The organism is Dyadobacter bucti (assembly GCF_005869225.1).
Classification (GTDB): domain Bacteria; phylum Bacteroidota; class Bacteroidia; order Cytophagales; family Spirosomataceae; genus Dyadobacter; species Dyadobacter bucti.
On sequence record NZ_SWFP01000004.1, the window covers coordinates 634,387 to 692,057 of the forward strand.

Below are 57,671 nucleotides of genomic sequence, written 5' to 3' on the forward strand. Positions count from 1 at the left end.
GAGCGTGCGCTGGTCTCGGGGGCCGGAGGCCGTGGGCGTTCCGCAGCAGTTGTTTCCGCCCATGGTCGGCACGGGGCTCTGCGGATCATAGCGGTAGGTGTCTGTACCTGCTTTTTCAGGTTTGGTGAATGAAAGTTTCCCTCCTCCGCGTACTGAGTTTGCAGTTCCGTCCGCGCCCAGATACAGCTCCTGGTATTTTGTTCCGGGAACAGGCCAGTCGGTTTCGCCCCGCCATTTGTTAATGCCCATATAGAACAATTTTACAGGTTTTTCTTTATCGAGACCATTTTTGATGCCTTTCAGGTGGTAATCAAAAAAGCCGAGTTCCGTTTCAAACTGGTCCACATAAGCAGCAGGGGTGAAGTCCACACCGCCGAAGGACTGCGAAGGTCCGTGTCCCCAGGGACCGATGATCATGCGGGCACCGGCTCTTGCCTCAGGTGTTGCGCCTTTGTTTTTCATCCCCACATAACCGTTAATCGTACCCATCACAAAGATGTCGAACCAGCCTCCGGACGTGTAGGTTGGTACCTTTATTTTGTTAAAACGCTCTTCGTCACTGATGGATTTCCAGTATTCGTCATAGCTCTCGTGCTTGATCCAGTCGCGGTAATGCTGTACTACGGAACCGGCACCTTTCATATCCATGTCCTTCAAAGGCAGGTGCATCAGTAAGTTGTCGTATTTGACTTCTTCCGGCATGAAACTCTCGGTGTGCCAGGTTTGGGGCAGCATGATCCTGTTTGGCATTCTCGCCACACCCCAGCCATAATTGAAACTCAGGCGGTATGCCCCGCCCATGGTCAGCCAGTTTGCATAAATGTTGGTGGAGGCCAGTGCAGGAAAAGCAGCAGTTAAATGCGGCGGCGCCATACTCGCAGCCTGCCACTGGTTATGACCCAGGTAGCTGCCGCCCTGCGTACCGACTTTGCCATTTGAAAAATCCTGCGCCGCTGCCCATTCAATGGTATCGTAACCATCATTGGCTTCATCGCGGAAAGGTTCCCATTTGCCATCGCTTTCATAGCGGCCGCGTACATCCTGTACGATCACGACATAGCCGCGTTGCGCAAACTTGGTCATGGTCTGGTGGTGGACTCCCTCACGCTGAGATCCGTAAGGGGTCCTGGTGATGATCGTCGGATACTTGCCGGGCTCGGCGGGCATGTACATATCTGCATACAGGATCACGCCGTCACGCATCGGAATAGCCTGATGTCTGACAATTTTTATCTCATTTTGAGTACCGGAAAAGCTTGGGAAAGAGCAAGCGCAGAGAACGAAAAAGAAAAGAAAAAATCTCGGAGATATGCTGGGTTTAGTGATCATGTTAAAGGGTTAGGTAGGATGGGTTCTGTACTTGAAAAGTTATCTTCTCGATACAACGACTGGGTTTGTCAGGCCATTGAGATCGTATACCACTCTTCCTGCGCGGATCGTCACTTCGGCTTCCAGCTTTTGTTTTCCCTGGATCTTTGTACCTGTGTAATCGAAGAAACCGAACGTCCCGGTGTCGTTCAACTGAAATTTACCATCCAGCAACCGCAGTACGGTAACATCGGCACGCGAGCCTACGGAGAGATTTCCCAGCTGTTCCCGGTGAATAACCTGAGCGGGAGTCCAGGTGCTCGCCTTAATGACACTTTGGAGGTCCATGCCCATGGCCAGGAATTTCGACATCACGTTCAGCATATCCTTCATGGCATTGTTCATGCTGCCCGTATGAATGTCTGTACTGATCGTATTCGGGTAAAATCCGCTTTTGACGGCAGGAATGGCCTGTGAAAAAGCGAAACTGATACCGCCATAACCCACGTCAAAATTGATCCCTCTTTTCCGCGCTTCATAAACGAAAGGCTTTATTTTTCCGGTAGCCACATCCAGGATGGGTTCACGGCCGCCCAGCTGCCCGAAACAATGTGTGAAAATGTCGCCAGGGCGCAGGTGTTTCATAAAAAGCTCTTCAATCGGCAAAACAGGATCGCTTCCGCCGAAATCGATCATGACCGGGATATTGGCCAGCTTACCAGCTTCTACCGCGCGGTCAGTCGGGGCCCAGTTATGGCCGTTGAAGTGTGCCAGTTTGATCCCTACAATGTATTCGGGGTTTTCTTTGGCCACTTTGGCGGTTGCCGCAGCGTCCATATCCTCTACGTTCTGCTCGTAAGTTCCGCCCCGCATACCTTCCCCAACGATATTCAGGAAAGAGAGTACACGTGTCCTCGAAATATCAATGGTCTGTTTTTTGAAATCGGCAAAAGATTTCCAGCCTGCGCAGCCTGCATCAACCACCGTAGTGACCCCGGTACGGAAAGTAAAGCCGTCTGGCGGAAGGGCATTTGGGCCGTTACTGTAAGTCTGGTCCATTTTGGTGCCGTAAAAATTATGGGAATGAATGTCGATCAGTCCTGGGGTAACGTACAGACCTTTTGCATCCACAACCTGTCTTCCTTCTTTGGGGTCAATGTTTTTGGCGACACTCATGATCGTGTCACCTTTCATCGCCACGTCCATGACCTCATTGATATTGTTTTTCGGGTCGATCACATGTCCGCCTTTGATAACCACACTGTATTTCTGTGCATTGGCAGCGGTAATGATTGCGAATGCACAGAAAATGGATAAAAATTTCTTTTTCATTTCAAAATTGAATTGGTCAATGATTTACAAAATGTCAACCTGAGGGCCAGCCAGCGAAGCAAAAAGCAATATTCAACGGTTCGCCGCGATGACGTCGCTGCTATCGTCCTGAGCGCAGTGAAGAATTTTGGAAAAATGCTCCTGCACTTCGACCGAACCGGCGGCACCGTGCGCTACCGTTGATAATTTTATATAATATATTGGATAAAATCGGCCAATCACGGCATCGCCCAGCGGCATTACACCAACGCTTTCGTCAGTTCTTCCTTGATCCGTGCGGCTACGATCTTATCCTGGCCGGGTTTGAGCATGAAAACTGTGACGTCGATGCTGGGCAGGTCTCCGCCCCCGGGTACCACTTCGATGGAAGGATTCCCTTTCCTGAGGTTTTCAACCAGGTCTTTGCGGGTCAGTTTGATTTTGGTATTGTCCCAGGTAATTTTCACCGTAGGTACGTGGTTCGCGATAGGAGGGAGGTACATTTCAGTTGTAACGCCAGCCACCGTTTTCAGCTTGCCTTCAATTTCGGCAACCCGTTCGTCCCACATTTTTCTTTCTTTCACGTGGTCCATGTTCACAAATCTTTCCACTGCCACATACATGCCTATCATTTCTTCCTTGTTCACTTTCATGCCGCGTCCGATATTGCCGCCGCGCGGAGGTGCGCTGAGCCTGGCTGCTGCGATCAGCTCTTTTTTGCCCATCAAAATACCCGCACTCTGAGGCCCGCGCATCGCTTTCCCGCCTGAAATACAAACCAGGTCGAAACCGAGCTCATTGAATTTCCAGAGGTTTTCAACAGGAGGTACGTCGGCTGCAATGTCGATCATCGTGGGAATGCTGTGTTTTTTTGCCAGTGCAACCCATTCAGCATGCTGTATTTTTCCCAGAAGCGATGCGGTATTTAAAAACCACATCATAGCAGTTTTTTCATTGATGGCTTTTTCAGCCTCTTCAAGGGTTTCGATCTCAACAATGGAAACGCCCGTGTTAGTAAGTGCATGTACGTAGCCGGTATTGTGACCTTTCTGTACGATCACCTCTGATTTCATCCCGGTTCCTTCCAGTCTGGGGAGCTGTGATACCTTTTTCTGGTCCATGCCCGTAAGCACGCCCGCTGTACCCAGTACCAGCGCTGACCAGCAGCCTGCTGTCACCATAGCAGCTTCCGCGTGTACGAGGGCTGCGATTTTTTCTCCTACCTTGTCCTGCACTTCTTCGAGCATCACATATTCCTGCGAACTGGTCTGAATCGCAGCCAGTACTTCATCAGGCATGATCGAGGCGGTCATAGCCGTGTAATTTCCGGCAGCATTGATGAAAGTCCGCAGGCCCAGTTCTTTCAATACGTCGCGGGCAGGCACTTTTGCAACTTCCGACGCAAAAGCACTTTCTAAAGGGAGGGCGCCGCCGATGAGGCCGCCCAGTACCGGAACGGCCGACAGCCGTTTAATTAATTTTCTTCTGGTTAACATGGTCCGGAAAGATTAGAGTTTAGAAATAATGTTCAAAATACAAACGGATTGCCGATTCTAAAACCAGCAATCCGTCGTACACCGGCAGGCCGGTCACAAAAAATGCTTATTTATCCCACCAAACAACACTCGAAAGCGTATTGGTACCACCCTGACGCGTACGCGCCTCGATGAAGTTTACCTTGTTATATTGTTCCTCCGAATCAGGTATTACAAAACGGGTCGGGATTTTTCCGCCTGTGAGGTTACCGGGATAATTGGTAGGGGTCAGCACAGGGTATCCGGTACGTCTCCAGTTAGAAAAGATCTCGTATTCGTCTTCGAGGAATAGGGATACCCATTTCTGGGTAGAGATTTGTTCAATTTGCTGTGCGACAGTTCCTGCAGTTTTATATGGATTAGCAGCAATGTACGCAGCGATTTTTGCTTCCGAGATCGCGCCTGCCGCCCCAAACAGCGACCACTGACGCATACCTGCTTTTACAGCATTTTCATAAGCCACTGCCGCAGTGCTTCCATTGTACCAACCACGAACGGCAGCTTCTGCAAGGAGGAGGTTGGTTTCGGCATTTCCGAAAACGATCAGCGGTGCAGCATATCTCAGAAGCGTAGCCGGATTGGGCTCAGAAAATGTGTTAAACTCCGCCGGGCGGCTGTTGAAAGCTGCATTGGGCATACCCAATTGCAGGGCTGTGGAAGTATCCGCAACGAAGGTTGAGCCCTCAGGTCTCCACACAATAGAGATCACATTCAGACGCGGGTCCTTCGTTGTTTTCAGGTGGTCGATCAGCGTTTTGGCAAATTTGCCGCCTTCCACATTGTCACCACCCGGGGTGATGTAATCCGTGCCCATCAAGCCGTTCGCAATAAAGTTACGGCTGAGTGTTTGGGAACCATCCACATAAGCGATGATAGCCCTATCGTCGGCGCCAGTCGCATCGCTCAGGATAACGCCACCGGCAATCGCTTTTTCTACCCAGGTTTTCGCCATCGCCGGATCTACTTCTGTCAGGCGCATACCCAGACGGAGCATCAGCGAGTATCCGAATTTTTTCCATTTGGCAATATCACCCGCATAAAGCAGGTCAGCTGCACCGAAAGTAGCCTTGGTTGCATCCAACGCTGTAACTGACTCGTCCAGTTCTTTTAAAAGGTCTGCGTAGATAGCCTGTTGCGTGTCATATTTCGGACCGTAGTTTTTGTCGGTTAATGCCTTTGCCGCATCGGAATAGGGAATATCGCCGTAAAGGTCGGTCAGTCGGTGGAAAATGTACGCTTTCCATATCCTTGCCGCAGACAGCTTGTTAACATCCGCTGGGTTGGTTTTCACAGCGTCTATTACCTGCTGTATCCCGATCACCGCACCCTGGCCTTGTCCTGTACCCGCATAAGCATTCCAGCTACCCTGAGAGTAACCGAAATTGAAATATTTGTCACCTGCCGCCGGTACTTCTTTATAGGTAGCAAAATGCTGCATCGACTGGCCGATGGTCAGGTAGGCCGCACCAGTAAAGTTGGTCGCTACACCGTCCAGCTGTGTACGGGTAAAAAGATAACCCGGCACAACCTCCGAATATTTGTTCGGGTCAACGTTCATTTCCTGGAAACCGTTGTCGCAGGAAGGAAGCAGAAGGGCCAACGGGGCCGCATATATCAATTTTTGAATAAGGCTTTTCATCGAAATTAGTTTTTAAAATTTCACCATTAAGTTCACACCCAGACTTCTTGTTCTTGGAACACCAAATGCCTCAAGACCTTGCGCGTTGGTGCTGGTGTAGCTTGACTCAGGATCGAAGTATTGTTGCTTTTTGTCTTTGAAAAGAATAGCCAGGTTACGTGCTACGAATGAAACCGAAGCCGATTGCAGTTTCAGGAACGCAAGCTTGTTGACCGGGATATTGTAGCTCAACACCACCTGACGAAGCTTGATGAAATCGTTGTTGAACATGAACATCGCTGTGTAGTTCTTGTCGTTGTCGTAGTAAGTATCCACGTCTTTTTTCTCCCAGGTTTTGCTGAAAGGAGCACCTTCCGGCGTTACACCTTCCACAGTAACACCTGTGTCGCGGCCTGGAAGTGTTTCCTGCGGCAAACCAAAACGGTAGGCATATTGGTAAAGGTTGGAGTAAACGATGCTTCCGAATTTACCGTCGATGAGTACGTTCAGCGAGAAGTTTTTGTATCTGAAATTGTTGGTGATACCCATTGTCCACGGTGGAGTACCTTGTCCGATTTCTTCCAGGTCGCCTCTTACCGCATATCCGCTGGATGTGTTGAATACCACGTTTCCGTTGGCATCTGTTTTTTTGCGGTAACCCCAGACAGTTCCATACGGTCTGTTTTTAGCGTTACGAACAATACCACCACCAACACCGGTACCAATATCAAGGTAGTCGATTCCGTCAACCAGCTGCTCGATCTTGCTTTTGTTGTAAGCCATATTGTAGCTCACATCCCAGCTGAAATTTCCTTTCTGGATCGGCGTACCTGTTATCAGTAATTCTACTCCTTTGTTGCTCAGCTCGCCAACGTTCAGCAATGCAGACGTGTAACCCGACGACAATGCAATGTTGGTAGTCACGATATCGTCCGTGGTTTTACGGTTATACAATGTGATATCCAAACCAAGGCGGTTGTTCAGGAATTTTGCTTCCAAACCTCCCTCATAGGTAGTTGAGGTCAGCGGTTTCAGATCCGGGTTAGGAACCTGTGAGGAAGCCAGGCCTTGCACCGGTCTTCCGTTGTGGCCGCCTTGCTGCATGTTATAATATTGGTAAATCTGATATGCGTTCACAGTAGCACCACCCACTTGCGCCCACGATCCGCGCAGTTTCGCAAAGCTGATTGTCGAAGGAAGGTTAAGCGCTTCCGACAACACCAGCGAAGCACCTACCGACGGGTAGAAAATGCTGTTGCTTTTTGGGTTCAAAACAGAAAACCAGTCCTGACGACCAGAGACAGTCAAGTATGCAAATCCTTTGTATCCAAAGTCAGCCGAACCGAAAATCGAGTTGATCGCGCTTTTCAGGTAGGTAGGCGTGGTTGTCAGGGCTGCCAGGTTGGTGTAGCTATAAAAGTAAGGAATGGTAAATTCACTACCTGCCATCACAGTCTGGTCAAAAACGCTGCGTTGTGCATTGGCGCCGGCCATAGCTGAGAAGCTGATGTTATCAAATTCTTTGTTATAATTCAAAGTCACCATGCTGTTGGTTTCTGAGGAAGTTGTTTTTCTTCCTTCATAAGTACCCAGCGGGAAGTATGCATTATTGGTAGGCTGTACGTATTCGGAGGTGAAGCTGTAAAAATCCTGGCTTACACTACCTTTTACATAAAGGTTATCAAGAATGTCGTAGCGAATGCTTCCCTGGCTCAAAAAACGGTGTTTGGTATCGTCGTTTTTAAATTTGTTTACAACAAAGTAAGGGTTTGGCGCAGCAGGTACAGGGTTCCATTCCAATTCTTTGCCAGTTGTTGCATCATACCCCGGCGCAAGGCTGCGGATGTCTACCACGTTAGCCACCAGGTAGGTAGCCCAGTGCGGGTTCATATCTGCATATCCTACTTTCGGGCGGTTTGTTCCTTCTTCGAGGTTATACTGGAAAACAGTTTCAATGCTCAGTTTTTTACCCAAAAATGCATTCACGTTCAGGTTGGCGATGCGACGAGCGAATGACGAGTTGGGTACAACGCTGTTTGATTTGGTGTTGTTCAAACCCAGACGGAAGTTCACTGATTCGTTACCGCCTGTGAAAGCTACAGAGTTGATGTAGTTGGTACCGGTGTTATAAAAGTTTTTCAGGTTGTTTTTCTGGGGAGAATACGGGTGCATTTGTCCGTCAACCTGAATGGTAGGCTGACCGTCCATTTTGGCACCATAAGAAAGACGTCCTGTACTTTTCGCTATGTCCAGGGTAGCGGGTTTCACACCGTCCACACCTTGTCCATATTCATATTGCCAGTTAGGAATCACAGCCAATGTTTCAAATGTTGTGTTGCTGTTCACTTCTACACCGATCCCTTTTTGAGCGCGGCCTTTTTTGGTAGTGATCAAAATCACACCGTTGGATGCACGTGCACCGTAAAGCGCCGCAGCAGGACCGCCTTTCAAAACGCTGATCGACTCGATATCATCAGGGTTAATACCGCCGATACCGTCGCCACGGTCAACATTCATACCATTACCGTCAGCAGTTGTTCCACCCGGTGTGGTGTTGTCCATCGGCATACCGTTGATCACATACAAAGGCTGGTTGTTACCATTCAAGGATCCGTTACCACGGATTACGATACGGCTAGATCCACCAGGGCCCGTCGCCATACCTGATGCATTCACACCTGCAATTTTACCGGTCAATGCGTTACCGATGTTATTTTCACGTGCTTGCGTAAATTCACTACCCTTTACTTCCGTAACCGCATAGGCAAGTGCTTTTTTCTCTTTGGCGATACCGAGGGCCGTTACAACTACCTCGTTCAGGGCTTTTGCCTCAGGTGCGAGCTGCACGGTGATATTTGCCTGGTTGCCTACTGTTACTTCCTGGGAAGTGTAGCCTACAAAGCTGAATATCAAAACAGCAGTAGGAAGCTCTGCGTCAGGGATATCGATTGCGAATTTTCCGTCGACATCGGAAGAAGTTCCGCGCTGTGTTCCTTTTACCAGGATACTTACACCCGGCAAGGCGGAGCCGGTTTCATCTTTCACAACACCTGAAACATTGCGTTTCGGGGCTATTTTATTTTCTATCGGCGCATCTTCCACAGCGGTGCGCTCTCTTTTCAGGATAATACGGTCTTGTACCACCTCGTAGGTTACCTTGTAAGGTGACAGTATTTTTGTCAGCACTTCAGAAAGGGCTTCTTCCTGAAATTTATAAGACGTTTTCTGGTTACTGAAAATCTGCGGGTTGTACATGAACTTAACCTTGGTCACATTTTCAATCTTTTCCAGAACGGTCTCCATTTCTGAATTGGCCAGGCGTAATGTCACTTTTTGTTCCAGTATCCGCTGTCCGCGTACGTCGTGCGCTTGCACGAATGTACCGACGGCAATTACCAGTAGGGCTTGATACAGAGTAATGCGCATGATTTTCTGTAAAGCATGATGAAAATGTACTTGTTTTGACATAATTTTGATTTTTGTCGGGTTAAAATTCGGCATAATGATTCCCACGGATCTGCGACGCAGATCTCGTTAATTTGAACAATCGGGGGTCTTCTCGAGTCGGTGGTGTTGCAGCATCATCGACTCATTTTTTTACAGGCAGTTAGTAGCAGGTATTGTCATAGGCGGTGCAACGGTTTTTTTATTTTATTTATAATTGGTTCAGAGATTATCGTCTTTCAACAGCCTTTGCTGCTGATAATAATGCTGGCATCCATCTGTTCGTAATGTGCTCCCAGGGTCTTGCAGATCAGGTTTATTTTTTCAAACAACGGCTCGTCGGAAAGCGATGCTGTGAGATAGCAATTCTGCATGACTTCGGCATCAAATATGATCTTCACACCATAAGATTTTTCGAGTGTGGCGAATACTTCGGAGATAGGGGTGCCCTTGAATTCAAATGACTGCCGCTGGATCGGGAGCTCCAGTAACTTCGGATCTTCGATCAGGCTTCTGGTCAGACGCAGTTCTTTGGGGGCAAAAACGATCTGCTGATTTGGCGTAAGTACCATCCCCCCGAGCTTTTCGTCTGCGTGCTGGGTTTCAACGGCGTCTTTGGTCATCGGGAACACGGAGACCTTTCCGGTCTTTACCACCACTTTCACATCTTTGTCATTATCAAATGCGCTGACTTTGAAACTTGTTCCCAAAACTTTGGTAGCCAGCGTACTGGCATATACGTAAAACGGCTTGTCCGGATTTTTCGCTACTTCAAAAAACGCTTCTCCCGTCAGAAAAACTTCCCTGCGCTGGCCTTCGAACCTTTTTGGATAAGTGATGCGGCTTTTGGGCTGTAAAACCACCGAACTTCCATCTTCGAGTATCACCAGCTTTGCTTTGTCCGATGTATTCAATTCTTCTACCAGCGGTTCTTTGATCTGGCTCAGGATCTGCCTGTACTGTTCTGATTTTTGCTGGGTGGCCGTTTGCTTGTTAAACCAGAAGCCGGCAAAAAGCAACAAAAGGACTGACGCCGCCAGATGATACCAGTGCGGCCGGAAACTGATCAGCCTAAATGACTTTCTCCCGTTATTCTCACCGATGGCATGTGAGAGGCGGTATATTTCGTTGGCAACTTCTTCATCAGAAATATTATCAAAGCTGACTTCTGTAAGGTTCAGCAGGAGTTTGGCCTTTGTTACGAGATCAAGCTTATCGGGATTGAGGTGAAGCCATTCCACCCAGATCATCTCTTCTTCGGGATCATTGAATATGACCCACCGCCTGAACGAGGGGTCGGCTGCGAGTTCTTCCGGAAGAAAATTGCGGTAATTTTGCATATCGGGCAAATAATAGTATGGCTAATTATTTGAAGGATGCAGGATTCTTGGGGTGATACTCTTTTTTCGAAAATTATTTTTTGAATTTTTTGTGGGAGGAGACGGAAGAGTTGGATACAGTATGCCATCTGCGGTTTTTTTACGGCCTGAGGCCGGTGTCGCTCGGACGTACCGGGCGGCCGGGCGGTTTGAAACTACGCCCAACTTTTGCTTAGCCGAAATTAGGCCATGCCTGGTTCGATATCCAGCTAAACTGTAATAATCGCGGACAGTAAAAGTATATGACTTACCGGGATGGCGCTTTTGAGGGCGGAAATGGCTTTGAAGAGCAAATTGGCTACCGACTGCCGGTTTACCTGCATAAAGTCGGCGATCTGTTCATTGTCCATTCCCTCGAAATATTTGAGGAAAACAGCCTCTTTCTGACGTCTGGGCAGATCGTTGATGGCTGTGCGGACCATTACCTGGTTCTTGGAATAGACCTCGTTTTTCTCAATTTCAGTTTCGATGGTCTGGTAGTCGGAAAGTTCATCTATCTCGTCCAGGTCGAGCAAAGGCCGGGCGGTGTTATTCCGGCGAAACTCCTGCAAAAGCTGATTTCGCATTGCTTTCAGGAAATAGATGGAAACAAACTGGATATTGATCGTCTCCCTTTTTTCCCAGATGTGGATCAGCAGTTCCTGGATCGAATCTTTGATGAACTCGCGGTCGGACGTATAGCTGGTAGCGTAGTTAAACAACGTCCGGTACAGCCGGTCTGCCAGCTGGCAAAAGGACAGACTATCGCCAGCCTGTGACTGTTGCCAGAGATTTAATAGAACTGCGTTCTCTTCTGCTATGCGTTGTCTCTTATTCAAATCAGTTAAGGTCAGATACAAAGTAACTGTTAAATGTGTAAAATCTAAAATATAAGTCGGACTTTATTTTTATTATTAAAATTATATATGGTTTAATTGTACTATCCTAAAATATAAGTTTGAAATTTCAATATTTTGGCCTGTCAGGCATGCCGGGATTGGGGGCCGGGGTTGCTATCTGTGGTCATGTATTGCCGTGCGGGTTGTTTGTGGGTGTGTGAAAAAAAAGGCGATCACAGCTTGTGGTTGTAACGCCATTGCTGTGATCGTCTGATTACTGGGTTAGCGAGAGGCTATATGTAGGCGATACAGTCGATTTCAACGAGTGAGTCACCTGGTACGCCTCCGTAAACCGCTACGGTCGTGCGGCATGGGGGCTTGCTTCCAAAACGTCCCTTATAGGCTTCGTTCATGGCTTTGTAATCATTCAGGTCATGAAGGAAAACGCTGCATTTCAATACTTTTTCCATAGAAGAACCAGCTTTGATCAGTTCTTTTTCCAGTTCGTCGAGAACGTGCTTTGTGTGCGCAGTGATATCACCTTCAAAGTGGGCGCCTTTCCCGGCGACAAATACCATATTGTTGAATTTGGTATGTCCGGAAAACAACGGTACATCCTGCAACATCACCACGTCGCCGACTTCTTTTTCAGGAGCGGCCGGTTCTGCTTTTGCAGCAATGCCGAAACCGGCTACACCGGCAACGGAAGCGAACAATTTTTTAAGGATAGATCTTCTTTCAGACTTCATAAACGTGGAAATTAAGGTTAGTTAGAACGATAATACTACTTTTTTTTCTTCTTGCCTTCCTTTGCGATTTTTTCGCCGGCAGGCAATGTGATTTTCCAGAGGCTTCCTCCGGCTTTGTTTCCGCCCTGTTTTCCGCCATACTCAATGATATACACGGCGTTCCCGATCAGGAGCGCGTCCGTAGGCGAGGTGAAATTTTCGACGATGCGGGTGGTTTTGACTTTATAGTTGTCAGTGGCCTTGTCATAGATCATATCCAGGTGCAGTAAATCCTTTCCCTGCCTTCTCAGCGGACTTGGATTGACTACCCCGTTTCGTGGCCCGCCGGTATAACGCATGACAAACCCGTCGCCGGTCAGGTCTTTCCCGAGCGCTTTTTTATTGTCGAAAAACAATGCGAGCGGGGAGGAGTGTGCGTTAAAAGTACCCACGGTTGCGCCGGTCGTATCCCCGTCCATAACCACACCGGTTTTTCTGTCGCGGTACTCGTTGGCATCCGGGCCCATATTCTGCACCGAAGGACTGAATGTTACGCCTGCGGGTCTTTTAGGAAAATCGGGATCATTGTGAAAATACTTCATCAGCCATGCAAAAGCAAACTTGCTCATGAAAGGATCTTTTTCAGGGTCAGGCTGATAGTCAGGGTATTGTTGCGGGTTTTCTATTCCGCCCATCACCCAGGGAAATCCATAGTGATGTCCTTTTCTTACCCAAAACATATCCTCCGGATGATCGTAGTCACCGGAATTGGATACAGCAAAGAGGTTTCCTTTCGGATCAAAAGCCATATCATAGGCATTTCTGATACCTTCTGCATAGAGATAACCGTCGGCTTTCAGTTTGGCAACGTCGGTGGTAAGTAACAGGTCTTTTGCATTGATCGGGAAGCGGAATATGTTAGCTGTGAGGGCATTGTCCCTGGCATTTGGATATTCGCCTCCATTGTCCTGAACTTCTCCGTGATCGGTACGCGCACCAGTGTTCACAAAAATATACTTCCCGTCCGGGCTGATCTCAAGTGCGTTCCAGCCGTGGTCGAAAGTGGTTTTGTTGGCCCCGTATTCAACTGTATTAAATACGACGGTCATTTCCGGCTTGGTAACCCCGCTTTTCATTTCATAGCGGACCATTTTTCCTTTGTTTCCTTTGTTGTTGTTGACGTTGATATTGCCCGCAAGAAACAGCATATTCCCGTGAAAAGCAGCGCCTTGCAAACGGGGGATGCCATGATCTTCGACGGTAAGGAGTTTCTCGCTGACGGGTTTCCCGTCCACTTCCTTTATTTTATATACATCACCATAAAAGGTAGTATAATATATTTCGCCGGTAACCGGGTGACGGATGATCCGCACAGCGTCCGGTTCCACTTTCATGTACTCTTCAATCGTGATATCATCACGAAGTGCCCTGGGTGTACTGGTTGTTACCGGCGGCCGGGAATCCTGGCCAATTGCGTGGATGGACAAGACCAGGGCAAACAGGGCTGTTAATCCGGAGTTCAGAAGTTTGTTTGGGATAAGCATTTGTATAAAATAGGTTCAGGATTATTCGGTTTTACCTAAATGACGGATGTAAGCAACCAGCTTCCATCTTTGCTCAGCCGTAAAAACATCCTGAAAAGGAGGCATATTGCCTCTTCCGTTGGACATTTTCCAGAAAAGCGACCCGTCGCTCTGATTTTTAACGAGTGTGTCATGAAAGTTGGCAGGCTTCTGACCCAATGCGCCCCCGGCAGCCCCGTCTCCGTACCCGGCGTCACCATGACAGGAAGCGCAGTACAAGGTGAACAGTTCTTCACCCTGAGCCAGTGTCAGCGGTTCTTCGTGATAGGGGCTTTTTAAAGTGTCTGCCCAGGCAGGGGCTTTCCATGGTTCCTGGCTATGGTAGGGACGGCGGTCTTCATTTCCGGATGAAAAACCCGCCAGGGCTATTCCGGATAAAACAACAAAGCTTGCGGCTAGAAATTTGTTTTGATTCATTAACGAGAAAAAAATATGATTTTAATGTTTTTTTCTCCCTCCAAACCCCCAGAAAGCAGAACTCAATTTGCCGGAGAGTAACACTAACTTAAGGGGAGTGGAAGGAGAAAAACCTGATCTCTACTTGTCCAGCGACGCTCTTACTTTTGCCACTTCTTCGGTGGTCACTTCACTTGCCTTGTTACCGAAGTTGCTTCTGATGTGCGTCAGTACTTCTGCCACTTCTTCGTCTTTCAGAAAGCTATGCTGTGGCATCACGTTGTTGTAGGACTGTCCTTTTACTTCAATCGGACCTTCAAGGCCTTTCAGTACTACCTTAATCAAACGCTCCTTGTCGCCTGTCACCCAGTCGGCGCCGGCCAGGGGCGGGAAACGCTGGGAATCGCCCATGCCGTTTCGCTGGTGGCAGGCTGTACAATACACGCTGTAAACCTTACCGCCCGCAACCGGTTTGTCTTTATCCAGGTTGTCGTTGATCACATCCGGTGTCCTGATGTGCGACAGTAATTTTCTTTTTTCCATTTGGGCAAGGGAAGCTTTATTGAATTTCTTCTTGCCGCCCTTGTAGGTCACTTTCCAGATTTTCCCTTTCTCAGTTTCTGCAATGTAGATCGAACCGTCGGGGCCCATGGCGATGCCCATCGGACGATATACGGCGTCGCTGGTGTTCACGATCGGGTCTACGCCCGCAAAGCCGTCTGCGAACACCTCATAATCTCCGGAAGGCTGGCCATTTTTGAAGGGTACGAAACCAATAAAATAGCTTGACTGCGGGTAAGGAGCGCGATTGGTAGAGCCGTGGAATGCGATGAAGGAACCGTTTTTATAATGATCGGGGAATTGGCTGCCCTGGTAAAAAAGGATATCGTTCGGCGCCCAGTGACCTGGAAAGCCGATCAGGGGCTTTTCGTAAATTCCGCATTTGCCGATGATTTTTCCGTCTCCGCCATATTCAGGGTTCAATAACTTCTTGCCCTGCATCTGATCATAATAACAATAAGGCCAGCCTGCATCCGAACCATCTTTTACCCGCAGGAATTCTTCCGAAGGCAACATGGCACTTTGCCAGGGCGAGTAGATCTGCGGCCAGAGACGGAGCAGGTCATCACGTCCGTGCTGAACAGCATAGAGATTATTATCGGCAAAATTCCAGTCGAGGGCCACCACGCTTCTCAGGCCGGTCGCAAACTTATAGCCGTCTTTTTGCAGCTGGCCTGTTTTATTCGCATCGAATCTCCATATCCCGCCATGGTCTTCCAGGATCGGGCAGGGGTCCATTCCCACTGATCCCGGCGTACGGTTTTGTTCCTGGCATGCATTGGAATTGGCGCCAAACGGAACGTACATAAAACCTTTGTCGTCAAAAGTGACCGGCTTTGCAATGTGCTCGTGCATGCCGTGCGGGTGGTCGTCGGTCAGGATTATTTCCTGTTCACTTTCGGGTACCAGTTTTCCGGGAGTGAGTTTGTAACGGTATACGATCAGTTCAGAACTGAAATAGATATAGCCTTTGTAAATCCGCATTGCAGTCCCGTAAGCACGCTCCTTTGCGTTGCCGCCGAAACGTTTGATGATGTCGGCCCGCCCATCGTTATTAGTATCCCGCAGCGCAATGACCGATTCGTTCTTGTCAGCAAAGCGTGCTTTTACATATATGTCGCCGTTATCATTGACAGCGATATGCCGGGCCCGTCCCGGAAGGCTATCCACCACAACGGTCGCCTCAAATCCCTCGGGCAGAAAGAGCCCTCCGTTTTTATCGTTCACAGGCGAACCTTCGCGGATATCGGATCGCTGGATAAACCCCATGATGAGGATCAGCAGTAGTGGGACCGGCAATTTCCTGATGAGAGAATACATATTTGATGATCGTGAAGAGGGTTTGGTTTTATCTTGTCAAATAGATCGGATTCGCTATACCGTTCAGGTCGTAAACGATTTTGCCACCCATAATGGTCATTTCACATTCCAGCTTTTCTTTACCTTCCATTTTGTATCCGGTTTTGTCATAAAAGCCGAAATTGCCTTTGCGCATGGAAAAAATAGCTACGTCCGCAATTGCATTTTCTGAAATATGGCCGAGGTTTTCTCTTTTGATCACCTGTGCCGGGGCCCAGGTACTTGCTTTGATCACCGACGGAAGGTCCATACCCATGATATAAAACTTGGACATGACACTAAGCATATCTTTCATCGAACCGTTCATGCTGCCTGTGTGCAGGTCGGTACTGATCGTATTCGGGTAAAATCCGTTTTTGATGGCCGGGATTGCCTGGGAATAATTGAAACTTGCACCACCATAACCTACATCAAATACAATCCCTTTTTTGCGGGCTTCGAGGGTAAATGGTTTTACTTTTTTTGCAGTTTCATCCACGATGGTTTCTCTTACATTGCCTTCGAGAAGTGTGTAGGCATGTGTAAAAATGTCGCCGGGCCGAAGATGCTTCATAAAAAGTTCTTCGAGCGGAAGAGGAGGGGTGCTGCCTCCGAAATCGACCATAACCGGCATGTTGGCAAGCTTGCCAGCTTTAACGGCATTATCTACCGGTTTCCAGTCACCGCCCTGAAAGTGTGCTACTTTAAAACCCACCACATCATTTCTGTTTTTGATCGCTACCGAAGCTGCCAGGTTGGGGTCCATATCGCTGGTATCCTGCTCATAGTTGCCGCCGCGCATGCCCTGGCCAACGATGTTCATAAAAGAAAGTACACGTGTTTTTGAATTAAAAATCACATTGTTCTTAAACTCAGAAAAAGAATCCCAACCTGCGCCGCCGGCGTCCACAATGGTGGTAACACCTACGCGGAAGGTGAAGCCATCGGGCGGTAATGCAACCAAACCATTACTTAAATAATGGTTTGGTTGCGTACCGAAAAATACGTGACCGTGGATATCGATAAGGCCCGGCGTAACATACATGCCAGTGGCCGTTACCACCTGCCGTCCTTCTTTGGCATCGATATTCTTGGCAACTTTTTTAATTTTTCCCTCAAAGATCCCCACATCCATCACTTCATTGATATTGTTTTTGGGATCAATGACATGTCCTCCTTTGATGACAATACTATATGTTTGCGCTTTGACGGCAGCGCAGTTTATAAAAATCAGACAGAGAAAAAAGGCAGTCGTTTTTTTCATTTTTTCAAATATAGAGGTTAGGGGTCGGGAATCGGTCAGATCAGGATTTGACGGCTGCTTTTTGCAATTCTTCTTTAAGTCTGCTGGCAACGATTTTTTCTTCGCCAGGTTTCAGCATCCACGTTGTGATCGTCAGCGAATTCATATCACCCGCAATGATCTCGATCGATGGGTTTCCGTTGCGCAGATTCTCCTGCAGAACCTTAACCGGTAAACTTACTTTCGCCGCATCCCAGGTTACCCTCAAAGTAGGCGTATGGTTTCCCAGCTCCGGTACAGTGACCTCGGTAGTTACGCCGTTTACACTTTTAGCAGCATTCCCGATGAGCGCGGTCCGGTCTTCCCACATTTTCCACTCTTTTTTGTGGTCCATGTTGATGAATTTTTCCAAAGCCACATACATACCCAGAATTTCTTCTTTGTTTACTTTCATACCCCGGCCGATCGTCGATCCGCGTGGCGGCATGCTCAGCCGCGCCGCAGCGATCAGGTGTTTTTTACCCATCAAAATACCGGCACTCTGAGGTCCCCGCATGGCTTTTCCGCCGGATACGCAAACGAGGTCGAAACCCATATCATTGAATTTCCAGAGATTTTCTACCGGCGGGACGTCAGCAGCCATGTCGATCATGGTCGGAATTCCGTTCTTTTTGGCAATTTCTATCCACTGTTCGTGTTTGATCTGCCCGTTGTCCGACTGGATATTCAGAAACCACATCAGCGCGGTTTTTTCATTGATCGCTTTTTTCAGTTCATCAACCGTTTCCACATAGACGATCTTGCATCCCGTATTGGTCAGGGCCTGGGAATAGCCGATGCTGTGGCCTTTCTGGATGATCACTTCCGACTTCATGCCTGTACCTTCCAAATGCGGCAATGCGCTCACTTTTTTCTGGTCCATTCCCGTGAGAACTCCGGCCAGTCCAAGCGTCAGAGCTGAGAAGCAGCCTGCGGTAACCACTGCCGATTCTGCGTGGGTAAGCGCAGCGATTTTTTCACCCACTTTGGTCTGCACTTCGTCGAGCATCATAAAATCCTTGGACGCTCCCTGTATCGTTTCCACCACTTCGTCCTGCATCAATGAGCCGGTCATCGCTGTGTAGGTACCCGCCGCGTTGATAAAAGTACGGATGCCCAGCTCTTTTGCCAGGTTCCTTACCGGCACCTTGGCAGCCACACCCATGGGGTCGATGCTGGTTTGTCCCAGAAATCCGCCCAAAAGAGGAAATGTGGATAAATGTTTGATTAAATCTCTGCGGTTGATCATAATGGTTACAGGACTGAATTTGATAAAGGATGTTCAAAAAATAACTTTGACAATAACGTGGTTAAGGATGTAGAAAAATAGGTGCTGATACTCTTTTTGTGAAGATTATTTTTTCATTTTTTCCAATTTAAGAAAATATAGTTTGGTTATTGCCGACTTTGAAGCCCTTTTATTTTGAATGCGAAATTAAATTAAAAGTGCTTTTCGGATTGCGCCGGGCAGCACTTTTAATTTAATATTAATTCAGTCCGTAAACTTTAGTTTTTGTCCCACCAGAGTGGCGTAGCGGCGTTGTCAGGGCCGTTGAGAAGTTTTACCGCTTCTGTCACCGCAGCTGTATTCGACTGTTTTTCCTGAAGGATAAAAGGAATCCTGCGGACAACTGCGGTCGTTGGTACATCCGCGTTCACAGAATGTACGACCGGGTACAGTTTAGGGAACCTGCTTCTACGGAATTCCGCCCATGCTTCTATACCGTCGGGAAATAGCGCCAGCCATTTTTGTGTGCCAATTTGTTCACGCTGGATGGCTTCCGTAGCGCCCCATTTTACAGGAATGTTCGACAAAGCAGGGGAGTTTTGCTGGTCACCAGGTGCAACAGGTGTCTTTGTGCTGTTGATATAGGCGGTTACTGACGCGCCCGTGATTCCCCAGCCAGCCATGGATGCTTCTATCCCTTTTTCATAAAAAACCTGTGCAGTGCCTGTACCAGTGTTCCATTTGTTCACCGCGGCTTCCGCCAGAAGGAAATAGGCTTCGGCGGTGTGCATTACGTCTTGCTGAACAGCCAGTTGTCTGTCCCAGGCCGATCCTGCCCCGGTGTTCCGGATCCAACGCTCGCCGATGTTGGATGTATTATCGTTGCTGTTTGCTGCTACTGCGAGTTCAGTCGGGCCGAGTCCGTTTCTTAATCCTTCGTAGGTTTTTGTCAGAAACGCAGGCTGAAAGAAGATGCCAATGCGCGGATCGTCGTAGCCCTTCAATACAGATTCCATAGAAGCGCTCATTCTGAATTCCCCCCATCCGGAAATGGTGGCAAGACCATTGTTATCACCTCCAAGAAGACTTTTGACCATGTATGCATTATCGGCGACATCAGTCAGCAGTCCGCCGACAATGGCGGCTTCGGCTTCGGTTTTTGCACGTGCGGGATCCACTTTTGATATTCTCAAAGCCAGACGCAGGCGGAGCGTATTGGCAAATTTGATCCATTTATTAACATCGCCGCCGTAAACGATATCGAAGTTTCCATAAGGTTTTTCGGAGGTTTTGCCCTTCAATACCGTTGTGGCCGTAGCAAGACGTTTGAAAAAATCGTCATAAATCAGCTCTTGCGCGTCGTATGCTACGCCGTCACCTGGTTCACCTGCTGCGAAATATGGGATCGGGCCATAATAATCGGTCACGCGGTGAAACGAATAAACCCACCATATACTTGCCAGTGCATATTCAGAAGAACCCGGATCAGTTTGCCTGAACAGATTTTTGAGCTGAGGAACAACTTGTGTGTAAACGGGGTTCCAGTGCGAGTTGATCCAGGTCGGATGCATGAAATAGCGGTCCGATTGAAAATTAGCAGTGGTGGTCGCGAAAAATTGAGCAAATAAATCTGCGTAAAGATTTTGCGCTGTCTGATAAGTTCCTGCGGCATAGGATGCCTGCTGCTGGGCTCGGGCAAACAGATAGGGGAGCTCATCCGGGGAAAGACTGGTGAGCGAAGTTTTACTGGTATTGATTTCGTCGAAGTCACTGGTGCATCCGCCCCAGATCGATGCCGAGCCGATCATTAACCCAATTGTTGATGTTCTTACAAACTTATGATTTAATAATTTCATGTTTCTTAAGATAGTTTTGATTCTAACCTGGATTTGACTTAGTCTCAGAATCCTAATTTTACATTGACCCCGATCGTGCGGGTTGAGGGAAGCGAGCCATATTCCGAACCCTGGTAATTGCCAGCGCCCAGGTTTACGTCAGGATCAAAAGGCAGTTTTCGTTTCGCAATTCCTGGGATGTCCATAATTGCATATCCACGGTACAGGAAGAACAGGTTTCTGGCAGTAAGCGACAATCTTAAATTTTTGATGAAAGTATTCGCTGGCATTGGAATGTTATATCCCAGCGTTGCCTCTCTCAAACGGAAGTTTGTAGTGGAGTAAGTGAAGAACTCTCCCCAGGTATAGCGACCTTGAGAAACGGTCTGCCAGAAAGTTTCCGCTGTAATAGCTTTGGTATTCGTTTCGCCTGTTTCGGTTACGGCATCAAGTACCCAGCCTCCGTCTCTGTGAGCAGTAGTATATTCTGCAGTTCCGTCGTAAGCGAGGTTACCGTCTGTTCCGGAAGTCATGATACCACCTACACGGCCATCGATCAGGAAGCTCAGGACGAAATTTTTATAAGAAAAAGAGTTGTTTAAACCGATCGTGAACTTCGGGTTGAAGTTGCCGATTGTTTTGAATTCACTTACCACAGGAACCCCGTTCGCATTGACAATGTATCGTCCCTGGTCATCGGTTTTCCAGCCAAAAGCCTGAAGGTCTCCGTAAGATCCGCCTTCACTTACCACAGCCGTTGTGGTGCGGGTATTACCGCCCAGGGTAGCTGTTTTGATCTTGGGGTGCAGCTCAACAATAGTATTGATGTTTCTGGCAAAATTAAGCGTTGCATCCCAGGTAAGGTCTTTGCTTTTCACGGGCGTGGCGCTCAGTGTAAATTCAACTCCTTTGTTATTGATTTTCCCTGCATTGATAAACTGGTTCAGAAAACCCGTTGCCGATGCTTGTGGCAGTGTAAGCAGCTGGTTAACGGTGTTGCTGTTGTAATACGTGAAGTCAAGTCCCAGGCGTCCGTTGAAAAGCCGGATGTCTGCGCCGATTTCGGTAGAAGAAGAAATTTCCGGTTTCAGATTATCCGCAGGGCGGGTCGTGTTTTGCGAGATGAATCCGCCTCTTCCGCCCTGGAAAAAAGTGTAAGTCTGCAGAAGGCGGTAAGGTTCCGTATCATTTCCAACCTGTGCCCATGAACCTCTCAATTTGGCAAAACTGATAAATGAGGGAAGTTGGAAGGCTTCTGAAAGGATTAGATTTCCGCCAAATGACGAATAAATGTAAGAATACGGTTTGGGAAGAGTCGTAGACCAGTCGTTGCGCACCGAGGCATCCACCGTCAGATAATCACGGAAAGAGAAAGACGCAGTACCGAAAACATACTGAAGTTCTCTTTCTTCATAGCCTGTCATTTGGGTCAGAGCAGCGGCAAACGACAGATCAAAACGGTTTGGGATGGATAATCCATTCGTACTCGCACCCACTTGTGAGAACTTTTTATAAGTAGAACCAGCTCCGAAATTATAGGTTACCGCAATGTCTTTACCGATTTTATTATTACCGGAAACAATGAGGTCCATGTTTCTTTCGAGTTGCTCTGCGGTCCAGTCGGCATACGAGCCGCCTGTGCCTGCAAAAAGCAGTGTATTATTGGCAAAACCACGGTTAAAACGGTCGGCATACCAGTCGTAGCTGATACGGCCCTGAATGTTGAGCCAGTCTGTAAATTCGTATTTGGCAGAACCCAATGCGATCACGCGGTTCCTTTTTTCAGTTTCAAAAGTCCGGTTGATCGTCCAGTAAGGGTTCATGTAAATACCGGAACTTGCCCAGTATGTTGGTTTGCCATTGGCATCTTCAAACTGCTTGTATTGATTCAAATCTACGCTTCGGGGCGTTTTGTATAAATTCATCGTTACCGAACTCTCTTCCCCGGAACGTGGCTTGTTATCAATTTTGGAATTAATATAGGTTAACTTGGCGTCTGTGGAGAAGCGTTTAGAGATCTGGGTATTTAACCTTAAATTCAAGGTGTGCCGCATCAGATCATTATTTGGCAGTATTCCCTGGTTGTAGTTATTGGTATAAGACAGATATGTCTGTACTTTCTCAGAACCCGCCGAAACCCCGACCGAATTGTTGGCAGAGATAGCGTTGCGGTAAAAGTCTTTAATGTTATCCGGAAACGTAACTGACTCAGGGCCCCAGCTCACGCCAGAGTTGGTACTCGCGACACCGCCTGATCCCTGCCCATAAATATTCTGAAACTTTGGAAGCAAAAATGGCGATTCGACCACAACACCTGAATTGACGTCGGCGGAGATCTTGCCTGCCTTCCCTTTTTTGGTCGTAATCATTATCACACCGTTGGCCGCCCGGCTTCCGTAAAGCGCAGATGCCGCAGCACCTTTCAAAATGTTCATGGATTCGATATCGTCCGGATTAATGTTGGCTGCCCCGTCGCTGCCATTGATGCCGCCAAAATCACTTCCTACCTGGTTTCTTACTGTATTGTCGATAGGTACGCCGTCTACTACGAACAATGCGTTATTATTTCCGGTGATAGAGCGGTTTCCGCGTAGTACGACGCGTGTTGCCGACCCCGGCCCGGAAGAGCCCTGGGTGATCACAGCACCAGCCACTTTTCCGGACAGCGTATTTACGAAGTTAGCGTCACGGACATCTGTGAGCTGTTTTCCGTCGATCTGCTGGGTAGAGTAGGTGAGTGTCCTGGCATCACGTTCGATGCCCAATGCGGTGACCACTACCTCGCCCAATATTTTTACGTCTTCTGCAAGAGTTACATCAATTGTTGTGTTTGCACCAACCACAATTTCCTTGCTGATGTAACCTATTGACGAAAAAACAAGTGTGGCATCATTACCGGGAACAGATATCGAATACTTTCCATCAGCGCCTGTACTGGTTCCCGTGGAGGTTCCTTTTACCAGCACATTTGTTCCCGGCACAGGTTCACCTTTCTCATCTTTAACTGTTCCGGTGACGTCCTGCACGACGGTCTTGATCGGGACCACAGGCATCACCTCCGCAGGCATTCTTGCCTGGGATACAGGTTTGTTGTTGATAATAATATTGTTGTTGATCTGCGTGTAGCCGAGGCCGGTATCTGCCAGGATTGTTTCCAATGCTTCTTTCACAGATTTGTTTTCAAGGGAAACGGATACTTTTTTCTTTTTGTCTATTCTTTCAATGCTTGTAATGAACTTGAATTCGCTTTTTTTCTCTATTGCGAGAAATGCTTTCTGAAGAGTAACTTCATGAAGGTGAAGTGAAATCTTCACATTATCTACATTCTGCACCGATTTGGAATGTAGGGCATGTGTCGATGTGGTTATCAGCAGAAGAGCTAGCATCAATGCGCAGGCTTTCCATAGCGCGGATGCGGCTCTGGGAGAATGCCCAGATAGTTTTTTTCTCATACGTTCAGGAAAAATTTGGTTTAAAATTAAAATTGAGAAGCCCGCTAAAAGTGATCGTCTTTTATCTGCAAACTCCTCCCAGGATCGTGACCTGGTTTTCTTTGATATTGTAACGGAATGAATTTGAGATACTTAATAATTTTAATACGTCATTCAGGACGGCACCTTCATTGAAACTGGCCATTACCCGGCAATCGCTTAGACTTTTGTTTTGTAAGTCAATTTTTACCCCAAACTCCTTTTCAAGCCGGACAATCACTTCTGTGTACGTATTATTCCTGAAAACGAGCTGCTCTCTGCGCCAGGCACCAATATCATATGTGCTAACGATGTCAATATACGTTTCATCCTTTTGAGTGTTGATCACCAGCTCCTGCCGGGGGGTCAGTTGTGTTATCCGGATCGGCTCATCCGCCCCGATTTCCTTGCTTACCTCGACTTTGCCAGTTGCAACGGATACTGAAGCGGTTTGCTGGTACCGGTATGCTTTTACATTAAACGATGTGCCCAATACTCTTGTCGACACCTTATTGCTCCTCACGATAAACGGTTTCTGAGGGTTAGGGACAACTTCAAAAAACGCTTCGCCTTCAATTAATACCTCGCGGGTTTCACCCGAAAATGCCTTTGGAAATCCGATTTTACTGTTTTCGTTTAGCCATACTTTTGAACCGTCGGGAAGGGAGAAGCTGATCACTTCATCCTGTCCGCTCGTCTTTTCGAGATAGGCCGTACGGTCGGTTTTTCCTATACCGGTATTTTGGTTAAAATACAAATAACTGAACCCGATCAGCAACAAAATACCTGCTGCGGCCAGCCAGGAGCTTATTTTTATCAATTTTACCGGTCTTTCAAAAGGCTCTGCCGGATCTTCTGCGGCTTCCGAAATCTTAGTATGAAGCTTTCCCAGGCCACGTTCAGCGCTGAACGCAATATCCGGCTCCGACTGCCGCTCCCATGCAGCTTTTATTTCCTCGAAAAGTATGCGGTTGTCGATTTCTTCCAGCCACCATTCGATTGTCAGCTTTTCTTCCGGGCTGCATTCGCCAGCTAAATATTTGGCGATCAAAGGCCATGGTGCGTTATCCGACATGTATTTGGGTGCTTTCTGATGTTAGGACAAATAAAAAATGGGGATACCCCCATCCGGTCAGTATATTTTTTATAACTGATAAGTTTTTTGCAGAACTTTTAATTGCTTTATCGCTTTGCCCATTTGATTTTCTACGGTCTTGGCCGAGAGGGAAAGGATCTCTGCAATTTCGTTGTAAGTAAAACCTTCGAAGCGGTTTAGCTGGAAAATGGCCTTTCTTTTCTGGGGAAGAAAATTGATAAGGTCTGTGATCCGGGATTCCAGCTCATGGTATATAAGCTCAGCTTCCGGACCGGGAGTATTTTCAATAAAATCTTCATTGAGCTCTTCCATGACATGTTTTTCCTGTTTCATGTAGTTAATGGAAGTATGCCGGGTAGCGGTAAAAAGATAGGCACGGAGGTTTTTTTCAACCTGGATCTCCTGTCTTTTTTCCCATATTCTAAAAAAAACATCGGCGACTATTTCTTCGGAAAGGTCTTTGCGGTTGGTCAGATAGCAGGCAAAGCGGCAGAGCGAGTAGTAGTATTTCTTAAAAAGAGAATCCAAAGCACGATTATCTCCCTGCTTGATCAGCGAGATTAGCATTAAGTCGTTCTGGCCGTTGTTCATAAACTTTTACTAATCCTTAAAAACGATGTCAGATATTTTTGGAAATACTGTCCACTAAATATTTCATTTGCCAGGAGTGCGATTGATGTTTCAAAATGATTCGGGACAATATAACCGGAAATTAAAAAAGTAATATTTAATTCTGTCCTTTTGATGTTATAGAGAATAATGAATCAAGAATCCCTAAAATTAGAAAAGTAAATGGAAATTAACGCAAATCGCTGAAAATATTGTTTCACCAATACTTTCAGCGATTTGACGTATGCCGGGGAAGGCGATAAAAGGCTTGTCGAATTATTTGAGGAAAAGCTGTTTAACACAAACGGGCGTAGGTACACTGATCTCTTTCCCGGTATAAGTCAATTGTCCGGTTGCTGCGTTCCTCTTGAAAAACACAACATTATCACTGTCTTTGTTGGTAACAATAGCCAGCTCGCCTTTTTCATCGATCAGGAAATTGCGGGGATGTTTGCCATGTGTTTCAGCATGTCCGGCAATGGTCAACTTTCCGGTTTTGGCGTCAACTCCGTAAATAGCAAGGCTTTCGTGCCCACGGTTAGACGCATAAATGAACTTCCCATCCGGTGAAAAATGAATGTCTGCGGCAAAGCTTTTGCTTTTGAAATCGGATGGAAGCATGGTGATTCTTTCCAATGGAACAAGCGCGCCGGTATTTTTCACGATCTGGAAAGAGTTGACGTGAGAAGATAGCTCGCAGGCGGAATAACCGAAATTTCCGTTAGGATGAATGGCAAAATGGCGTGGCCCGTCGCCGGCTTTTACTTCAACGTAAGGCACGGTTCCAGGAGTCAGTTTGCCTGTTTTCTGGTCTACCGCATATACCATAATTTTATCAATACCCAGATCCGATGCATAAATAAATTTCCCGTCAGCAGATGGAATAATCGAGTGCATGTGCGGTTTCTGGCCCGGTGCGCCTTTGTCCTGAATTGAATCTGCTGCTGCACCAATGCTGCCATCTTTGTTAAGCAGATATACCCCCAATTGGCCACTTCCGTAATTGGAAACGAATAAAAATTTACCTTTCGGGTCTACGCTTACATGGCACGGGCCGCGACCAAGAGAAGGCTGAGAATTGATGGCGGTCAGCTTTCCGGTAGCCTGGTCGATAGCGTAGGAAGACACTGTTGCGTTTCCTTCATTGGCAGTGTAAAGGAATTTTTTGTTCGGGTGAAATTCAAGGAATGAAGGGCTTATTTTGCTGGTTATGACCTGTAACTCCTTGTAGGAAAGATTCTTCCTGTCGAATTCGTATACATAGATACCTTCACCTTTCTGGGTGTATGTGCCCACATACAGTATCTCTTTGGAGCTTTTTTGTGCAAATGTCATGATCGCGGATAGCAAACAGCATAATGTAACAATTGTTTTCTTCATAAATGGGTAGCCCTGCCTGGGCATGTTTAGATGATTGATAATGGATAACAGGTAGCCCCTCCGGGGCAAATTATACTGCCTTTAAGTAACGTTTTTTTGAGTAATGGGTAGTATGGTGCCTTTAAGTAACGTTTTTTGAGTAATGGGTAGCCCCTCTGGGGCAGCGTATGGTGCATTTAAGTAGCGTTTTTTTTTGAGTAATGGGTAGCCCCTCGGGGGCAGAATATGGTGCCAGTAAGTAATGTTTTTTGAGTGATGGGTAGCCCCTCGGGGGCAGCGTATGGTGCCTTTAAGTAATGGTTTTTGAATAATGGGTAGCCCCTCTGGGGCAGAATATTGTGCCAGTAAGTAATGTTTTTTGAGTAATGGGTAGCCCCTCTGGGGCAGAATATGGTGCCTTTAAGTAACGTTTTTTTGAGTAATGGGTAGCCCCTCTGGGGCAGCGTTTAATGCATATAAGCAACGTTTTATGAGCAATAGGTAGCGCTAAAGAGCAATTGTTTGACAACCCGTATATTTGCCCCGGAGGGGCTACCCAATACTAGCAAAAATGTGTTTAGGGGATTGTTTTTGCCCCGGCGGGGCTACCCATAATTTTGCAAAATGCTATTCGAAAACCAGCGTACCGAATTTCTGGAATTCATGAAAGCTGCCGGCGGTTTTCTGCCACGAATAATATGCCGTTTCTGAATCATAATCGATCCTGTAAAAATTCCCCCTCCATTTTTCCCCTGATTTCGGGGCACCGCCCACAATCGGGTTCATAAGGTTAAAAGGAATAAAAAACTCAGCTTTCCAGCCTTCTACTGCTGCCATGCTTTTCTTTTGTCCTCCCTGGACGCTGGTTGCATGCTGCACCTTGTTACGGTCGTCGTAATGCCATGGTTTCCAGCCCTGTGCCCTTCCTTTAATATTCGGCACCAGAATGGCAAGTTCGTAATCGAGAGGTGAAATCTCATATTCCAGATAAATGGGAACGGAAGTATCCGGCCATAAAAACACTTCGACTACATCCTCTTTGAACAAGGCACCAAAATCTTCGAGAATTGTGGAGGTGAGTTTTTGGTCGGTACAATCAAAAAGGAAGTACATGCCTTTGTCGGAGTACATGATCTTTACCTTGGTAGGAAAAGCTTTACCGGCGGAAGCCTGTCGGGGGCCCTTCTGAACGGTGATATCGAACCACTTTGCAGCTGCCCAGTTTGAAGCAGTGCCTTCTCCGTTTACTTTGAAATCTGTTGTTTTTTTAACGACAAGAGAAGAGTCTGGGACCGGGGCCGCGTTAGACTGGGCAGAAACGATGGCCGCTGCCAAAAGAACAAAGCGGATAGCGAGTTTTTGGAACATTTATATGACGGGTTAAGGAATGAAAACGGAATGATTGGTCAGGTACGGGCAGTTGTTGTCAAGGATATTCAATTATAGGTCATGCGTGTTCAGGTGTTGTGGATGGTCGCCAAATGGGCATCTGCTTTGCTTTTTGCAATGCAGGCTGAGTTTCGCGCTTGATCTGATTTTTTTGGAAATGCGGAGTCGATTTCCTGCGGCAATTTCATTAGGTTTTTACAGATTACAAAACATTATTTTTCGGGCTGGCTGAATTGGCATCAGGACCTTTTCGAAAATATCCGCCCCGGTTGTCACCTTTTGGAACGATTATTTAAATATTTCCGGGGAATTGAAGTTAGTAACCTTTAAACTTTAAATGTTATGAGACGCGAAAGAGGAGAGCCAGCAATAGCTACAACTAGTAAGCCGATTATCGAACCACCCGTTTTTCCCAGTTTTCCGGAAAATACCCAGAAAACACGACCAGTAGCCGAAGATCCGGATCTGGTCAGAAAAGAGAACACGGACGATAATCCTGAGGAGGGAAATGAAGAAGATTAGGTTTTTTAAACCTGTTTTTATTTGTTGACATACACTATTTATAAAAGCCTTTCGGATGTTTTTCCGAAGGGCTTTTTGTTTTTCAATGAGTAATGAAATGTCCCTTCTGTCTTATTCTGCTATTATTCCAAATTCCTCACCTTTATTTACCAATGAGTTCTTCCGATAAAAATGTTACCCAAAGCATTACCCAGGTAATTGCAGCATCCTCCCTTGGTACTTTAATTGAATGGTATGATTTCTACATTTTTGGCAGTCTTGCGGTCATAATTGGACAGCAGCTATTCCCCAGTGATGCCGGTGCTTCCGCGCTCATTAATACCCTCGCCATCTTTGCGGCAGGTTTCATTGTCCGGCCTTTCGGGGCATTGGTCTTCGGTCGGCTTGGCGATCTTATCGGCAGGAAATATACCTTTTTGCTGACCCTGGTTTTGATGGGCGGCTCCACTTTTCTGATCGGGCTGATTCCTTCGTATTCCAGTATCGGCTATGCAGCTCCGATCCTCGTTCTGATCCTGCGCCTGGTGCAGGGCTTAGCTCTCGGAGGAGAATATGGGGGCGCTGCTACCTATGTGGCCGAGCATGCGCCGGTTGGGAAAAGAGGTTTTTTTACAAGCTGGATCCAGACTACCGCAACATTGGGTTTGTTTCTGTCGCTGGGTATTATTGTCCTCACCAAAAATACAATAGGGGCGGAAGCTTTCGCTGACTGGGGCTGGCGGATCCCCTTTCTGGTTTCGATCTTGCTGGTAGGCGTGTCCATTTATATACGGATGAAAATGCATGAGTCGCCGGTTTTTACCAAACTGAAATCGGAGGGGAAAATATCTTCAAACCCTTTGAAGGAGAGTTTCCAGAAAAAAGCAAATTTCAAAATGGTACTGCTGGCTTTGTTTGGCGCTACGATGGGACAGGGGGTGATCTGGTATACCGGCCAGTTTTATGCGCAGTCCTTTCTGGAAAACACCTGCAAGCTTGATTTTAATGAATCGAGGTACGTTCTTCTGTGGGCGATCCTTTTTGCCACACCGTTTTTTGTGGTATTCGGATCGTGGAGTGATAAAGTCGGCAGGAAGTGGATCATGCTTGTGGGTATGCTGCTGGGGGTGATATGCTACCGTCCCATTTATCAGTATTTTATTGACGCTACCAATGTAAAGGAATTAGAGAAAACGGAATTGCTTACGAGCTCGGTCCCGGTTGTCGAAAGGGGGCTCGTCAGTGGGAAACAGGATTCCCTGATTACTACAACGACACTGAAAACCTTGAATAACGGTATGACTTTTAAGGAAGCTAAAGTTGTAATAATTCCGGAAGATGTTCTTGTGCCTGTGAAGGAAGAAACGGTTATTAAAGATGTGACCTTATCCGGTTCAACTTATGTGACGATCATATTCCTGGTCTTTTTCCAGGTATTGTTGGTAACAATGGTTTACGGTCCTATTGCTGCATTTTTGGTTGAGCTTTTCCCGACACAAATCCGTTACACGTCGATGTCGCTGCCGTATCATATTGGAAATGGCGTTTTTGGTGGACTGGTACCGTTTATTGCAACGCTTGTGGCTTCGTTTAGCGGATCTACTCCTTTGTCAGGGCTATGGTATCCGATCGGGATTGCGGCCTTGTCATTTGTTATCGGGGCAATTTATATCGATAATAAAGGCGATAGCAATGTGATGGATTAGCAGGCGATAATTTTTTCGCCAACATATTTTTAGCTTTCAAAAAATAAAATTTTTCCAAGAACAATGAGCGGATTAAAAAAGATACTGGGACTACTCTGGATGCTCCTGGCGCCAGTGATCATTTTGTTTTTATTTATGCAGGCCATCGACAAGATCGCCGGGGCTGCCGAGGGAATTGCCAGGACCAACACGACACTTCAGTGGTCCATTATCATCCTGATTTTCATTCCGATCTGCGCTGGTCTGGCGATTTTCGGATTTTATGCCTGGAAAGGCGAGTATGACCATTTGCCTGAAAGTTCAGCGGATCTCGAATAATAGTTTCTATTTTTGGTTTTCAACCGCGAAGCCAGTTCATGAAAGAAGACGTATTTATATTGTCCGCCGCCCGTACCCCAATCGGTAGTTTCGGAGGAAGCTTGTCATCCGTTCATGCCGCCAGACTGGGCGCGGCCGCCATTCAGGGAGCTCTGACAAGTTCTAATGTCGCGCCTGGTCTGGTGCAGGAAGTGTTTATGGGGAATGTGATTTCTGCCAATTTGGGACAAGCTCCCGCGCGGCAGGCAGCGATCTATGCGGGCTTACCTCCGGCGGTGATTTGTACAACCGTTAATAAAGTATGTGCCTCCGGGATGAAGGCCACTGTTTTCGGAGCACAGAGTATTCAGCTTGGAGATGCGAAAGTTGTGGTGGCCGGCGGGATGGAAAACATGTCGCAGGCTCCGTATTACTTACCCAAAGCCCGAAATGGCTACGGCTACGGACATGGTGAGGTTACAGACGGACTTTTGAAGGACGGGCTGACGGACGTTTATGGCCAGATCGGCATGGGTGTTTGCGGAGACAGGACTGCCGGGAAATACTCGATTTCACGGGCCGAACAAGATGAATTCGCAATCCTTTCATACCAGAGAAGCGCCAACTCCACAGCCAACGGCTCCTTTGCAAATGAGATAGTACCTGTCGAAATTGTCTCTCCAAAAGGAGGGGAATCGGCCTGGGTGGCTGAGGATGAGGAATATAAACGTGTAAAGTTTGAAAAGATCCCTTCTTTAAAGCCAGCCTTTTCCAAAGACGGAACTGTCACCGCTGCCAATGCCTCCACGATCAATGATGGTGCAGCTGCGCTGGTATTGTCGGGGGGATCTGCTGTGAAGGAACATGGATTAAAGCCTGTTGCCAGGATCGTGGCTTATGCCGATGCGGAACAGGAGCCTGCCTGGTTTACCACCACGCCCATATTGGCTACTAATAATGTTTTGAAAAAAGCCGGTCTGAAAATTTCTGATATAGACTACTTTGAAGTAAATGAGGCTTTTGCCGTAGTCGCGCTGGCATACATGAAGGAACTCAACCTGGATGTCAATAAGGTCAATGTGTTCGGAGGGGCGGTTTCGCTTGGGCATCCGCTGGGTGCTTCGGGAGCGCGCATTATTACTACTTTACTCTCTGTTTTGGAAAAGAATAGAGGAAGATACGGACTGGCAGCGATTTGCAACGGAGGCGGAGGTGCCTCTGCGATGATTGTAGAGCGTTTGTAAGTATTGTTACCTGATCAATACTTTGAGGCGATTGTAAAAGCCGGTGCTTTTAAAAGTAAAGGTTTTATGCAGAATATAATTGCTCACAAAACTGAACCCCATCCCGATCAGGTATGAGCCCATTTCTGTCAGATTGACTTCCTTTTTGGCAAATGGCAATTTGACTGTATAGATCTCCATTCCAAAAAAATCCGTGGCAAGCCAGAATGAACCTACTGTAAACATTTTGGTGATGGCTAAGGAAACGCCGGCCACCATCAGAAATTTGACCATTTCACGGCGCGCCTGATTGGTCCTGCGGGCATCGAATGCAAATAATTTGGTGAGAATAAAACCTACTATGAAGCCAACAATATAGGAAGGTACAATCGAATCGCTCCACGAAATATCAAACCAATCCTGGATCAAACTGCTGGAAATAAGCTGTATAATTACGCCGGTGCCAGCGACAAGAAAATAGGCTATTAAATCTTTAACATTAAAAATCTTGCTCTCCTTTAATGCGGACACCTGTGTGATGGTTAATGGGAATTATGAACCAAATGAGGCCCAATATTAGAAATAAATTGCCGCCCAAACAAAACCGCCCCGTGAATTTTGATGTCTTCCTAGCGGTCTGATTTTCTTTAAAATGCTTTTGTGAAATTGTTATAGCGCTGTGCAGGAACAGCTTTATGGCACTGTTTTTGTATCCTTGCTTTTACATCAATCTTCTTTTTTTGTCAAAAAATCTTTTGGCAGGGATATATTTGGAATATGAAAAAATTTATTTTGCTGTCTGTCGGCCTGTTTTTGGTTGTTACAGCGCAGGCCCAGCCTGAAACCTGGGCGGTTGGATTTGAAGTCGGCGAACCGATCGCTGTAAGTGTGAGAAAATATGGTGAACGCAATGCGCTGGACGTCAGCATTGGTACGTACATCGGTTTGTTCAAGAGCAAGGATAACTACAAAGTAAGTAACGATGACCTCGGCGGTTTGGGGGTTATGTTTAATGCGACTTACCTTTGGTATGTACCTTTTTTTAATGAAAGGATGACTGTATATGCAGGGCCTGGAGTGCAGGTTAATTCCCGGCGATATTACCCCGACAGAAACGTAAAGACGGTTTATACCACCAATATCTCAACCGGACCTTCCGGCACCGCGGGGCTGGAGTTCTTTTTTGCGCAGAAGCCTACGTCATTTTTTATAGAAGGCGGAGGATATGCTGAATTGATCCCGAAATTCTTTTACTTTAATCCTAATTTAAGCATTGGGCTTAGGCATAACTTCTAATCAAAAATCCAGTGAAAAAAAATACCGCGCTCTTTTGCATGCTTGCTCTTGCTGCGATGGGCTTTTCCTGCTCTGAAACCCTTCAGAGAAAATATGATCGCCGACATGGGATCACCTCTGATTCTGACGATTATCGCTCTGACAGTGACAGGTATGACCGGCGGACACCAACGAGCACTAGTGTTTACAGGAAAGATTATGACCGGATTGCAGATGAAAATTCGAGAGGCGTAGGTTCGACCGGCAGCGGGGATGCAGATTATAACCGGAGACTTGTTGACCAGTATACCGATATGGACAAAACGGGAGAGCTTGTCTTGTACGAGCTGGACGCGCTGGAAAGCCGCTGGAATGTTTTGTTAAGTGAATACAGAACGGCCAGATCGTCGGGAAAAGAAGTGATTGCGACGGAACTGGACAAGATCAGCGCGGATCAGATCTTACTTTACAAGGCTTACACGAACATTTATCGTAACGGGAAAAATAACTGGGCTGCTGTGAAAAGGGAAGTTGAGAATACTTTGCGCAGTGTGAGAAGGGCTACCGAAAGGTAACTCTCCGTTCACCAGCCGGCGCCTTTTGTGCTGGTTTTGATGCGGCACACATATCCGTCAACCGTCATATAAAGTGTAGAGCCGTCGTTTCCCCAGGCACAATTGGATGTGAGTTCATTCATTTCTATTCGGCCAAGCAGCTTGCCGGCAGGGGAAATGATCAGCATGCCGGCTGGTCCTGATGACCACAAATTTCCGTCCCTATCTATTTTGAGCCCATCGGGCAAACCTGCCATACCAGCTTTCCCCATTTTGGTAGCGTCGTAAAGCAATTTTCCTTTCCCGATGTTTCCAGAGGCATCGACGGGGTAGGACATCCAGATTGATTTTTCCGGATCTGATTGTGCCACATAAAGCGTTTTACCGTCGGGAGAAAATGCCAGCCCGTTTGGCCGCGTGAGGTCGTCGATCTGTAATGACACCTTCCCATCTTTTGCGATTCTGTATACTCCGAACACAGGTGTTTCCCGGCTGGGGTCATCCTGTTTTTTATTTAAACCATAAGGCGGATCGGTAAAATAATAGCTGCCGTTTCCTGCATGCTCCACCACGTCATTCGGACTATTGAAGCGTTTTCCCTCGAAATTATCTGCAAGCGTTACTTTTCCGCCGACGGTGAGCGGCATGGCTGAAATTCGCCGGTCGCCGTGTTCACAGGAAATCAGCCTGCCTTTGCTATCAATGATCAGCCCGTTGCTGCCAGGTTCGTCGCTGTAATATCCCAGACCTGTGTAACCCGAAGGTTCCAGAAAAACTGAAAGCCCGGTTTTTTCTTCCCATTTATAAACTTTGTTTTTGGGTACATCGGAGAACAGGAGAAAGTTGCCTTTTTTCTCCCAGACAGGTCCTTCCGACCATTCAAACCCTGACGCGAGCACTTCTACTTTTGAATCTTTGGGCAATAATTTTTCAAATGATGTATCTTCATAAATGATTTTGCCCATAGTGGGATACGATTTCTGCGCCATAATGTTAGAACAAACTAAAAGAAGGATACAAATCAGTGAAAAGCCGGGCTTCATAGCGATTGAATTTTAGGTTACCGATTGGGACAGGTAACAAATCATTAAAGATCACCGGGCTGCATGACCTACTGTTTTGAAACCGATAAATGGAGCGCTATCGGCCAGTGCTAGCCGCCAGTACAAGCGTAGATAATGGATGGATTTCCATTTGTGTAAGCTCTGGCCCATCTTGTGCATGACTGGAAAAAACTATATGGACAAAATCAGCTTTTTGTTCCGGCAAAGAAAAAGGCTTTTTCCATTGGCTGAGGTTGTGGATCACAATCAGGGATTTGTCGGCATGTGGCCGGAAGTAAGCCAAAAGCTGGTCATCCTGTAAATGCAGGGCGAACAAATTCGGGGCGATGATCTGGCTTAACGCAGGCTCCGATTTACGAAGTTTGATGAGATGCCGGTAATGATTGAAAACAGAATAAGGATCTTTTGTCTGCTCGGAAAGAGGCCGGACGGTGTTGTTTGTAGTGAACTGCGGATCGATCCAGCGGGTAGTTTCGGCACCTTCATCAGACCAGAGAAAGGGTTCCCGGATATAAGGATCGGGTTTTGTGCCGAGCATCCCGATTTCTTCCCCGTAATATATGTACGGCTGCCCGGGAAGTGTGAGCAGGATACTGGCTGCCAGTTTTATTTTGTCAGCATTATTTCCAAAAACACTTGCTACACGATCCTGATCATGATTTGTAAGCATGATCGCGTCGACGAACAACGGATTGTATTTTTGAAAAAGCGCGTAGCTTGCAACGAGTTTGTCTACAATCTGCTCATCCCTTTCCTGAGCGACAATGCGCTGCAAAGCAAAACTCAGGTCAAAATGAAAAGTAGCATCCAGGTATTTGAAATAGGGGGCGACTTCTTCGGTTTGCGCCCATACTTCGGCTACTGTGAAAGCATCGGGTTTGGTATCTTTTATGACTTTTGAAAAAAACTGCCAGAATTCAATGCTGCGGTCCTTTTCCCACTCCGGATAAATATGCCGGGCCGCATCCAGCCGAAAACCGTCAACACCGATATCGAGCAGCCAGTAGCGTATTATTTTTTCAATTTCGCCCCGGAGCTCTTCTGAGTGGTAGTTAAGGTCGGGCATTCCTTTGTAAAAAAGCCCGTAATATTTTTCCGGGTCACCGGCATTTTCGTGCCAAGGATAAACCTCCTGGGAGTCGTCGGATGTTTCCCTTTCCTGAATACCAAGTTCCTCGATCTGTGGCTGGGTCATCCACCAGTAAAAATTCCGGTAGGCATTTTCAGGTCCTTTTGTGGCTTCCAAAAACCACGGGTGCAGAACACTGGTATGGTTAATGATCAGGTCGAGGTATATTTTTATCCCGCGTTCATGCGCACCATGCAGAAGTTTTCTGAAATCGTCCAGCGTACCGAACTCCGGTTCGATCTCATAGTAATTGGTAACATCGTATTTGTGATAGCTGGGTGAGGGATGGACCGGCGTAAGCCAAAGCGCTTCAACACCGAGGTCAGCCAGATAGTCGAGCTTGGAGTTAATCCCGTTCAGATCCCCGATCCCATCCCCGTTTGAATCGCAGAACGAGCGGACAAAAATTTCATAACAGACCCTCGGTATAAAAGCAGATTTGTCTGTAATCATTTAGGAAAAAGATTGATTTAGATTTTAAAGTGCGGTCGGAAGGAAGTGCGGTTTCAATAGCTCATATACTTTGTGAACCGGCAAGCCCATAATGGTGTAAAATGATCCTTCTATTTTTTCAATTCCGGTCATCCCGATCCACTCTTGTATGCCGTAGGATCCTGCCTTGTCAAAAGGTTTATAATGCTCAATATAGTACGTTATTTCTGAATCTTCCAGTTCACGGAAATAAACCGTCGCTTCATCCGATATTGTCTGAACGATATGTTCTGATAAAATGCTGACCGCCGTGACTACAACATGGCTTTTTCCGGACAGGATTTTCAGCATCCTGAAAGCATCTGCTGCATCTCCGGGTTTTGCCAGAATATGGTTTTCGGCAACTACAACCGTGTCAGCAGTGAGTACGAGCGATCCAGGATATAGCCCGCGGAACATCTCTGCTTTTTGTGCGGATATATGGGCTGCCACCTCGGGGGCGGGCAAAGTTTCGGGGTAGGTCTCGTCGGTTGTTAAAACTTCAACTGAAAATTCAAATCCGGCATCCGTCAGAAGTTGTTTTCTTCTAGGGGAATTAGAGGCCAGAATCAGCGGTTTAGCTAAATTGATCATGTAATAAGGTATGTAATAGTCTGATTTTTAGTGTGTAATAAATATTTTTTAGAAGATGGGAGAAACCTTTGTAACAATTATTTCAATTTTTTTAACCGGCCAGGAACTATCCAAAGTTAAATAGATGTTACAACATTAAATGTATATACATTATTATAACATTTAATTACAACTGCCATGTCTATTGAAACTGATATAAAACAAAAAAAATTTCGGAGCGCTTATCAGCGCCTCGCTTTGAACCTTGTTTATACAAGCAATTGGCTGGAATATAAGCAGTTGGAGATTTTTAAAGAATATGACATTACATCCCAGCAGTATAATGTGCTCAGGATTTTGCGCGGACAACAATCCAACCCCATCAAGGTAAGTGACATTACAGAAAGGATGCTGGATAAAAATTCCAATACATCCCGACTGGTTGACAAACTGTTGGCCAAAAACCTGGCGAAGCGCTCTTCCTGCGCAAACGACCGGCGGGCTGTGGATGTTTTGATCACAGAGGAAGGCCTTCAATTATTGAAGGAACTTGATCCGCTTGTGGCGGAGTGGGAAAACCGCTTCAATGTAATAACAAGTGAAGAGGCTGACCAGATCAGCTCACTTTTGGACAAGCTCAGGGAATCTGACCACTAATTAATACCAATCACAATCAATAAATCAATTTAATTTTAAATGAAAACTACAATGAATTCTATGAAATCGTTTATCGCTTCTCTTGCTGTTGCCCTGTTCGTTTCGTCCGCTGCTTCTGCCGCTGATAATGGCAAAGCGAAAGCTACTAACTTGAAAGTGAACACCTCCAAAAGTGAACTTACCTGGAATGGTAAAAAAGTGACCGGCGAACATACTGGCAAAATTGCCCTGAAAGAAGGCACAATCACGCTGGACGGCGCCAAACTGGTTGGTGGTAAATTTGTGGCTGACCTGAACAGCATCACTTGTACTGACCTTACGGATAAAGAATACAATGGAAAACTGATCGGTCACCTGAAATCCGATGATTTTTTCGGTGTTGAAAAACATCCGACCGCAACTTTCGTAGTAACCAAGGCAACTGCGAAATCTGCCGGTGTATATGACGTAACAGGCGATCTGACTATCAAAGGAATTACAAAACCAGCTACTTTCCCTGTGACTGTAAAAACAACTGCAACGGGTGCCGAGGCTACTGGTAAATTGGTTGTCGACCGTTCTAAATACGATATCAAATACAACTCAAAATCATTTTTCGATAACCTTGGCGACAAAATGATCAATGACGATTTCTCTATTGACGTGAAATTGGTTGCTGCTAAGTAATTGCTGGCTGTCGGCTTTCAGTGATTGGCTGTCAGCTTTGGTTGAAGTTGCAAAACCTGTCTGACTTTGTTGTCGGGCAGGTTTTTGTTTTATATCAAAATTGACATCAGGGATTCCATTCGCGGTATTTCGGGAAATCGTCCATGAAGTGGATCTGACCATTGACGGCTTTGAAGCAATAGTGGTTCATACCATTGGTAACTGCCAGATATTGAGGTTGTAATGTAAAATTGTAGCGGCTTATCTGAGCAAAAGTGGAATCATTGACAGCAATAAACGGCGCTTTGCATTCCACCAGTAAAAAGGGCAGGGAATCGCCCGAAAGTACCATGATATCAGTCCTTTTGGCGAGCGTATTGTATTGCAACCCGGTTTCGACGGCAAATAACGATTTGGGGTAACCATAATGTGTGATCAATAAATGTATAAAATGCTGACGTACCCATTCTTCGGGTGTGAGCGAGACGAATTTCCGGCGGATGATATCGAAAATAAGGGGTTTCCCATTAACCTGCTTAACTTTGTAGGCAAATTCGGGAAGGTTTAATGATTCCATGAGCGAAGATACACATCCCGATAAACCTGACCAATACACCCGCTGAATTCATGACAACCAAAGAACAAATCGTAGAAAACTGGCTTCCCCGCTACACCGGCACTGCGGTGGAAGACTTCGGGGACTATATATTGCTGACCAATTTCGGGAACTACGTTACCATGTTCGCTGAGAAGTTCGGAGTGGAAGTGAAAGGCCAGGGGCGCGCCATGCAAACGGCCACAGCAAACGACATTACCATCATCAATTTCGGGATGGGAAGCCCGATGGCGGCTACGGTGATGGATCTTTTGTCTGCGATCAGCCCGAAAGCTGTGTTGTTTCTTGGCAAGTGCGGCGGGTTGAAAAAAACGCAGGTAGGAGACCTTATTCTCCCGATTGCGGCGATACGGGGCGAAGGTACAAGTGATGATTATATGCCTTCGGAGATTCCCGCGCTGCCGTCATTTCGTCTTCAGAGTACCGTTTCGGCAAGCATCGCCAAACATAAAATGGATTACTGGACCGGCACTGTTTACACCACAAACAGGAGGATATGGGAGCATGATGACAGTTTTAAGGAATACCTCAGAGAGATCCGTGCAATGGCCATTGATATGGAAACGGCCACGATTTTCATTGTAGGGTTTGCCAACTCCATACCACATGGGGCGCTGCTTCTGGTGTCAGACAATCCGCTGGTACCGGAAGGTGTGAAAACCGAAGAAAGTGATAAAAAGGTTACCACCAACTATGTGAAAGTCCATCTCGAAATAGGGATCGAGGCCTTGACTGAACTGGCTAGGTCTGGTGCTTCGGTCAAGCATCTGCGGTTTGAAAACTGATTTGCTTTTACAAAATGTTTTGGGCCGGAATGTCTAATCATTGTCCGGAGGATTATTCAGGAAAATAAAAAATGGAAGATAAAACGCTTTATGAACGCATTGGCGGAGACGACGCGCTCCGGTTGCTGACAGATAAATTTTACGATCTGGTATTCGAGCACGAGCTGATTTCCAGGCTTTTTAAAAGTGATAAGGATGAAATCAAAGAAAAGCAGCGGTTGTTCCTGACCCAGTTTCTCGGCGGTCCGCAATTGTATTCCAGTGTCCACGGCCACCCCATGATGCGCGCCCGACACATGCCGCACGTCATCACTGAAGACGATGCCGTAGCCTGGCTTCAATGCATGTCCGCGGCCGTAGGGCAACTGCCGATTGACAAGGAGCTGAAAGACGAACTGTTTGATCGTTTTCCGCGGACGGCGTTTTTTATGGTTAATAGTTAAATTTGAAATTCGACAACATAAACTTTACACACTAAATGATTGCTACAAAACATGATTATGAAATTGCATTGAAAAAGCTGGAAGTAGTTTTTGATGCACCCGTCGGCTCGCCGGAGAGCGAAGAGGCAAATGCACTGGCAATTCTTATTGATGCGTTTGAAAATGAATATTACCCAGTCAATCCGGATAGGGTGGAAGCTACAAGAATCAAAATGGAGGAAAGGCACCTTTAATTCCCAGCACAGTCCCACTCAACTGGCAGGGAAAATGATATTAAGTTTGATATATTTCAAAACATCTTCCAGCGAAATATCGTGGCTTGTCTCGACTGATGTTTCTCCCACGTGTTTGTGGTGCGGATAAGTGGCAAGGTTTGGGAAGTGCGGCGCGTTGTCCCAGCGAAGGATTAGGTCTCCGGTTGTTTTTTGCCAGTGGAATGAATATTTACGACGGTCTGTTTCAACATATTGTCGGGCATAGAGAATGCTTCCATCAATAAATTGCGCCTGAATATTAAGATAATATGCGGTAGAAGATTCCCGAAAGTCATGGATGATGTATGACTCAACGAAGTCTTTGTCATCCAGCCATTTGAAAATCTCCATTCCTTACATCAGTGATTTTTGAATCTATTTCTGCCAGGAACTGATTGTACGCCTTCCATTCAATCAAATCATCCCAGGCTTCGAAATTTTCAGTCAGAGAATTTTCGACTTCATTTTCAAAGGTCTCAAAACTGCAGTTATATTTTTTTTTGAGAACGCTTATTTTTTCCTGAAAGAGTTGTTTTTGCGACAAATAGTCCAACAATACCCAATTGCTGATTTGTGTTTTAGTAAATGTAAGCATGGAATTTGCCAGTCTGTTTTTAACAAATTTAAATAATCCCGAAGGTTAAACAAGATATGTAAAGGATAACTTGGGATTTTAAAAACTGCATTTTTCGCTGGACGAAACGATGACCACAAGAATTCTTTACATTTGCGGCATGAATTTTAAAGAGCAGTTAATCCACTATCCGATTCTTGAAATCGTTGCAAAGGCAGCGGCGGAGCTGGGTGTGGAGGCATATATTATTGGTGGATTTGTAAGGGACCTGATACTCAAAAGGAATAGCAAAGACATAGATATCGTTTCGATCGGCAGTGGAATTGAGCTCGCTGAACTTGTAGCCAGCCAGTTAGGGCCGGATGTTTTCGTGAGCATTTATAAAAATTTCGGAACTGCGCAGATCAGGCAGGGTGACCTGGAGATAGAATTTGTAGGTGCGCGTAAAGAATCCTACCGGGCGGATTCCAGAAAGCCGGCTGTGGAAGACGGCACATTGAGCGACGACCAGAACCGCCGTGATTTTACGATCAATGCGATGGGTATCAGCCTGGATGAACATACGTTCGGGGAATTGGTCGATCCGTTTGACGGAGTCAGGGACTTGAGAAAGAAAATTATCCGCACCCCACTTGAACCCGAAATCACATTTTCAGACGATCCGCTTCGGATGATGCGGGCGATCCGTTTCGCAAGCCAGCTTAATTTTGATATCGAACCGGATACATTTGATGCGATCATCAAGATGAAGGACCGTATCGGCATTGTTTCTATGGAACGTATTTCGGATGAACTGAATAAGATCATTCTCTCACCGGTACCTTCTTATGGCTTCAAATTGTTGTTCCACGCGGGAATCCTGGCCATTATTTTCCCGGAGATGATCGAACTTCAGGGAGTGGAGAATATAGAAGGGAAGGGGCATAAGGATAATTTTTACCATACGTTGCAGGTGCTGGACAATGTTTCCCAGACAACAGATGACCTCTGGCTTCGCTGGGCGGCTATTTTACACGATATCGCGAAACCGGCCACCAAAAAATTTGACAGAAAGGTTGGCTGGTCATTTCATAACCACGAGGAGGTAGGCGCGCGAATGGTCCCGGTAATTTTCCGGAGGATGAAATTGCCGTTGAATGAAAAAATGCGTTTTGTGAAAAAGCTCGTGCGGCTGCACCTGCGTCCGATTGTTTTGTCTAAAGAGGAGATTACGGACTCTGCGATGAGACGTTTGCTGGTTGAAGCAGGTGAGGATATTGAAGCATTGATGAAATTATGCCGGGCAGATATCACATCCAAAAATCCGGACAAAGTGAAACGTTTCCTGCACAATTTTGATCTTGTCGAACAAAAGCTCAAAGATCTGGAAGAAAGGGATAAGTTGAGAAATTTTCAGCCCGTGATCACAGGCGAAATGATCATGGATACTTTTGGCTTAAAACCCGCCCGTGAAGTAGGATTGATAAAGGAAATTGTGAGAGAAGCTATTTTAGAAGGTATTATCCCCAATGAGTATCAGCCGGCATTTGACTATATGGTGAAGGAGGGAGAGAAAATGGGACTTATTCGTGTTATTTGATATTTTTGCAAACAATAATCCTGGTCTCCTCATAACATTTAAATGGAAAATACTCAATTCAAACGCTTTTTTGGTGCTCTTTTAACCCTTCTTGGCATAGCCGTCCTGCTTTTTGCCTGTGTTGCATTTTTATCAGACAAACCAGTTTTGGGGCTGACTGTTTCGAAATGGGAATCGGTGGTTCCTTTTTTAGTAGGTACCGTTTTTCTGCTTACCGGTGTTAACCTGGTGAGCCGCGGTTAAACTGGCCGGACCAGTGCTGCACCGACTGTACATTCCAGACATCTCCTGGGTGTGCAGTACAAATTGTGCCACTCCAGCAAAGCCTGGCTGTCTGCCGCATTGGTTACACGTATTCCCAGCGTATTCCATTCCCGGGTGATGCGGTTATTTTCTGCTTCAATTTCCGAAAGCCAGTATACGGCTTTATCCAATAATTCATGCTGTTGTTTTTGTTTGGAATATGCCACCAACAGCGGTACCGCTGCGTTGATGATCAGTAAATGGGCTGCATCCTTACCCATAGAAGGAACTGATGACCGGGATTTTTTACCAAATAAATAATGAGACTTCCAATAGGCGGACTGCTCCAGATGAAATTTCCCGCGCAGCTCGGCAAAAGAACCGGCATAAACCAATTCGGTAAAAAGGCTTCCCTCATTGTTCAGGAATTGTGCAAGCTGTGCGAGACGTACCGTCGGAAATCCGGCCGGACGCAAGCGCGAATATTTCCACTCGTGCCCGTTCATACAGCTTTCGCTCAGCCCATACTTGGCACTCAGAAACTGGTGTTCTTTTCGGAGCAGCCTGACATAGGGCTCGTCTGTTTCGTCGGAAAGCATTCCTGCACAACCAAATAGCAAAGCCTCGATTTGTGACAACTGTCCACGGTGTTTCCGCAAGATTTTCCAGGGCAGGATACGGGCTAGTCTCGAAAAAGCCGGATCGTTCAATTTGAATCCAAAATGCTGGCATAGCCACAGATATGCGGTTTCTTCCCAGTCGTTTCTGGTTTCTTCGTAGATCAGAGTCACTTGTTGTGCTTTTTTGTCGAGCCGCTCGAGTAAGACCCTGTCCAGCATTGCATATTTGAGAATATCACTCACCTGGCCAAACAACCCGGCGCAAGGGATGGATTCGTTTTCGTCCTGTAATTGGGCGTACCTTTCCAGCACAGCGTCTTTTATGCGTCCTTTGAGCGACAGGGTTGGGAGTAAAGTACCGTCTTTTCTTACCACGGGTTTGTCATTTTCCCACACAACATGCAGGACAACACTTTCATAAGCAGCGTTTTTTTCGTGCATGTGCAAAAGCCAGTCGGAGGACCTGACATGAATTTCGACGCTTCCAACCCACTGAACCTGCCCGATCATAACCCTCGCTTCTGAGAAATCCGGCCCTGCATTGCCATTTTTGTTCCCTGTCCTGATGACCGAAAGATTTAAATTTTCATCAGTTTGAAGGTTTGACGTTTCGAAATATTGGAAACGCCATATAAAACTCAGTATATCTTCATTCATTGGTTTGGGAAATGTTGTGTGTGTAAAAAATTGATGACAATGACATTTATTTTCTTTGTCTATACATGATTAGTTTCTGTTATTTGTACGCTCGTTTTGTTGTTTGGTTTCTCTTTTAGAAGTAAAAAAGTTTTATGCTCCGCCGTTTGCAATTTATTGCGCTTAGAATTCTCATTTTCTTTTTTGGTATTTCAATCATCTGGGTCATCATTCTTCGGTTTTTGCCGGTTTGGGTAACACCTTTTATGCTATCGCGTAAAATCGATGCATTTATGGATGACAAAGACACGGAAATTCATCACGATTGGGAACCCTATGAGAACATCTCAAAGGAAGTAGCGCTTGCGGTAGTTGCCTCGGAAGACCAGAATTTCCCTAAGCACTGGGGATTTGACTTTGACCAGATCTATGACGCCATGACGGAAGACAGAAAACGCGCCCGGGGAGCCAGTACGATCTCGCAGCAGGTCGCAAAAAATGTATTCCTATGGCATGGGAGAAGCTATATCCGCAAGGGATTGGAAGTTTACTTCACCATTCTGATCGAATTGATCTGGGATAAGCAGCGTATCCTCGAAGTATACCTCAATGTGGCTGAAATGGGAAAGATGACTTTCGGTGTGGAGGCTGCTTCTCTGCGTTTTTACAAAAAATCGGCAAAAAAACTATCGAGATATGAGGCTGCAAGGATAGCGGCGGTGTTGCCGAACCCGGTTCGCTTCTCAATCAAAAATCCATCCCCCTACGTTATGAGGCGCACCAATCAGATTGTAAGGCAAATGCGTTACCTGGGTGGGCAAAAGTATATTGCTGATTTGTAAGCCCGGTTTCAAACTAGTTCCTTGGTGAGTCATTTCCCCTCGGCCTTTCCCGTGAAGAGCCGGGTGTTGCCGCCGGGCGTGCAGCAGGACTTGTTGACGGTCTCGCGGCAGGTCTGGGTGTAGCCGGGCGCGACGGTGCGGGTCGGGATATCCCTGGCTGGGTAACAGGTGGCCTCGAAGTTTCGGGCCTTGTAACTGATGGCCGTGAAGTTTCCGGCCTCGTGACTGACGGTCTTGAAGTTTCGGGTCTTGTGACTGATGGCCGCGAAGTTTCCGGTGTCGTCACAGAAGGGCGAGATGTACCGGGACGTGTAACCGACGGCCGCGATGTGCCGGGGCTGGTAACCGGCCTTGATGTTCCTGGTCTGCTGGTGGATGGCCTGCCAGTGGAAGGCCTCACAACCAGGGGGCGGCCAGTTTTATCAAAGGACGGCAATCTGTCCCTGGAAGAGCTGGCTGTGGGATTTCTTTTTACAAATAAAGCGGATCCTTGCCGTGCAGAAGATGGTCTCGAATAAGTGTTCCGGTAATCTCCACGAGCATATCTTGTCCTGACCACAACTGACCTCGATCTGTAGTTTCCCCCATAGTATCTGTCGTACCAAACCGGGTTCCGATAGTGGTCCCATCTGCGAAAATGGCCGTTGTAGTAATTGCGCCAATGATAATGGTATCCGTAGTAATAATGCCAGTACCTCGGGCGCCAGGGCCGCCAGTAAGAAGGATAGTAATGCCAACGCCAGGGAGAGTGCCAGATAACATAGTTCGGAACAAAAATAAACTGAACCACGGGCCATGATGAAATTGCACGTGCACTGTTGTCTGCCGCGTATGTGGCCTGGCGCTCCTCTCTGTTTCCGGAGTAGCCCGGATTGGGTGTTTCACCGGGAGTGCCGTTTTCGGACAAGGAGGCAGGTTCTATGATATAGTTTTTGCCGTACAAATCTTCGTCACCGACCAATTGGATCAGTACTTGGCCGTCGTCTTTTTTCTCGACAAAAAATACGGCTACGTCCTGGTCTTCGGTATCGCTGACAGCTATTTTAAGAGTGATGGTATGAAGGTTGCCATCAACCTGATCGGCAACACGGATATAATCAATGTTGTCGTCTCCGTCCAGATCGAGGTTATTAATCTCGGATTCTTCATCATTGAGTTTTTTCTCAAAACCTTCCAGTGTTTCGGATTCCTGAAAGAGTTTCATGACTGCATAAAGATTTAGATTATCGCCTGGAAGGTCAAGTTTTTCCTCTTCGGATTGTGCGATCACTCCCGGGCTTGCCGCCAGCATCGCAATAAACAGTATGTATGCAGTGAGATTTTTCATACCAAAAAGTTTAAAGCAATGTAACGAAATATGCTTAAATATACTTGCGCACGGGACTTTGCTGTCCGTGACCGGAGGAGCTTTAACATAGTCGGTGCCCGCGTTAAACGTAGTACAGTTTTGTGATCTCAGGGAAACCCTGCTCGGGTGATCGGTTTGTTTCTTTCGCGCAAAAATTTATAGTTGCGGTGCTGGGATAGCGCGGGGTCGAGTTTTTCAAACAACCCCTGATTTTTCAACGCGTACCAATTGATCTTTAACAAATATAGACTTACATAGGAGCGAGGATGGTATTTGATAAATTCTCCGGTTTTCGACATCAGATCTTTCCTTTCAATATCCTGCAGGCCAAGCCAGTAATTCAGGCTGTCAGCCTGGTTTCTTTTCCTTGCCCTGGCTTCTTGCACAACATATGCATTTAATCTGGCATCCGACGGGCGCTGAATGCTATCCTGGAAAAACTGCCAGTCGGGATTACTTTTGGAATGTGTGACCACAGATTTGGAAACATCTGAGGTATCCAGCTTGATTTTTGTTCCGGAATCGAAGAAAAAAGTCAGTGAGCCTTTCATTTTAGAAACCTGCAATTGATATAAATCCGGTAGCAGGTTTTGGTCCATCCGAAGGTGTGTGGTGTCGAATCCTAGGTTGATGGAGTGAACCACAGCTGCAAAGCCTTTTTCACGCGTCAGTAAAATAGCCTTACGATTGTTCAATGCAACGGGAGCGTCTATGCTGATTTTTACATTTTGTGAAAATGCGTAAGGCGAAGTAAGCAGAAGAAAAAGAATCGTGAAAATTTGTTTAGTCATTTGCTGTGCAGGGGTCGGCAGTCATTTTGTAAATTAAAGAAAAAAATGAAAGGTTGGTTGCGGTCACAGACCGCAGTCACTCAGACGTGGCTGGAAGCTCCGCATAACGTTTCCAGCTACGCCTGACTATCCTTGACTACTTCTGACCACTATTCACTACCCCTGACCATCCCTGACATCTCTGCCCCCTCCCGCAAAATAGTGTTATTTTATAGCAGCTTTAATCACAACGGGCTGGTGGTCTGACGGGTAACGCTGGTCCTTTGCATCGGTAAGAACACCATATTTCAGAACATCAATATTCTTGCTGACAAAAATGTAATCGATCCGGTTTTTCATTGGAGCGTCGAATTTGAAGCTGTTAAAAGTACCTTCCGGTCCGTATGGGGCTTGTTTTGTGACGTCATGTGTATCATTTATCAGCGCACTGATAGTCTTGATCTGTTCGGTATCCGGTGTGGAGTTGAAATCACCGGTCAGGATAACCGTTGATTTTCCTGCAATTTCACTGATCTTTTTCGTCATCAAATGTCCTGACTGCCTGCGTGCCTCAACACCCTGGTGGTCGAAATGGACATTGAAGAAATAGAATTCTTTTTTGCTCGCAAGATCCTGGAATTTTCCCCAGGAGCAGATCCTGTTACAGCATGTTGCATCCCATCCTTTGCCTGGTTTGTCGGGTGTTTCGCTCAGCCAGAAATCGCCGGATTTTAGCAGTTTAAAACGGTCTTTTTTGTAAAAAATGGCAGAATGTTCGCCACCCTCTTTACCGTCGTCACGGCCTTTTCCGATGAAAACGTAGTCCGGCAGCTCCGCAATGTCTTTCAACTGACCGATGAGCGCTTCCTGCACGCCGAAAATATCAAACTCATGGAAGCGTATCAGCCCTTTTACATTTTCCTTGCGGTTCGGCCACGCGTTGACACCGTCGTTTGCAGTATTATAGCGGATGTTGTATGACGCAACGTTGATCGTGTTTTTCTGCGCAAAGGATATCTGGGTAAAAGCGAAAAGTATTAAAAGACAAAGTGCTGTTTTTTTCATGTGTAATTGAAGATTAATGGAAGGTACTATAAAAAAATGGGTACTGCTTGTGGGCTATTTGCCCTTCTTGGGGATCAGGAATTTTCCGACGATTTCGCCATCGTCCCGGATCATTTTCAGATCCAGATGCTTTTTGGTGGCGTGAAGCTTGATGAGTGTCCGCTTGCCTTCCAGCGGGCCGCCGCCGATCACAATGGGATAATTATGTGTAGCGTCTGGTTCGTGTGTTGCATATCTGTGGGTATGGCCGGAAATCTGCAGATCAATTTTTGCCTTGTTTAGTACCGGTCCGAAAAGCTCGCGGCAATGTAATGTACCGTGCCAGTCGCCTGAATGATAGGGGGAGATATGGATTAATACGATCCTAAAATCAGCTTTTTTGAATTCGGCAGATTCTGTTTCCTTTTCAAGCCATTTTTTTTGAACTTCCCTGTAACGGTCAAATGCAGACAGCCCTCCGTATTCCACACTGTCGTCGGTTTTGTCCTCCCCGGAGTCGAGGATCACGAAACGCACGGGGCCGCGTGTGAATGCGTAGTAGTATTTGTTTTCGGGATAAGCATAGTATGCGGGAATGTTTCTTGAAAAACCGCCCCGGCATTCGTGGTTTCCCTGGGTAAGGATAAAAGGAAATTCCGTAGCGAAAATATCAACGGAGGGTTTGATCAGGTGGTCAACCATCTGGATTTCTTCTGTTACCCAATCAAAACAGTCGCCATTGAAAACTACAAAATCATAGTCACGGGTATTTCCTGTATAGCCATGGCGGTAAAGGAGTTGCGGGATGATCTGAGGTCGGTCGTGAATGTCGTTAAAGATGACCATTTTAAATTCGTCTTCATGCTCAGCCCACGTTTTGAACCCATACATCGGACTGGATATGGTCTCTCCGAATTCGACTTTGGAGCCTTTGTAGCCCGTTATTTCGGTTGAAACGATTTTGTATGTATGTTCAGTACCGGGATTGAGGCCGGTTAAGGTGATCTTGTTGATTCGGTTATTGGCTTCGATAAGCCCGTTATTGTAGCCGAATTCCCTCTTACTCGTATAAGTCCCGGCACCATATTCGACCCAGCTGAAACAATTTTTATCGGTGATCCACATAATCGTCACCTCATTTGTTCCCATATTTTGCAAATACGGGCCGGCAATAAAATGGATTTTCGGATCGTCGGAGTTGGGAAGCGCGCCTTCTGCCTGAGCTGCGGACAACGGAAAAAGGGATAATGCCCCGAGTCTGGACATTTTTTCTAAAAACGATCTTCTGTCTGAAAGCATGGATAGGGGTTTAAGCTCGGCGAAATTGATACAAAAATTTCTATTTTTCTTTTCTAATTGATTAAGTATTCTCCTGGTTTTTTTTACTTTCTTAACTTTTACATAACATCATTATCCGTTGTATGTCAGTTTTAGCGCATGCTGCAAATAATGATGTAATCAGCCCCATTCCTACATTAGTTTCATGAATAATTACCCGCAAGCCTCCCGCATACTGGTAGCAATCGACTGTATCATTTTTGGCTTTGACGGAAAGGATATCAAATTGTTGCTGATCAAACGGAATTTTGAACCCGAAAAAGGGAAGTGGTCCCTGATGGGTGGGTTTCTTAATCAGGAAGAGGACTTGTCGGACGGTGCAGCCAGAATTCTGTACAATCTTACCGGGCTGAAAAATATTTATGTCGAACAGCTTGAGACTTTCGGAAAGATCGACAGAGACCCGGGGGAACGGACAGTGTCGGTGGTTTTTTTTGCACTCATTCAAATCGACGACCATGACGCGGAGGCTGTAAAAAGCCATCATGCTTCCTGGATTTCACTTGAATGTCGCCCGCACCTTATATTCGATCATGAAGTGATGGTTGGAAAAGCCATTGAGCATTTAAAATACAAAGCGGCCCTTCATCCCATCGGATTTGAGTTGCTTCCCGAATTTTTTACAATTCCCCAGCTTCAGAAATTGTACGAGGCGATTTACAATATCCCGATCGACAGACGTAATTTCAGCCGTAAGCTGTTGTCAACCGGTTTGCTTATTGATACCGGACTGAAAAACCACAACAGTACCACAAAAAAAGCAACCCTTTACAAACTGGATACCTTCAAATACAAGGAGAAATTCCATTCGTTCTGGAATTTTATGCCTGATTCTATGAAAGAGTCGTAAGGGTATCCAGGTTTTTCTTAGTCAACCTATAAACGATTTGTAATCAGCTTTTCTTCACTCGGTTGGGGTAATGCAGCTTTTTAACTTTTATTAATTGTGTCAGAAAAACACGAATTGATAATTTATTTATATTTACTAATTGATTAGTTAACTAAAAAATCTGTACTTGCCCATCATCCATAGCCAGACCCATACATGAAAGAGAATTACGTTATAGGCATCGATTTCGGTACAGATTCGGTGCGGGCGCTGATCGTGGACGCTCATACAGGCAGCTACGCAGGAACAGCGGTACACGAGTACTCGCGCTGGAAACAAGGAAAATATTGTGACGCCTCGATTTCGCAATTCCGTCAGCATCCGCTCGATTATCTGGAAGGACTTGAATATGCTGTCACAAAGGCACTGGAATCGGCTCCGGAAGGCGTGAGGCATAAAATCCGGGGTATTTCAATAGATACAACCGGTTCTACGCCTGTCGCTGTCGATAAGTTTGGGACGCCCCTCTCGCTGCTCCCCGAATTCGCGGAGAATCCAAATGGTATGTTTATTCTCTGGAAAGACCATACTGCCAATGCAGAAGCGGAGGAAATCAACCGGCTTGCACACAGCTGGGATATTGATTATACTAAGTATGTTGGCGGGATCTATTCTTCTGAATGGTTTTGGGCAAAAATTCTGCATACACTCCGTACTGATATCGGAGTGCGGGAAAAAGCCTTTTCGTGGGTGGAACATTGCGACTGGATTTCAGCCGAACTGACAGGAAACACAGATCCGCTAATCCTCAAAAGATCCAGGTGCGCAGCCGGGCATAAGGCACTGTGGCATGAAAACTTTGACGGTTTGCCTTCTAATCAGTTTTTCAAGGAACTGGATCCTTTGCTAAATGGAATCCGGGGACGGCTTTTCAGCGATACTTATACTTCTGATGTACCCTTGGGTACCATTTCCGGGGAATGGGCTGAAAAGCTGGGAATTCCGGCCGACGTTGTGATAGGAGTAGGAGCGTTTGACGCACACATGGGAGCGGTTGGGGCTTTGATCGAACCGTATTCGCTATGCAAAGTGATCGGAACCTCTACCTGTGACATGCTTATTGCGCCAAACGAGGAAGTGGGACATTTGCTGATCCAGGGAATTTGCGGACAGGTGGACGGGTCCATTGTTCCGGGAACACTCGGAATGGAAGCCGGTCAATCGGCTTTCGGGGACATTTATGCATGGTTTGCCAAGCTCGTCACGGAACCCGTAAGAAGCTTGCTGGGTGAAAGCGCAGCGAAAGAGTTATCCGAAAAACTGCTGCCGCATCTGGCGGAGCAGGCGGCTTTGCTGCCGGTTACGGAAAAGGATATTGTGGCCATCGACTGGCTCAATGGGAGACGCACGCCGGATGCAAAGCATACCTTGAAAGGAGCAATATTAGGGCTTAATCTTGCGAGCGACAGTCCTCGTGTTTTCAAAGCGCTGGTGGAATCCACGGCTTTTGGTTCGAAAAGTATCGTGGAGCGGTTCAGAAGTGAAGGGGTACCCATTCATGAGGTCATTGCGATCGGGGGAGTGGCCAAAAAATCATCTTTCGTCATGCAGACGCTGGCAGACGTGCTGAATATGCCTATCAAAGTCGCAACTTCCGAGCAGGCCTGCGCGCTGGGCGCGGCAATGTTCGCGGCCGTTGCATCCGGCATTTTTGAAAGTCTGCAGCAAGCTCAGGAGGCCATGAACTCAGGTTTTGACGCAGTTTATTATCCAAGACCAGATCAATCCAGGGTTTATCAGTCTCTGTATACCAAATACCTTCAGTCGGGGAAATTCCTTGAAAATGAATTTTTGCAGGCAGCACCAGGTGTTTCGCAGGAGGTACTTTAATATTTTACCTATATCTATAGCCCACATAATGTTCGATTTAAAACAATTCGAAGTCTGGTTTGTAACCGGAAGCCAGCATTTATACGGAGAGGAAACACTCCGGCAGGTGGATGAACATTCGCAGATCATTAGCAGATACATGGATGAATCCCCACGCATGCCCGTCAGGGTATTGTTCAAGCCAGTGGTGAAAACGCCCGATGAGATATACAAAGTTGTTCAGGAAGCTAATTCCGCTCCGCAATGCATTGGTATCATCGCCTGGATGCATACTTTTTCGCCGGCAAAAATGTGGATAAGGGGATTACAGATCCTGCAGAAGCCGCTGCTGCATTTGCATACACAATATAACAGGGATATTCCCTGGGCCGACATCGATATGGATTTCATGAACCTGAACCAGTCGGCACATGGCGACAGGGAGTTCGGGTTCATGATGACGCGGATGCGGCTGAACAGAAAGGTGATCGTGGGACATTGGCAACAAGATGACGTGGTCGACGGAATAGCACATTGGTCACGGGTGGCCGCGGGCAGACATGACATGAAAGGGGCCAAATTTGTGCGTTTCGGAGATAACATGCGTCAGGTGGCAGTGACCGATGGAGATAAAGTGGCAGCGGAGATGACTTTCGGGTTTTCTGTGAATACACACGCCGTGGGCGATCTTGTGGCTGTTATTAATGAGGTTTCGGACCGGGATGTGGTTACACTTGCAGATGAATATGAATCCATATACAATCTCGCCGAGGTCCTTCGGAAAGGAGGCGGGCGTCATGAAGCTTTGCTGGATGCGGCACGTATCGAGCTCGGGATGAAATATTTTCTGGAAGCAGGGAATTTCAAAGGATATACAAATACTTTTGAAGATTTGTATGGCATGAAGCAGCTGCCGGGCATTGGTTCCCAGCGTATGATGGCTGCCGGATATGGCTACGCCGGCGAGGGAGATTGGAAAACCTCAGCCTTGGTGCGTGCTTTGAAAGTGATGGGCAGCGGATTGCCCGGAGGAAACTCTTTTATGGAAGATTACACCTATCATTTTGATCCTTCCAATAGCTTGGTACTTGGCTCTCACATGCTGGAAATATGCCCAACTATTGCCTCCAATAAACCTTCCTGTGAAATACATCCGCTTGGAATCGGCGGAAAGGAAGATCCCGTGCGGCTTGTTTTTGATGCGGCGGGTGGTCCCGCGATAAATGTTTCTTTGGTAGATATGGGCAATCGTTTCAGGATTTTGGTAAATGAGGTGCAGGCGGTGGAACCGATCGAGAAGTTGCCGAAGCTTCCGGTCGCAAGGGTTTTATGGAAGCCGGCCCCTGATATGCAAACGGGATGTGCGGCCTGGATCTATGCCGGAGGTGCGCACCATACAGTTTACAGCCAAAATCTGACCACGGATCACATCGAAGCTTTTTCGGAAATGACTGGTGTGGAGATGGTAGTAATTGATAAAAGCACTTCATTGCGGCAGTTTAAAAATGAGCTGCGCTGGAGTGAGGCTTATTATGGTAAATAACTTGTTTGAAACTTATGTCAAAATACATATATCTTAAAGAACAGGTCTACGAGGCCAATATGGAGATCCCGAAGGAGGAGCTGGCTATCGTGACTTTCGGGAATGTAAGCGGAATTGACCGGGATGCAGGGGTGGTGGCCATTAAGCCCAGCGGCGTGCCATACCACAGGCTTACCGTTAACGATATCGTTATTGTTGATCTTGATAATTTGCTTGTTGAGGGAAATATGCGCCCTTCATCCGACACCAAAACGCACACTTTACTTTACAAGAACTTTCCTTCGATTGGAGGGGTATGCCACACCCATTCTACGTATGCCGTAGCCTGGGCTCAGGCAGGACTGCCTATACCTAACCTGGGCACCACGCATGCCGATCACCTAACAGCATCTGTGCCGGTAACAGAGGTCATGTCGGACGAAATGATCACGCGGGATTACGAACTTGAGACGGGGAATCAGATCCTCGATATTTTTGCCAGAATGGAACTCAGTCCGGAAGAAGTGGAAATGGTTCTGGTTGCCTGCCACGGCCCATTTACCTGGGGTAAAGATGCGGGCAAGGCGGTATACAACTCCTTGGTATTGGAGGAAATTGCAAAGATGGCTTATTTGACTCTTCAGATCAATGCGTCGACACCGGTTATTAAGCAGAGCCTTATTGACAAACATTACTATCGAAAGCATGGCAAAGATGCTTATTACGGGCAGGGATGCTGACTAATCTTTTTTACCGGAGCGCTTGCTGGCAAGGTTTCTCATTTTCTGAAGTGCTTCCTGGCGCGACATGCGCTCCTGGCTGGACTTGGCTTCACTGATCGCTTCTTTTGAAAAGCGGCCCTTTAACATATTTAGCAACGCGAATAGCATAATATTTACTTGTTGGAATGTTTTGTATCAAACTTAGGAAACATTTGGATACAAAAAAACTACCAGCTGTAACAGCCGATAGTTTGATAATTTAAACGTTGAGCATTTGATATTTTTAGCCTGGCTGATACATTAACTCAGCTCAGCCCGGCGAAGTTTGCTGCCAGGATTGAAATCATCCTGTATCCAGCGGACAAAATTGTTAGAGTTAGTTTTATAAATCTCAATAGACAAAGGCTTTATTCCGCTGTATTCAACTTCTTTAACATACTCAGCATGGAGTTTGAGTATCTCGGACAGAGTTTGGCTATCAGTTTTCATTTCAAGATTGGGAAGTTAAGGTTTACACTTTGACTCAACGATTTGTAATAAATACATACCAAGAGTAATAATTTTGATATCCATATTTGAAAATTCATTCTTATCATGCAAATAGTTATATAAAACTGAAAATTTGATAGGAATGGCTGATCCGGGCACACATTTTCACATTGTAGTTGTTACTTTTTAGGGCAATTTGGGAATTTGACCAGTTATTGGCGCCCCTTGAATGAAGAAAAGCGTGCCCTCATTCGGAATGGGCACTGTTGAAGAGAAGTGAAGTATGATAATATGTAGAAAATGCATAAAAAAGGCTTGCCAATTTTCTGGCAAGCCTCCTTCTTTTTAACCAATCATTTCCAGTTTCTTTTTGAGGTAAACAATTTCAAGTGGCTTTGGGAGCAGATCCAGGATGTAGGCGCTTTCTCTGGCTTTGTCGATGTCCCTGGTGTCGATGGTTGAGGAAAGCATAAATATTTTAATTTTTGATTTTAGTGATTCAGGTAGGCTGTCGAATTCATCAATAAACTCAAAACCGTTCATGTCGGGCATCTGCAGATCAAGCAGGATGATCGTATCGGGAAAATCCTGTGCCTGTTCCAGCAAATATTTCAGGGCGTCCCGTGCAGAGTTGAATGTTTTTACCGAGTCAGTTATCCCGCTCTTTATAAGTAGTTTTTCATAGATGAACAAATCAAAAGCACTGTCATCTATTAAAAAGAAATTTAGCAGAGACTTCATGACCATTTATTTATAAATAGAAGGAATGTTGATTTCGAAAATACTTCCTTGGCCAATCTGTGATTTTACACTGATCCGACCGCCGAGTTTGGCAATAGCTTCATGAACAATATATAATCCGATCCCCGATCCGCTGTTGGTCGCCCCGGCCCGGTAAAACATTCTGAAAATCTTGTCCTGATCTGACTCCTTGATGCCATTACCGTTATCCTCTACAATAATTTTAGCCTCCGTAGGCGTCGATTTTATAGTAAGGTGTACAAACGGGTCCGGTTTTGATTTATCCTGGAACTTGATCGCGTTGTTGATGAGATTATTAAAGATGATCCGCAACTTCATCACATCCGACTTGAAAATACCCTTCTGATCTATATCCGTAGTCATTTTGAGATTACCGTATTCAGGTAGATATTGGATGGTTGCCTGAACTTCTGTTACCAGTTCCTCAAAGCTGATGTCCGTGATGACGGGGACCCCGCGGGCATTTTTATAATAGTCAATGATGTTTATAATGAAAGTATCGAGCTTTTTCACCGACTGCCGGATCAATTCCAGATATTCATTTTGGGACTTTACATCTTCTTCAATAAGCGCGAGGTTAACGATCCCCAACACCGACATCAGTGGTGCGCGGAGGTCATGTGAGGCGCTGTACACAAACTTGTCCAGTTCCTCGTTAGCCTTTTGCAGCTCCATATTACGCTGTTTTAAATCTTCCCTTGTTTTGTAGATGTCGTAGGCATGGGTTATTGCATTTTCGACATACTTGTAATCCCAGGGCTTATCTATAAACCTGAAAACTTCACCTTTATTAATGGCGTCGATGGCGGCACTGATATCCGTATGACCGGTAATGAGGATTCTGATGGGCTTAGGGTAGCGTGTCCGGATCTTTTCAAAAAACTGTACGCCCGTCATGATCGGCATACGCTGATCGGCCAGGATGATGCAGAAATCTTTCGTTTCCAGAATTTGCTCCGCTTCAATGACGGAAGCGGTTATCGTGATGTCGTACTGCTTCCTGAAGGAAGCTTTGAACGAATGAAGATTATGTTCTTCATCATCGATATAAAGTATGGTAATGGATTTATCACTCATTAGATTCGTGGATAGGACGTTTTTTTCTTTTGACAGGCAGGGTGATCAAAAATTCAGTCCCACTTCCCACTTCCGTGTTAACCTGAATCGTACCGCTGTGAACCTCAATAATTTTGAAAACAATTGAAAGACCGAGTCCTGTACCGTCGCCGACCTGTTTGGTGGTAAAAAACGGCTCGAATATTTTTGCACGGACTTCAGGCGTCATTCCGGGGCCATTGTCCCGCATGGAAATGCTGATATTTTCAGGGTCTTTCAGCCAGGATCTTACCCATATAGTAGGTGTTTTATTCTCATGATTGTCTTTCAAAAGCGCGTAAATTGAGTTGGTAAGAATATTCATGAAAACCTGATTGAGCTTTCCGGCATAGCACTCAATACTTGGTATGTTGCCTAGCTCCTTGACCAGCTGGATCGAATTGCCCATCTGATAATTTAAAATGATCAATGTTGACTCGATTCCCTCGTTGATATTGACAAGATTCAGATCAGATTCGTCTATTCTGGAGAATATCTTCAGCCCTTTTACAATTTCCACAGTCCGGTTGGCGCCGTCTTCCATTCCTTTTAACAAGGTGCCTAATTCAGTTTTGAGATAATCAAGATCCAGATCTTCTTTCAGTTTGTCAATCTCTCTGATTTTAGCATGCAATCCATCGATAGAGTCCACATGCTGAACTTCGTCATAAGAGTGCAGAATTTCAAGTACATCATCAATATCCCGCCGTAGTGGTCTTATATTGGAGCTCACAAAGTTGATGGGATTGTTGATTTCGTGCGCGATACCGGCTGTAAGCTGACCGAGCGAAGCCATTTTCTCGGAGTCAATTAGTTGGGTCTGTGCATCTTTGAGCTTCGTCAGAGCCATATTAAGTTCCTTGTTGGCGAATTGCAGTTCCGACGTTCTTTCATCCACACTTTTTTCCA

Annotated in this window: 53 protein-coding genes (2 of these 53 only partly in view); 18 read left to right on the forward strand and 35 right to left on the reverse strand. The window is 46.3% G+C overall.

Translation table 11 applies throughout. The features are described from left to right. The 19 genes from FBF61_RS16270 to FBF61_RS16360 all read right to left on the reverse strand — a co-directional run. Positions 1-1,329, reverse strand: partial view of a CocE/NonD family hydrolase gene (locus tag FBF61_RS16270; protein ID WP_138479056.1) — the 5' portion only. The gene continues 468 nt to the left of window position 1, outside the view; 1,329 of the gene's 1,797 nt are visible here — the first part of the coding sequence; the start codon lies at positions 1,327-1,329; its stop codon lies beyond the left edge, outside the window. A gap of 39 nt (positions 1,330-1,368) precedes the next feature. After that, positions 1,369-2,640 carry an amidohydrolase/deacetylase family metallohydrolase gene (locus tag FBF61_RS16275; RefSeq protein WP_138479058.1) on the reverse strand — a complete coding sequence of 424 codons (1,272 nt, stop codon included), beginning with the start codon at positions 2,638-2,640 and terminating at the stop codon, positions 1,369-1,371. 239 nt (positions 2,641-2,879) lie between these two features. After that, a complete protein-coding gene (locus FBF61_RS16280; RefSeq protein WP_138479060.1) occupies positions 2,880-4,115 on the reverse strand; it encodes an aminotransferase class V-fold PLP-dependent enzyme in 1,236 nt (411 codons plus the stop codon). Positions 4,116-4,221: 106 nt separating this feature from the next. Then, positions 4,222-5,793, reverse strand: coding sequence for a SusD/RagB family nutrient-binding outer membrane lipoprotein (locus FBF61_RS16285; protein ID WP_138479062.1), 1,572 nt, complete (start codon positions 5,791-5,793; stop codon positions 4,222-4,224). 12 nt (positions 5,794-5,805) lie between these two features. Further along, positions 5,806-9,240 carry a SusC/RagA family TonB-linked outer membrane protein gene (locus tag FBF61_RS16290; RefSeq protein WP_229215077.1) on the reverse strand — a complete coding sequence of 1,145 codons (3,435 nt, stop codon included), beginning with the start codon at positions 9,238-9,240 and terminating at the stop codon, positions 5,806-5,808. A gap of 215 nt (positions 9,241-9,455) precedes the next feature. Beyond that, a complete protein-coding gene (locus FBF61_RS16295) occupies positions 9,456-10,556 on the reverse strand; it encodes a FecR family protein (RefSeq protein WP_138479066.1) in 1,101 nt (366 codons plus the stop codon). 248 nt (positions 10,557-10,804) lie between these two features. Beyond that, a complete protein-coding gene (locus FBF61_RS16300) occupies positions 10,805-11,413 on the reverse strand; it encodes an RNA polymerase sigma factor (RefSeq protein ID WP_138479068.1) in 609 nt (202 codons plus the stop codon). Positions 11,414-11,706: 293 nt separating this feature from the next. Beyond that, the gene (locus FBF61_RS16305; RefSeq protein ID WP_138479070.1) at positions 11,707-12,162 is read right to left on the reverse strand and encodes a RidA family protein; all 456 of its coding nucleotides are present in this window, start codon (positions 12,160-12,162) and stop codon (positions 11,707-11,709) included. 35 nt (positions 12,163-12,197) lie between these two features. Continuing rightward, positions 12,198-13,685, reverse strand: coding sequence for a PQQ-dependent sugar dehydrogenase (locus tag FBF61_RS16310; RefSeq protein WP_138479072.1), 1,488 nt, complete (start codon positions 13,683-13,685; stop codon positions 12,198-12,200). 21 nt (positions 13,686-13,706) lie between these two features. After that, positions 13,707-14,141: a c-type cytochrome gene (locus tag FBF61_RS16315; RefSeq protein ID WP_138479074.1), complete on the reverse strand. Its 435-nt coding sequence runs from the start codon at positions 14,139-14,141 to the stop codon at positions 13,707-13,709. A gap of 120 nt (positions 14,142-14,261) precedes the next feature. Next, positions 14,262-16,001 carry a PQQ-dependent sugar dehydrogenase gene (locus tag FBF61_RS16320; protein ID WP_138479076.1) on the reverse strand — a complete coding sequence of 580 codons (1,740 nt, stop codon included), beginning with the start codon at positions 15,999-16,001 and terminating at the stop codon, positions 14,262-14,264. Between the two features lie 28 nt (positions 16,002-16,029). Further along, positions 16,030-17,283, reverse strand: a complete 1,254-nt coding sequence (locus FBF61_RS16325) for an amidohydrolase/deacetylase family metallohydrolase (RefSeq protein ID WP_138479078.1) — start codon at positions 17,281-17,283, stop codon at positions 16,030-16,032. Between the two features lie 40 nt (positions 17,284-17,323). Continuing rightward, positions 17,324-18,550, reverse strand: coding sequence for an aminotransferase class V-fold PLP-dependent enzyme (locus tag FBF61_RS16330; RefSeq protein WP_138479080.1), 1,227 nt, complete (start codon positions 18,548-18,550; stop codon positions 17,324-17,326). A gap of 257 nt (positions 18,551-18,807) precedes the next feature. Continuing rightward, positions 18,808-20,385 carry a SusD/RagB family nutrient-binding outer membrane lipoprotein gene (locus FBF61_RS16335; protein WP_138479082.1) on the reverse strand — a complete coding sequence of 526 codons (1,578 nt, stop codon included), beginning with the start codon at positions 20,383-20,385 and terminating at the stop codon, positions 18,808-18,810. A 44-nt stretch (positions 20,386-20,429) separates the two neighbouring features. Beyond that, a complete protein-coding gene (locus FBF61_RS16340; protein WP_138479084.1) occupies positions 20,430-23,816 on the reverse strand; it encodes a SusC/RagA family TonB-linked outer membrane protein in 3,387 nt (1,128 codons plus the stop codon). Between the two features lie 61 nt (positions 23,817-23,877). After that, complete coding sequence (locus FBF61_RS16345; RefSeq protein ID WP_138479086.1) at positions 23,878-24,909, reverse strand: FecR family protein; 1,032 nt, start codon at positions 24,907-24,909, stop codon at positions 23,878-23,880. A gap of 69 nt (positions 24,910-24,978) precedes the next feature. Then, positions 24,979-25,521 (reverse strand): RNA polymerase sigma factor, encoded by a 543-nt coding sequence (locus FBF61_RS16350; RefSeq protein ID WP_138479088.1) that lies wholly within the window; start codon positions 25,519-25,521, stop codon positions 24,979-24,981. A gap of 294 nt (positions 25,522-25,815) precedes the next feature. Then, positions 25,816-26,874, reverse strand: a complete 1,059-nt coding sequence (locus FBF61_RS16355) for a lactonase family protein (RefSeq protein WP_229215078.1) — start codon at positions 26,872-26,874, stop codon at positions 25,816-25,818. A 651-nt stretch (positions 26,875-27,525) separates the two neighbouring features. After that, positions 27,526-28,266 carry a carbohydrate-binding family 9-like protein gene (locus tag FBF61_RS16360; RefSeq protein WP_138479091.1) on the reverse strand — a complete coding sequence of 247 codons (741 nt, stop codon included), beginning with the start codon at positions 28,264-28,266 and terminating at the stop codon, positions 27,526-27,528. 363 nt (positions 28,267-28,629) lie between these two features. Here FBF61_RS16360 and FBF61_RS16365 point away from each other — a divergent pair, with 363 nt between their 5' ends. From FBF61_RS16365 to FBF61_RS16380, 4 genes are all read left to right on the forward strand, one after another. Next, complete coding sequence (locus FBF61_RS16365) at positions 28,630-28,809, forward strand: hypothetical protein (RefSeq protein ID WP_138479093.1); 180 nt, start codon at positions 28,630-28,632, stop codon at positions 28,807-28,809. 152 nt (positions 28,810-28,961) lie between these two features. Continuing rightward, on the forward strand, positions 28,962-30,494 hold the full coding sequence (locus tag FBF61_RS16370; RefSeq protein ID WP_138479095.1) for an MFS transporter: 1,533 nt from the start codon (positions 28,962-28,964) through the stop codon (positions 30,492-30,494). Between the two features lie 63 nt (positions 30,495-30,557). Next, positions 30,558-30,812 carry a DUF6814 family protein gene (locus FBF61_RS16375; protein WP_138479097.1) on the forward strand — a complete coding sequence of 85 codons (255 nt, stop codon included), beginning with the start codon at positions 30,558-30,560 and terminating at the stop codon, positions 30,810-30,812. 38 nt (positions 30,813-30,850) lie between these two features. Further along, the gene (locus tag FBF61_RS16380; RefSeq protein WP_138479099.1) at positions 30,851-32,035 is read left to right on the forward strand and encodes an acetyl-CoA C-acyltransferase; all 1,185 of its coding nucleotides are present in this window, start codon (positions 30,851-30,853) and stop codon (positions 32,033-32,035) included. Between the two features lie 6 nt (positions 32,036-32,041). Here the strand turns inward: FBF61_RS16380 and FBF61_RS16385 are convergent, their stop codons facing one another. Then, positions 32,042-32,545, reverse strand: a complete 504-nt coding sequence (locus FBF61_RS16385; RefSeq protein WP_138479102.1) for a GtrA family protein — start codon at positions 32,543-32,545, stop codon at positions 32,042-32,044. 246 nt (positions 32,546-32,791) lie between these two features. Here FBF61_RS16385 and FBF61_RS16390 point away from each other — a divergent pair, with 246 nt between their 5' ends. Both FBF61_RS16390 and FBF61_RS16395 read left to right on the forward strand, forming a co-directional pair. Next, positions 32,792-33,310, forward strand: a complete 519-nt coding sequence (locus FBF61_RS16390; protein ID WP_229215079.1) for a hypothetical protein — start codon at positions 32,792-32,794, stop codon at positions 33,308-33,310. A gap of 11 nt (positions 33,311-33,321) precedes the next feature. Then, on the forward strand, positions 33,322-33,864 hold the full coding sequence (locus FBF61_RS16395; RefSeq protein WP_229215080.1) for a hypothetical protein: 543 nt from the start codon (positions 33,322-33,324) through the stop codon (positions 33,862-33,864). A gap of 8 nt (positions 33,865-33,872) precedes the next feature. On the opposite strand, the gene FBF61_RS16400 is transcribed toward FBF61_RS16395, so the two are convergent. The 3 genes from FBF61_RS16400 to FBF61_RS16410 form a co-directional block, all read right to left on the reverse strand. Then, complete coding sequence (locus FBF61_RS16400) at positions 33,873-34,832, reverse strand: SMP-30/gluconolactonase/LRE family protein (protein ID WP_138479104.1); 960 nt, start codon at positions 34,830-34,832, stop codon at positions 33,873-33,875. Between the two features lie 151 nt (positions 34,833-34,983). After that, positions 34,984-36,489: an alpha-amylase family glycosyl hydrolase gene (locus FBF61_RS16405; protein ID WP_138479106.1), complete on the reverse strand. Its 1,506-nt coding sequence runs from the start codon at positions 36,487-36,489 to the stop codon at positions 34,984-34,986. A gap of 24 nt (positions 36,490-36,513) precedes the next feature. After that, positions 36,514-37,101 carry a Maf family protein gene (locus FBF61_RS16410; RefSeq protein WP_138479108.1) on the reverse strand — a complete coding sequence of 196 codons (588 nt, stop codon included), beginning with the start codon at positions 37,099-37,101 and terminating at the stop codon, positions 36,514-36,516. Between the two features lie 177 nt (positions 37,102-37,278). Between FBF61_RS16410 and FBF61_RS16415 the strand changes: the two genes are divergently transcribed. Both FBF61_RS16415 and FBF61_RS16420 read left to right on the forward strand, forming a co-directional pair. Further along, positions 37,279-37,737, forward strand: a complete 459-nt coding sequence (locus FBF61_RS16415) for a MarR family winged helix-turn-helix transcriptional regulator (protein ID WP_138479110.1) — start codon at positions 37,279-37,281, stop codon at positions 37,735-37,737. 51 nt (positions 37,738-37,788) lie between these two features. Further along, a complete protein-coding gene (locus FBF61_RS16420) occupies positions 37,789-38,403 on the forward strand; it encodes a YceI family protein (protein WP_138479112.1) in 615 nt (204 codons plus the stop codon). A gap of 106 nt (positions 38,404-38,509) precedes the next feature. On the opposite strand, the gene FBF61_RS16425 is transcribed toward FBF61_RS16420, so the two are convergent. Continuing rightward, a complete protein-coding gene (locus FBF61_RS16425; protein ID WP_138479114.1) occupies positions 38,510-38,959 on the reverse strand; it encodes a type I restriction enzyme HsdR N-terminal domain-containing protein in 450 nt (149 codons plus the stop codon). A gap of 50 nt (positions 38,960-39,009) precedes the next feature. On the opposite strand from FBF61_RS16425, the gene FBF61_RS16430 reads away from it, so the two are divergent. The 3 genes from FBF61_RS16430 (at position 39,010) to FBF61_RS16440 (ending at position 40,459) form a co-directional block, all read left to right on the forward strand. After that, on the forward strand, positions 39,010-39,783 hold the full coding sequence (locus FBF61_RS16430) for an AMP nucleosidase (RefSeq protein ID WP_138479116.1): 774 nt from the start codon (positions 39,010-39,012) through the stop codon (positions 39,781-39,783). Positions 39,784-39,854: 71 nt separating this feature from the next. Further along, positions 39,855-40,226, forward strand: coding sequence for a globin domain-containing protein (locus FBF61_RS16435; protein ID WP_138479118.1), 372 nt, complete (start codon positions 39,855-39,857; stop codon positions 40,224-40,226). Between the two features lie 35 nt (positions 40,227-40,261). After that, positions 40,262-40,459 (forward strand): hypothetical protein, encoded by a 198-nt coding sequence (locus FBF61_RS16440; RefSeq protein ID WP_138479120.1) that lies wholly within the window; start codon positions 40,262-40,264, stop codon positions 40,457-40,459. Between the two features lie 18 nt (positions 40,460-40,477). Here FBF61_RS16440 and FBF61_RS16445 read toward each other — a convergent pair whose 3' ends face one another. Both FBF61_RS16445 and FBF61_RS35800 read right to left on the reverse strand, forming a co-directional pair. Further along, positions 40,478-40,831, reverse strand: coding sequence for a toxin-antitoxin system TumE family protein (locus FBF61_RS16445; protein WP_138479123.1), 354 nt, complete (start codon positions 40,829-40,831; stop codon positions 40,478-40,480). Further along, complete coding sequence (locus FBF61_RS35800) at positions 40,806-41,075, reverse strand: MJ0235 family protein (protein WP_510185892.1); 270 nt, start codon at positions 41,073-41,075, stop codon at positions 40,806-40,808. The genes FBF61_RS16445 and FBF61_RS35800 overlap by 26 nt, the downstream gene beginning before the upstream one ends. A 139-nt stretch (positions 41,076-41,214) precedes the next feature. Between FBF61_RS35800 and FBF61_RS16450 the strand changes: the two genes are divergently transcribed. After that, positions 41,215-42,633: a CCA tRNA nucleotidyltransferase gene (locus tag FBF61_RS16450; RefSeq protein ID WP_138479125.1), complete on the forward strand. Its 1,419-nt coding sequence runs from the start codon at positions 41,215-41,217 to the stop codon at positions 42,631-42,633. A 42-nt stretch (positions 42,634-42,675) separates the two neighbouring features. Then, positions 42,676-42,876, forward strand: a complete 201-nt coding sequence (locus tag FBF61_RS16455) for a hypothetical protein (protein ID WP_138479127.1) — start codon at positions 42,676-42,678, stop codon at positions 42,874-42,876. Here the strand turns inward: FBF61_RS16455 and FBF61_RS16460 are convergent. Further along, a complete protein-coding gene (locus tag FBF61_RS16460; protein ID WP_138479129.1) occupies positions 42,873-44,153 on the reverse strand; it encodes a DUF2851 family protein in 1,281 nt (426 codons plus the stop codon). The two genes, FBF61_RS16455 and FBF61_RS16460, sit on opposite strands and share 4 nt — an antisense overlap. A 134-nt stretch (positions 44,154-44,287) precedes the next feature. Here FBF61_RS16460 and mtgA point away from each other — a divergent pair, with 134 nt between their 5' ends. Continuing rightward, positions 44,288-44,974, forward strand: a complete 687-nt coding sequence (gene mtgA / locus FBF61_RS16465) for a monofunctional biosynthetic peptidoglycan transglycosylase (RefSeq protein WP_138479130.1) — start codon at positions 44,288-44,290, stop codon at positions 44,972-44,974. Positions 44,975-44,987: 13 nt separating this feature from the next. Here the strand turns inward: mtgA and FBF61_RS16470 are convergent, their stop codons facing one another. From FBF61_RS16470 to FBF61_RS16485, 4 genes are all read right to left on the reverse strand, one after another. Then, positions 44,988-46,301, reverse strand: coding sequence for a hypothetical protein (locus FBF61_RS16470; protein WP_205748290.1), 1,314 nt, complete (start codon positions 46,299-46,301; stop codon positions 44,988-44,990). Between the two features lie 128 nt (positions 46,302-46,429). Beyond that, complete coding sequence (locus FBF61_RS16475; protein ID WP_138479132.1) at positions 46,430-47,113, reverse strand: hypothetical protein; 684 nt, start codon at positions 47,111-47,113, stop codon at positions 46,430-46,432. A 204-nt stretch (positions 47,114-47,317) separates the two neighbouring features. Then, a complete protein-coding gene (locus FBF61_RS16480) occupies positions 47,318-48,157 on the reverse strand; it encodes an endonuclease/exonuclease/phosphatase family protein (RefSeq protein WP_138479134.1) in 840 nt (279 codons plus the stop codon). Positions 48,158-48,211: 54 nt separating this feature from the next. Further along, positions 48,212-49,435 carry a purple acid phosphatase family protein gene (locus FBF61_RS16485; protein WP_138479137.1) on the reverse strand — a complete coding sequence of 408 codons (1,224 nt, stop codon included), beginning with the start codon at positions 49,433-49,435 and terminating at the stop codon, positions 48,212-48,214. A 184-nt stretch (positions 49,436-49,619) separates the two neighbouring features. Between FBF61_RS16485 and FBF61_RS16490 the strand changes: the two genes are divergently transcribed. The 4 genes from FBF61_RS16490 (at position 49,620) to FBF61_RS16505 (ending at position 54,434) form a co-directional block, all read left to right on the forward strand. Next, positions 49,620-50,324: an NUDIX hydrolase gene (locus FBF61_RS16490; RefSeq protein ID WP_138479139.1), complete on the forward strand. Its 705-nt coding sequence runs from the start codon at positions 49,620-49,622 to the stop codon at positions 50,322-50,324. A gap of 195 nt (positions 50,325-50,519) precedes the next feature. Continuing rightward, the gene (locus FBF61_RS16495; RefSeq protein ID WP_138479141.1) at positions 50,520-52,193 is read left to right on the forward strand and encodes a ribulokinase; all 1,674 of its coding nucleotides are present in this window, start codon (positions 50,520-50,522) and stop codon (positions 52,191-52,193) included. 28 nt (positions 52,194-52,221) lie between these two features. Then, a complete protein-coding gene (araA, locus tag FBF61_RS16500; protein WP_138479143.1) occupies positions 52,222-53,715 on the forward strand; it encodes an L-arabinose isomerase in 1,494 nt (497 codons plus the stop codon). 14 nt (positions 53,716-53,729) lie between these two features. Then, positions 53,730-54,434: an L-ribulose-5-phosphate 4-epimerase gene (locus FBF61_RS16505; RefSeq protein WP_138479145.1), complete on the forward strand. Its 705-nt coding sequence runs from the start codon at positions 53,730-53,732 to the stop codon at positions 54,432-54,434. Here FBF61_RS16505 and FBF61_RS35280 read toward each other — a convergent pair whose 3' ends face one another. The 4 genes from FBF61_RS35280 to FBF61_RS16525 all read right to left on the reverse strand — a co-directional run. After that, a complete protein-coding gene (locus FBF61_RS35280; RefSeq protein WP_262712817.1) occupies positions 54,435-54,563 on the reverse strand; it encodes a hypothetical protein in 129 nt (42 codons plus the stop codon). It abuts the gene before it with no gap. Positions 54,564-55,250: 687 nt separating this feature from the next. Continuing rightward, complete coding sequence (locus FBF61_RS16515; protein WP_138479149.1) at positions 55,251-55,646, reverse strand: response regulator; 396 nt, start codon at positions 55,644-55,646, stop codon at positions 55,251-55,253. A gap of 6 nt (positions 55,647-55,652) precedes the next feature. Continuing rightward, positions 55,653-56,744, reverse strand: coding sequence for a sensor histidine kinase (locus FBF61_RS16520; protein WP_138479152.1), 1,092 nt, complete (start codon positions 56,742-56,744; stop codon positions 55,653-55,655). Further along, on the reverse strand, positions 56,737-57,671 hold the final stretch of the coding sequence (locus tag FBF61_RS16525) for a sensor histidine kinase (RefSeq protein ID WP_138479155.1). The gene runs 1,246 nt beyond the window's last position; the window shows 935 of its 2,181 coding nt (coding positions 1,247-2,181); its start codon lies beyond the right edge, outside the window — the gene reads right to left on this strand; its stop codon occupies positions 56,737-56,739. Before FBF61_RS16525 ends, FBF61_RS16520 begins: the two co-directional genes overlap by 8 nt.

What these genes read in the sequence shown, in the direction of transcription:
- FBF61_RS16285 (WP_138479062.1), bottom strand. Translation starts at nt 5,793, where the DNA reads ATGAAAAGCCTTATTCAAAAATTGATATATGCGGCCCCGTTGGCCCTT.
- FBF61_RS16350 (WP_138479088.1), bottom strand. Translation starts at nt 25,521, where the DNA reads ATGAACAACGGCCAGAACGACTTAATGCTAATCTCGCTGATCAAGCAG.
- FBF61_RS16490 (WP_138479139.1), top strand. Translation starts at nt 49,620, where the DNA reads ATGAATAATTACCCGCAAGCCTCCCGCATACTGGTAGCAATCGACTGT.
- FBF61_RS16315 (WP_138479074.1), bottom strand. Translation starts at nt 14,141, where the DNA reads ATGAATCAAAACAAATTTCTAGCCGCAAGCTTTGTTGTTTTATCCGGA.
- FBF61_RS16450 (WP_138479125.1), top strand. Translation starts at nt 41,215, where the DNA reads ATGAATTTTAAAGAGCAGTTAATCCACTATCCGATTCTTGAAATCGTT.
- FBF61_RS16485 (WP_138479137.1), bottom strand. Translation starts at nt 49,435, where the DNA reads ATGCTTTCAGACAGAAGATCGTTTTTAGAAAAAATGTCCAGACTCGGG.
- FBF61_RS16290 (WP_229215077.1), bottom strand. Translation starts at nt 9,240, where the DNA reads ATGTCAAAACAAGTACATTTTCATCATGCTTTACAGAAAATCATGCGC.
- FBF61_RS16475 (WP_138479132.1), bottom strand. Translation starts at nt 47,113, where the DNA reads ATGACTAAACAAATTTTCACGATTCTTTTTCTTCTGCTTACTTCGCCT.
- FBF61_RS16480 (WP_138479134.1), bottom strand. Translation starts at nt 48,157, where the DNA reads ATGAAAAAAACAGCACTTTGTCTTTTAATACTTTTCGCTTTTACCCAG.
- FBF61_RS16365 (WP_138479093.1), top strand. Translation starts at nt 28,630, where the DNA reads ATGAGACGCGAAAGAGGAGAGCCAGCAATAGCTACAACTAGTAAGCCG.
- FBF61_RS16375 (WP_138479097.1), top strand. Translation starts at nt 30,558, where the DNA reads ATGAGCGGATTAAAAAAGATACTGGGACTACTCTGGATGCTCCTGGCG.
- FBF61_RS16445 (WP_138479123.1), bottom strand. Translation starts at nt 40,831, where the DNA reads ATGGAGATTTTCAAATGGCTGGATGACAAAGACTTCGTTGAGTCATAC.
- FBF61_RS16425 (WP_138479114.1), bottom strand. Translation starts at nt 38,959, where the DNA reads ATGGAATCATTAAACCTTCCCGAATTTGCCTACAAAGTTAAGCAGGTT.
- FBF61_RS16420 (WP_138479112.1), top strand. Translation starts at nt 37,789, where the DNA reads ATGAATTCTATGAAATCGTTTATCGCTTCTCTTGCTGTTGCCCTGTTC.
- FBF61_RS35800 (WP_510185892.1), bottom strand. Translation starts at nt 41,075, where the DNA reads ATGCTTACATTTACTAAAACACAAATCAGCAATTGGGTATTGTTGGAC.
- FBF61_RS16330 (WP_138479080.1), bottom strand. Translation starts at nt 18,550, where the DNA reads ATGATCAACCGCAGAGATTTAATCAAACATTTATCCACATTTCCTCTT.
- FBF61_RS16355 (WP_229215078.1), bottom strand. Translation starts at nt 26,874, where the DNA reads ATGACATTTGCACAAAAAAGCTCCAAAGAGATACTGTATGTGGGCACA.
- FBF61_RS16440 (WP_138479120.1), top strand. Translation starts at nt 40,262, where the DNA reads ATGATTGCTACAAAACATGATTATGAAATTGCATTGAAAAAGCTGGAA.
- FBF61_RS16390 (WP_229215079.1), top strand. Translation starts at nt 32,792, where the DNA reads ATGAAAAAATTTATTTTGCTGTCTGTCGGCCTGTTTTTGGTTGTTACA.
- FBF61_RS16410 (WP_138479108.1), bottom strand. Translation starts at nt 37,101, where the DNA reads ATGATCAATTTAGCTAAACCGCTGATTCTGGCCTCTAATTCCCCTAGA.
- FBF61_RS16370 (WP_138479095.1), top strand. Translation starts at nt 28,962, where the DNA reads ATGAGTTCTTCCGATAAAAATGTTACCCAAAGCATTACCCAGGTAATT.
- FBF61_RS16470 (WP_205748290.1), bottom strand. Translation starts at nt 46,301, where the DNA reads ATGAAAAATCTCACTGCATACATACTGTTTATTGCGATGCTGGCGGCA.
- FBF61_RS16430 (WP_138479116.1), top strand. Translation starts at nt 39,010, where the DNA reads ATGACAACCAAAGAACAAATCGTAGAAAACTGGCTTCCCCGCTACACC.
- araA (WP_138479143.1), top strand. Translation starts at nt 52,222, where the DNA reads ATGTTCGATTTAAAACAATTCGAAGTCTGGTTTGTAACCGGAAGCCAG.
- FBF61_RS35280 (WP_262712817.1), bottom strand. Translation starts at nt 54,563, where the DNA reads ATGTTAAAGGGCCGCTTTTCAAAAGAAGCGATCAGTGAAGCCAAGTCC.
- FBF61_RS16495 (WP_138479141.1), top strand. Translation starts at nt 50,520, where the DNA reads ATGAAAGAGAATTACGTTATAGGCATCGATTTCGGTACAGATTCGGTG.
- FBF61_RS16380 (WP_138479099.1), top strand. Translation starts at nt 30,851, where the DNA reads ATGAAAGAAGACGTATTTATATTGTCCGCCGCCCGTACCCCAATCGGT.
- FBF61_RS16280 (WP_138479060.1), bottom strand. Translation starts at nt 4,115, where the DNA reads ATGTTAACCAGAAGAAAATTAATTAAACGGCTGTCGGCCGTTCCGGTA.
- FBF61_RS16295 (WP_138479066.1), bottom strand. Translation starts at nt 10,556, where the DNA reads ATGCAAAATTACCGCAATTTTCTTCCGGAAGAACTCGCAGCCGACCCC.
- FBF61_RS16320 (WP_138479076.1), bottom strand. Translation starts at nt 16,001, where the DNA reads ATGTATTCTCTCATCAGGAAATTGCCGGTCCCACTACTGCTGATCCTC.
- mtgA (WP_138479130.1), top strand. Translation starts at nt 44,288, where the DNA reads ATGCTCCGCCGTTTGCAATTTATTGCGCTTAGAATTCTCATTTTCTTT.
- FBF61_RS16435 (WP_138479118.1), top strand. Translation starts at nt 39,855, where the DNA reads ATGGAAGATAAAACGCTTTATGAACGCATTGGCGGAGACGACGCGCTC.
- FBF61_RS16275 (WP_138479058.1), bottom strand. Translation starts at nt 2,640, where the DNA reads ATGAAAAAGAAATTTTTATCCATTTTCTGTGCATTCGCAATCATTACC.
- FBF61_RS16400 (WP_138479104.1), bottom strand. Translation starts at nt 34,832, where the DNA reads ATGGCGCAGAAATCGTATCCCACTATGGGCAAAATCATTTATGAAGAT.
- FBF61_RS16310 (WP_138479072.1), bottom strand. Translation starts at nt 13,685, where the DNA reads ATGCTTATCCCAAACAAACTTCTGAACTCCGGATTAACAGCCCTGTTT.
- FBF61_RS16340 (WP_138479084.1), bottom strand. Translation starts at nt 23,816, where the DNA reads ATGAGAAAAAAACTATCTGGGCATTCTCCCAGAGCCGCATCCGCGCTA.
- FBF61_RS16505 (WP_138479145.1), top strand. Translation starts at nt 53,730, where the DNA reads ATGTCAAAATACATATATCTTAAAGAACAGGTCTACGAGGCCAATATG.
- FBF61_RS16520 (WP_138479152.1), bottom strand. Translation starts at nt 56,744, where the DNA reads ATGAGTGATAAATCCATTACCATACTTTATATCGATGATGAAGAACAT.
- FBF61_RS16455 (WP_138479127.1), top strand. Translation starts at nt 42,676, where the DNA reads ATGGAAAATACTCAATTCAAACGCTTTTTTGGTGCTCTTTTAACCCTT.
- FBF61_RS16335 (WP_138479082.1), bottom strand. Translation starts at nt 20,385, where the DNA reads ATGAAATTATTAAATCATAAGTTTGTAAGAACATCAACAATTGGGTTA.
- FBF61_RS16345 (WP_138479086.1), bottom strand. Translation starts at nt 24,909, where the DNA reads ATGTCGGATAACGCACCATGGCCTTTGATCGCCAAATATTTAGCTGGC.
- FBF61_RS16325 (WP_138479078.1), bottom strand. Translation starts at nt 17,283, where the DNA reads ATGAAAAAAACGACTGCCTTTTTTCTCTGTCTGATTTTTATAAACTGC.
- FBF61_RS16460 (WP_138479129.1), bottom strand. Translation starts at nt 44,153, where the DNA reads ATGAATGAAGATATACTGAGTTTTATATGGCGTTTCCAATATTTCGAA.
- FBF61_RS16415 (WP_138479110.1), top strand. Translation starts at nt 37,279, where the DNA reads ATGTCTATTGAAACTGATATAAAACAAAAAAAATTTCGGAGCGCTTAT.
- FBF61_RS16360 (WP_138479091.1), bottom strand. Translation starts at nt 28,266, where the DNA reads ATGTTCCAAAAACTCGCTATCCGCTTTGTTCTTTTGGCAGCGGCCATC.
- FBF61_RS16405 (WP_138479106.1), bottom strand. Translation starts at nt 36,489, where the DNA reads ATGATTACAGACAAATCTGCTTTTATACCGAGGGTCTGTTATGAAATT.
- FBF61_RS16305 (WP_138479070.1), bottom strand. Translation starts at nt 12,162, where the DNA reads ATGAAGTCTGAAAGAAGATCTATCCTTAAAAAATTGTTCGCTTCCGTT.
- FBF61_RS16515 (WP_138479149.1), bottom strand. Translation starts at nt 55,646, where the DNA reads ATGAAGTCTCTGCTAAATTTCTTTTTAATAGATGACAGTGCTTTTGAT.